The sequence below is a fragment of the Amycolatopsis sp. NPDC052450 genome (genome assembly GCF_044547565.1).
In the GTDB taxonomy this organism is placed as follows: Bacteria; Actinomycetota; Actinomycetes; order Mycobacteriales; family Pseudonocardiaceae; genus Amycolatopsis.
The window spans coordinates 67,446-125,116 of record NZ_JBIUAQ010000004.1; the positions used below are offsets into that span (position 1 = coordinate 67,446).

At 68.5% G+C, this 57,671-nt stretch carries 50 protein-coding genes (2 of these 50 cut by a window edge); 25 read left to right on the forward strand and 25 right to left on the reverse strand.

The genetic code is table 11. From position 1 onward, the window contains the following. On the reverse strand, nt 1–985 hold the 5' portion of the coding sequence (locus ACIHAO_RS09375) for a serine hydrolase domain-containing protein (RefSeq protein ID WP_396556167.1). Its footprint begins 125 nt before the window's first position; 985 of the gene's 1,110 nt are visible here — the first part of the coding sequence; it begins with the start codon at nt 983–985; the stop codon falls past the left edge of the window. Nucleotides 986–1,193: 208 nt separating this feature from the next. Here ACIHAO_RS09375 and ACIHAO_RS09380 point away from each other — a divergent pair, with 208 nt between their 5' ends. Further along, on the forward strand, nt 1,194–2,594 hold the full coding sequence (locus tag ACIHAO_RS09380) for an MFS transporter (RefSeq protein WP_396556169.1): 1,401 nt from the start codon (nt 1,194–1,196) through the stop codon (nt 2,592–2,594). Nucleotides 2,595–2,684: 90 nt separating this feature from the next. On the opposite strand, the gene ACIHAO_RS09385 is transcribed toward ACIHAO_RS09380, so the two are convergent. Further along, on the reverse strand, nt 2,685–6,977 hold the full coding sequence (locus tag ACIHAO_RS09385; protein ID WP_396556171.1) for a GH92 family glycosyl hydrolase: 4,293 nt from the start codon (nt 6,975–6,977) through the stop codon (nt 2,685–2,687). A gap of 200 nt (nt 6,978–7,177) precedes the next feature. On the opposite strand from ACIHAO_RS09385, the gene ACIHAO_RS09390 reads away from it, so the two are divergent. Beyond that, on the forward strand, nt 7,178–8,821 hold the full coding sequence (locus ACIHAO_RS09390; RefSeq protein WP_396556173.1) for a tannase/feruloyl esterase family alpha/beta hydrolase: 1,644 nt from the start codon (nt 7,178–7,180) through the stop codon (nt 8,819–8,821). Nucleotides 8,822–8,954: 133 nt separating this feature from the next. Here ACIHAO_RS09390 and ACIHAO_RS09395 read toward each other — a convergent pair whose 3' ends face one another. The 4 genes from ACIHAO_RS09395 to ACIHAO_RS09410 form a co-directional block, all read right to left on the reverse strand. Beyond that, nucleotides 8,955–9,617 (reverse strand): ABC transporter ATP-binding protein, encoded by a 663-nt coding sequence (locus tag ACIHAO_RS09395; RefSeq protein ID WP_396556175.1) that lies wholly within the window; start codon nt 9,615–9,617, stop codon nt 8,955–8,957. Continuing rightward, nucleotides 9,617–10,309, reverse strand: coding sequence for an ABC transporter ATP-binding protein (locus ACIHAO_RS09400; protein WP_125787667.1), 693 nt, complete (start codon nt 10,307–10,309; stop codon nt 9,617–9,619). Before ACIHAO_RS09400 ends, ACIHAO_RS09395 begins: the two co-directional genes overlap by 1 nt. Next, nucleotides 10,302–12,878 carry an FtsX-like permease family protein gene (locus ACIHAO_RS09405; protein ID WP_396556177.1) on the reverse strand — a complete coding sequence of 859 codons (2,577 nt, stop codon included), beginning with the start codon at nt 12,876–12,878 and terminating at the stop codon, nt 10,302–10,304. The genes ACIHAO_RS09400 and ACIHAO_RS09405 overlap by 8 nt, the downstream gene beginning before the upstream one ends. Nucleotides 12,879–13,025: 147 nt before the next feature. Next, a complete protein-coding gene (locus ACIHAO_RS09410) occupies nt 13,026–16,214 on the reverse strand; it encodes a BTAD domain-containing putative transcriptional regulator (RefSeq protein ID WP_396556179.1) in 3,189 nt (1,062 codons plus the stop codon). Nucleotides 16,215–16,297: 83 nt separating this feature from the next. Here ACIHAO_RS09410 and ACIHAO_RS09415 point away from each other — a divergent pair, with 83 nt between their 5' ends. Together ACIHAO_RS09415 and ACIHAO_RS09420 are read left to right on the forward strand one after the other, a co-directional pair. Further along, on the forward strand, nt 16,298–17,173 hold the full coding sequence (locus ACIHAO_RS09415; RefSeq protein WP_396556181.1) for an NAD(P)-dependent oxidoreductase: 876 nt from the start codon (nt 16,298–16,300) through the stop codon (nt 17,171–17,173). A 9-nt stretch (nt 17,174–17,182) separates the two neighbouring features. After that, nucleotides 17,183–18,043 (forward strand): NAD(P)-dependent oxidoreductase, encoded by an 861-nt coding sequence (locus ACIHAO_RS09420; RefSeq protein WP_396556183.1) that lies wholly within the window; start codon nt 17,183–17,185, stop codon nt 18,041–18,043. Between the two features lie 93 nt (nt 18,044–18,136). Here the strand turns inward: ACIHAO_RS09420 and ACIHAO_RS09425 are convergent, their stop codons facing one another. Further along, nucleotides 18,137–19,018, reverse strand: coding sequence for a LysR family transcriptional regulator (locus ACIHAO_RS09425; RefSeq protein WP_396556185.1), 882 nt, complete (start codon nt 19,016–19,018; stop codon nt 18,137–18,139). 79 nt (nt 19,019–19,097) lie between these two features. On the opposite strand from ACIHAO_RS09425, the gene ACIHAO_RS09430 reads away from it, so the two are divergent. Then, nucleotides 19,098–20,000, forward strand: coding sequence for an EamA family transporter (locus tag ACIHAO_RS09430; RefSeq protein WP_396556187.1), 903 nt, complete (start codon nt 19,098–19,100; stop codon nt 19,998–20,000). Further along, entirely contained in the window at nt 19,997–20,617 is a 621-nt protein-coding gene (locus ACIHAO_RS09435; RefSeq protein ID WP_396556189.1) for an NAD(P)-dependent oxidoreductase, read from the forward strand. Before ACIHAO_RS09430 ends, ACIHAO_RS09435 begins: the two co-directional genes overlap by 4 nt. Here the strand turns inward: ACIHAO_RS09435 and ACIHAO_RS09440 are convergent. After that, a complete protein-coding gene (locus ACIHAO_RS09440) occupies nt 20,601–20,855 on the reverse strand; it encodes a hypothetical protein (protein WP_396556191.1) in 255 nt (84 codons plus the stop codon). The two genes, ACIHAO_RS09435 and ACIHAO_RS09440, sit on opposite strands and share 17 nt — an antisense overlap. Before the next feature lie 61 nt (nt 20,856–20,916). Between ACIHAO_RS09440 and ACIHAO_RS09445 the strand changes: the two genes are divergently transcribed. Together ACIHAO_RS09445 and rraA are read left to right on the forward strand one after the other, a co-directional pair. Beyond that, complete coding sequence (locus ACIHAO_RS09445; protein WP_396556193.1) at nt 20,917–21,516, forward strand: TetR/AcrR family transcriptional regulator; 600 nt, start codon at nt 20,917–20,919, stop codon at nt 21,514–21,516. A gap of 13 nt (nt 21,517–21,529) precedes the next feature. Continuing rightward, the gene (gene rraA / locus ACIHAO_RS09450) at nt 21,530–22,015 is read left to right on the forward strand and encodes a ribonuclease E activity regulator RraA (protein WP_396556195.1); all 486 of its coding nucleotides are present in this window, start codon (nt 21,530–21,532) and stop codon (nt 22,013–22,015) included. A gap of 6 nt (nt 22,016–22,021) precedes the next feature. Here rraA and ACIHAO_RS09455 read toward each other — a convergent pair whose 3' ends face one another. Then, the gene (locus ACIHAO_RS09455) at nt 22,022–22,915 is read right to left on the reverse strand and encodes an NADP-dependent oxidoreductase (protein WP_396556197.1); all 894 of its coding nucleotides are present in this window, start codon (nt 22,913–22,915) and stop codon (nt 22,022–22,024) included. Between the two features lie 70 nt (nt 22,916–22,985). Between ACIHAO_RS09455 and ACIHAO_RS09460 the strand changes: the two genes are divergently transcribed. Beyond that, nucleotides 22,986–23,567: a TetR/AcrR family transcriptional regulator gene (locus ACIHAO_RS09460; RefSeq protein WP_396556199.1), complete on the forward strand. Its 582-nt coding sequence runs from the start codon at nt 22,986–22,988 to the stop codon at nt 23,565–23,567. Here ACIHAO_RS09460 and ACIHAO_RS09465 read toward each other — a convergent pair. From ACIHAO_RS09465 to ACIHAO_RS09480, 4 genes are read right to left on the reverse strand one after another with little or no spacing between them, the layout of a single operon-like run. Further along, entirely contained in the window at nt 23,551–24,012 is a 462-nt protein-coding gene (locus ACIHAO_RS09465; protein ID WP_396556201.1) for a hypothetical protein, read from the reverse strand. The two genes, ACIHAO_RS09460 and ACIHAO_RS09465, sit on opposite strands and share 17 nt — an antisense overlap. Before the next feature lie 43 nt (nt 24,013–24,055). Further along, nucleotides 24,056–24,667 carry a class I SAM-dependent methyltransferase gene (locus ACIHAO_RS09470; protein WP_396556203.1) on the reverse strand — a complete coding sequence of 204 codons (612 nt, stop codon included), beginning with the start codon at nt 24,665–24,667 and terminating at the stop codon, nt 24,056–24,058. 11 nt (nt 24,668–24,678) lie between these two features. Beyond that, a complete protein-coding gene (locus ACIHAO_RS09475; RefSeq protein WP_396556205.1) occupies nt 24,679–25,320 on the reverse strand; it encodes a cation transporter in 642 nt (213 codons plus the stop codon). Further along, complete coding sequence (locus ACIHAO_RS09480) at nt 25,317–25,655, reverse strand: ArsR/SmtB family transcription factor (RefSeq protein WP_396556207.1); 339 nt, start codon at nt 25,653–25,655, stop codon at nt 25,317–25,319. Before ACIHAO_RS09480 ends, ACIHAO_RS09475 begins: the two co-directional genes overlap by 4 nt. A 457-nt stretch (nt 25,656–26,112) precedes the next feature. On the opposite strand from ACIHAO_RS09480, the gene ACIHAO_RS09485 reads away from it, so the two are divergent. From ACIHAO_RS09485 to ACIHAO_RS09500, 4 genes are read left to right on the forward strand one after another with little or no spacing between them, the layout of a single operon-like run. Further along, on the forward strand, nt 26,113–27,534 hold the full coding sequence (locus ACIHAO_RS09485) for a family 2B encapsulin nanocompartment shell protein (RefSeq protein WP_396556209.1): 1,422 nt from the start codon (nt 26,113–26,115) through the stop codon (nt 27,532–27,534). After that, entirely contained in the window at nt 27,531–28,919 is a 1,389-nt protein-coding gene (locus ACIHAO_RS09490) for a family 2B encapsulin nanocompartment shell protein (RefSeq protein WP_396556211.1), read from the forward strand. Before ACIHAO_RS09485 ends, ACIHAO_RS09490 begins: the two co-directional genes overlap by 4 nt. Nucleotides 28,920–28,972: 53 nt before the next feature. Beyond that, nucleotides 28,973–29,836, forward strand: coding sequence for a geranyl diphosphate 2-C-methyltransferase (locus ACIHAO_RS09495; protein WP_125787649.1), 864 nt, complete (start codon nt 28,973–28,975; stop codon nt 29,834–29,836). 25 nt (nt 29,837–29,861) lie between these two features. Beyond that, nucleotides 29,862–31,007: a family 2 encapsulin nanocompartment cargo protein terpene cyclase gene (locus tag ACIHAO_RS09500; RefSeq protein ID WP_396556213.1), complete on the forward strand. Its 1,146-nt coding sequence runs from the start codon at nt 29,862–29,864 to the stop codon at nt 31,005–31,007. A 407-nt stretch (nt 31,008–31,414) separates the two neighbouring features. Here ACIHAO_RS09500 and ligA read toward each other — a convergent pair whose 3' ends face one another. The 3 genes from ligA to ACIHAO_RS09515 form a co-directional block, all read right to left on the reverse strand. Continuing rightward, nucleotides 31,415–33,406, reverse strand: a complete 1,992-nt coding sequence (ligA, locus tag ACIHAO_RS09505) for an NAD-dependent DNA ligase LigA (protein WP_396556215.1) — start codon at nt 33,404–33,406, stop codon at nt 31,415–31,417. A gap of 54 nt (nt 33,407–33,460) precedes the next feature. Further along, a complete protein-coding gene (locus ACIHAO_RS09510; protein ID WP_396556217.1) occupies nt 33,461–34,558 on the reverse strand; it encodes a calcium:proton antiporter in 1,098 nt (365 codons plus the stop codon). A gap of 424 nt (nt 34,559–34,982) precedes the next feature. Then, on the reverse strand, nt 34,983–35,219 hold the full coding sequence (locus ACIHAO_RS09515; RefSeq protein ID WP_396556219.1) for a hypothetical protein: 237 nt from the start codon (nt 35,217–35,219) through the stop codon (nt 34,983–34,985). A gap of 282 nt (nt 35,220–35,501) precedes the next feature. Between ACIHAO_RS09515 and ACIHAO_RS09520 the strand changes: the two genes are divergently transcribed. Further along, nucleotides 35,502–35,996 (forward strand): hypothetical protein, encoded by a 495-nt coding sequence (locus ACIHAO_RS09520; RefSeq protein WP_396556221.1) that lies wholly within the window; start codon nt 35,502–35,504, stop codon nt 35,994–35,996. 54 nt (nt 35,997–36,050) lie between these two features. On the opposite strand, the gene ACIHAO_RS09525 is transcribed toward ACIHAO_RS09520, so the two are convergent. From ACIHAO_RS09525 to ACIHAO_RS09540, 4 genes are all read right to left on the reverse strand, one after another. After that, nucleotides 36,051–37,514, reverse strand: a complete 1,464-nt coding sequence (locus ACIHAO_RS09525; protein WP_396556223.1) for a trypsin-like serine protease — start codon at nt 37,512–37,514, stop codon at nt 36,051–36,053. Nucleotides 37,515–37,637: 123 nt separating this feature from the next. Then, nucleotides 37,638–38,039, reverse strand: coding sequence for a hypothetical protein (locus ACIHAO_RS09530; protein WP_396556225.1), 402 nt, complete (start codon nt 38,037–38,039; stop codon nt 37,638–37,640). Nucleotides 38,040–38,569: 530 nt separating this feature from the next. Then, a complete protein-coding gene (locus tag ACIHAO_RS09535) occupies nt 38,570–39,061 on the reverse strand; it encodes a DinB family protein (protein WP_396556227.1) in 492 nt (163 codons plus the stop codon). Nucleotides 39,062–39,068: 7 nt separating this feature from the next. Then, entirely contained in the window at nt 39,069–40,109 is a 1,041-nt protein-coding gene (locus tag ACIHAO_RS09540; RefSeq protein ID WP_396556229.1) for a DUF2891 domain-containing protein, read from the reverse strand. Between the two features lie 149 nt (nt 40,110–40,258). On the opposite strand from ACIHAO_RS09540, the gene ACIHAO_RS09545 reads away from it, so the two are divergent. Both ACIHAO_RS09545 and ACIHAO_RS09550 read left to right on the forward strand, forming a co-directional pair. Continuing rightward, on the forward strand, nt 40,259–41,887 hold the full coding sequence (locus tag ACIHAO_RS09545; RefSeq protein WP_396556231.1) for a Na+/H+ antiporter: 1,629 nt from the start codon (nt 40,259–40,261) through the stop codon (nt 41,885–41,887). A 21-nt stretch (nt 41,888–41,908) separates the two neighbouring features. After that, a complete protein-coding gene (locus ACIHAO_RS09550) occupies nt 41,909–42,592 on the forward strand; it encodes a class I SAM-dependent methyltransferase (RefSeq protein ID WP_396556233.1) in 684 nt (227 codons plus the stop codon). A 13-nt stretch (nt 42,593–42,605) separates the two neighbouring features. Here ACIHAO_RS09550 and ACIHAO_RS09555 read toward each other — a convergent pair whose 3' ends face one another. Next, nucleotides 42,606–43,067, reverse strand: a complete 462-nt coding sequence (locus ACIHAO_RS09555; RefSeq protein WP_396556235.1) for a nuclear transport factor 2 family protein — start codon at nt 43,065–43,067, stop codon at nt 42,606–42,608. Nucleotides 43,068–43,155: 88 nt separating this feature from the next. Here ACIHAO_RS09555 and ACIHAO_RS09560 point away from each other — a divergent pair, with 88 nt between their 5' ends. Further along, entirely contained in the window at nt 43,156–43,722 is a 567-nt protein-coding gene (locus ACIHAO_RS09560; protein ID WP_396556237.1) for a TetR/AcrR family transcriptional regulator, read from the forward strand. 7 nt (nt 43,723–43,729) lie between these two features. On the opposite strand, the gene ACIHAO_RS09565 is transcribed toward ACIHAO_RS09560, so the two are convergent. Together ACIHAO_RS09565 and aztA are read right to left on the reverse strand one after the other, a co-directional pair. Beyond that, a complete protein-coding gene (locus ACIHAO_RS09565; protein ID WP_396556239.1) occupies nt 43,730–44,299 on the reverse strand; it encodes an SMI1/KNR4 family protein in 570 nt (189 codons plus the stop codon). A gap of 52 nt (nt 44,300–44,351) precedes the next feature. Beyond that, the gene (aztA, locus tag ACIHAO_RS09570) at nt 44,352–45,101 is read right to left on the reverse strand and encodes a zinc ABC transporter ATP-binding protein AztA (RefSeq protein ID WP_396556241.1); all 750 of its coding nucleotides are present in this window, start codon (nt 45,099–45,101) and stop codon (nt 44,352–44,354) included. 48 nt (nt 45,102–45,149) lie between these two features. On the opposite strand from aztA, the gene aztB reads away from it, so the two are divergent. The 4 genes from aztB to aztD are packed head-to-tail and all read left to right on the forward strand — an operon-like array spanning nt 45,150 to nt 49,289. Then, nucleotides 45,150–46,001, forward strand: coding sequence for a zinc ABC transporter permease AztB (aztB, locus tag ACIHAO_RS09575; protein WP_396556243.1), 852 nt, complete (start codon nt 45,150–45,152; stop codon nt 45,999–46,001). Beyond that, complete coding sequence (locus ACIHAO_RS09580) at nt 45,998–47,194, forward strand: hypothetical protein (protein WP_396556245.1); 1,197 nt, start codon at nt 45,998–46,000, stop codon at nt 47,192–47,194. The genes aztB and ACIHAO_RS09580 overlap by 4 nt, the downstream gene beginning before the upstream one ends. After that, a complete protein-coding gene (aztC, locus tag ACIHAO_RS09585; RefSeq protein WP_396556247.1) occupies nt 47,191–48,090 on the forward strand; it encodes a zinc ABC transporter substrate-binding protein AztC in 900 nt (299 codons plus the stop codon). Before ACIHAO_RS09580 ends, aztC begins: the two co-directional genes overlap by 4 nt. 26 nt (nt 48,091–48,116) lie before the next feature. After that, entirely contained in the window at nt 48,117–49,289 is a 1,173-nt protein-coding gene (aztD, locus tag ACIHAO_RS09590; protein ID WP_396556249.1) for a zinc metallochaperone AztD, read from the forward strand. 297 nt (nt 49,290–49,586) lie between these two features. Here the strand turns inward: aztD and ACIHAO_RS09595 are convergent, their stop codons facing one another. Beyond that, nucleotides 49,587–50,222, reverse strand: coding sequence for a response regulator (locus ACIHAO_RS09595; RefSeq protein ID WP_396556251.1), 636 nt, complete (start codon nt 50,220–50,222; stop codon nt 49,587–49,589). Then, nucleotides 50,219–51,394, reverse strand: coding sequence for a sensor histidine kinase (locus ACIHAO_RS09600; RefSeq protein ID WP_396556253.1), 1,176 nt, complete (start codon nt 51,392–51,394; stop codon nt 50,219–50,221). The genes ACIHAO_RS09595 and ACIHAO_RS09600 overlap by 4 nt, the downstream gene beginning before the upstream one ends. Before the next feature lie 171 nt (nt 51,395–51,565). Between ACIHAO_RS09600 and ACIHAO_RS09605 the strand changes: the two genes are divergently transcribed. The 4 genes from ACIHAO_RS09605 to ACIHAO_RS09620 form a co-directional block, all read left to right on the forward strand. Then, nucleotides 51,566–52,648, forward strand: a complete 1,083-nt coding sequence (locus tag ACIHAO_RS09605) for an ABC transporter permease (RefSeq protein WP_396556255.1) — start codon at nt 51,566–51,568, stop codon at nt 52,646–52,648. Then, nucleotides 52,645–53,334: an ABC transporter ATP-binding protein gene (locus ACIHAO_RS09610; protein ID WP_396556257.1), complete on the forward strand. Its 690-nt coding sequence runs from the start codon at nt 52,645–52,647 to the stop codon at nt 53,332–53,334. The genes ACIHAO_RS09605 and ACIHAO_RS09610 overlap by 4 nt, the downstream gene beginning before the upstream one ends. Nucleotides 53,335–53,793: 459 nt before the next feature. Beyond that, nucleotides 53,794–54,990: an aspartate kinase gene (locus tag ACIHAO_RS09615; protein ID WP_396556259.1), complete on the forward strand. Its 1,197-nt coding sequence runs from the start codon at nt 53,794–53,796 to the stop codon at nt 54,988–54,990. Then, nucleotides 54,987–57,671: the 5' portion of a Pls/PosA family non-ribosomal peptide synthetase gene (locus tag ACIHAO_RS09620; protein ID WP_396556261.1), read on the forward strand. 1,344 nt of this gene lie beyond the right edge of the window; the window shows 2,685 of its 4,029 coding nt (coding positions 1–2,685); its start codon is at nt 54,987–54,989; its stop codon lies off the right edge, out of view. The genes ACIHAO_RS09615 and ACIHAO_RS09620 overlap by 4 nt, the downstream gene beginning before the upstream one ends.

Here is a 57,671-nt window from a genome sequence, read left to right on the forward strand (position 1 = left end):
AGCCGGGGATGCCGCCGCCGTGGCCCCACACCTTGCTGCCGCACGGCAGGGTTTGCACCTCAAGGCCCAGGCCGTAGCCGGGGCTGACCGCGGTGGTCTTGCCGATCTCCCGCTGTTGCGCGGGCTTGAGCAGCTTGCCGCTCGCGAGCGCCACGACGAACGTGTCCAGATCACGGGTGGTGGAGATGATCTCGCCGGCGGCCCACGCGACCGACGGGTTGATGCGGGTGACGTCGTTCGGCTTGCCCGCCACGGTCGCGTAACCGTGGGCGTGCGGGCCCCTGATCTCGACGTTGTCGCCGGGGACCTCGGTGCCGTCGAGGCGCAACGGCTTCAGGATCCGCTGCTCGACCGCCTTCCCGTACGGCTTGCCGGTCAGCTTCTCCACCAGCAGACCCGCGACCACGTAGTTGGTGTTGGAGTAGCTCCACCGGGTGCCGGGGTCGAAGTCGAGTGGCTTGTCGGTGGCGATCTTGAGCAGCTGCTCGGGCGCCCAATGTTTGTAGCGGATCTGCTCGAATTCGTCCGGGTCGAGCGGCAACGCGCTGGTGTAGTTGTAGAGGCCGCTCGTGTGCTGCAGGACCTGGCGGACCGTGATGCGGCCGTCGATCCGGCCGGGCAGATACCGGATGACCGGCGCGTCCAGGTCGAGCTTGCCTTCGCCCGCGATCTGCAACAGCACTGTCGACACGAACGTCTTGGTGATGCTGCCGACACGGAACCGGCCGTTCTCCGGCACCGGGCGATTCGAACCCAGCTCCGCCTTACCCGAGCGAGCGGTGAACCGCTGCGAGCCGTCGGTCACCCTGGCCTGCACGCCGAGCGCGCCGTTCAAGGTGATCTGGTCCAGTGCCTCCTGCACGACCTTGCGGTCGGCGCTGGTGTCGGCGAGCGCGGTACCCGTGGTGGCGATCAACCCGGCGACGGTGAGCGCGGCCACGAGCCGGGCTCTCAGCAAAGGCCGCGACGATTTTCTTTGCACCATAAGAAAAATCTCCCCTGTAAGCGCGAATGCTCTCCCCAGCCGACGCTAGCGTCCGGCGCTCCTTACCCGCAGTAGCGGAAAACACATCCACTCGAACAGAGCAGCGAGGGTATGATCGCGGTATCGGGGTAGAAACGTGCTGTCCGATCGGCACGCGCACACGCGGTATCGAATGAACCGTCACTCCTTCCTAGTGAAGGAGTTTTCTTTGCGTACCCACGTTCAAAGCCGGTCCTTGGTCGAAGCGTGGCCGGCGCTGGCCGGGCTCTCGGCCGTGTTCCTGTTCGAGATGCTCGACAATTCGATCCTCAACGTCGCGTTGCCGACCATCGGCCGCGAACTCTCCGCCTCGGCGACCACCCTGCAATGGGTGACCGGCGTGTATTCCGTCGTGTTCGGCGGGCTGATGCTGGCCTTCGGTGCGCTGGCCGACCGGATCGGACGGCGCAAGGTCATGCTCACCGGGCTCGTGCTGCTCGGCGCGGCGAGCCTGGCCACGATGTTCGTCACCGTCGCGTGGCAGCTCATCGCCGTCCGCGCCCTCATGGGCATCGCGGCCGCGATGACGACCCCCGGGTCGCTCGCCCTCGCGTTCCGCCTGTTCGACGACGACGTGCTGCGCGTACACGCGACCACCCTGATCTCGACCGTGGGCCTGGTCGGCCTCGCCATCGGCCCCACCGCCGGTGGGCTCGCCCTCGCCGTCGCACCGTGGCAGGCACTGCTGCTGGTGAACGTGCCGGTCGCGACGCTCGCGTTCCTCGGCATCCGGGCGGGTATCCCGGCCGACGACCCCGCCGGCCTGCACCGCGATCCGATCGACGTCGCCGGTGCCGCGCTGGGGACCGCGACGATCGTCCTCACGCTTCTCGCTCCCACGTTCTTCGTCGAAGCCGGCACCGCCTCCGCTCTGCCCTGGGTCGTCGCCGCGGCCGCGCTCATCGCCGGAATCTGCTTCATCCGCCGGGAGAAGACCGCCCGCCATCCACTGCTGGACCTGACACTCATCGCCCGGCCGCTCGTGTCCGGCGGTCTGGCCCTCAAAGGCGCTGCCACGCTGGCCACCGCCGGACTCGGCTACCTGGTGACACTGCACCTCCAGTTCGGCTTGGGCTGGACTCCCGCTCAAGCCGCCCTCGGGATGCTTCCCCAGGTCGTCGTCCTGATCGGCGGCGGTGCGCTCGTCACGCCCCTGATCACCCGTGCCGGGCTCACCAAGGCCGCCTGGCTCGGCGCCTGCGCGGTCGTGTGCGGGCTCGCCGTCTACACCGCGTTCGGCGGGCTCGGCTATGTCTGGATCGCCGTCGCTCTCGCCCTCGTCGCGGTGGGTATGCGCGTGGTCGGTGTCGTGGCGGGCACCAACGTGATGCGTGGCCTGCCCTCGAACCGGACCACCATCGGAGCCGCACTCGTCGACACCGCCGGCGAGGTCACCACCGGGATCGGCATCGCGCTCAGCGGCACCATCCTGGCGCTGGTCTTCCCCGGCGCGCTGACGGCGGCTCAGCAATCGGCCGGCTTCCAGCACGCGATCACCTACGCCGGTCTCGCGCTCACCCTGCTGTCCGCGGCTCTCGTCGGCTTCGGCATCCTCCGAGGCCGCAAGTAGATGACGAATTGCGACACGTTCTGAGTACGTGAAGGCCCCCTTCACAGCGCTAGGCGCAAGGAAGGGGGCCTTCACGTACTTACCGGAGGACTACAGCTTCGCGCACTGCCCGGCGGCCGGGCCGCGGACGGTGTTCTGCAGGTCATAGTCCGTCGGAACGGGGGAGTTAGCCGCGCACGCCAGAGGTCCGCCGATCGTGCTCGCGGTCAGCACCGGCCCCTTGTTGCCCGTCAACACCACTGGTCCGCCGATCTCGGTCAGTTCGATCGAGACCGGCCCGGTCGTCCCGGTGATCGCCACCGGACCGTTCACCTTCGCCCGGTTCAGCACGATCCGCGCCGCGCCGTTCGCCGTCAGCGGTCCGGAGACCGTCCCGCCGCGGACGATCAGGCTCGCGCCCGCCGCCACCGACACCGGACCGGACACCGTCGCACCGTCCACACAGGTCACGCCGTCCCGCACGGTCAGCGGGCCCTTGCGCTCGCCCGTGATCGTCTGCGTGCACGCCGCGTCGGGTTTGCCCAGCACCTCGAACTCCGACAGCGACGCCTCTCCGCCCGTGGTCGCGGTGACCTCGAGCCGGTAGTGGGCGTAGTGCGCCGGGTTCGCGATCTTGAACGCCCGGGTCTGCTGACGCCACGAGAACTTCTGATCGGTCCGCTGATCCGCGACCGCCCACGTCTTCCCGTCGTAGGAGCCCTTCAGCACCCAGCTCTTCGCGTCACCCGCGCCCTTGCCCGAAGTCAGCGTGTAGAACGAACCCGCCTCATTCGTCGAGGGCACCTGATACTGGACCGGTGCCTTGACCTTCGCCTCGGTCCGCGACGTGTTGTCGAAGAACGCGGCGTCCCCACCGGAGACCGGCTTGGTCAGATCGTGCACCGGCGTCGGCACCGCGTCGCCCTTGGTGATCGACTTCGGCGCGTCGTCCGGGCCGGTACCCCACGACGACGGGTTCGGGCCCATGTCGAAGTCGAGCGTCCCGCCGTTGGCGATCGCCGCATGCGCCAGTGACGTCGAGGTCTGCGCCTTGCCGTTCACCTTCAGACCCTGCACGTAGACGTTCTTCGCGCTGTTCTTCGGCGCGTTGACCACGATCTTCTTGCCACCCGGCAGGTTCACGGTCGCCTTGGTGAACAGCGGCGAGCCGATCGCGTAGTCCGAGCTGCCGACCTGCAGCGGATAGAAGCCCAGCATGCCGAACAGCCACCACGCCGACTGCTCACCGTTGTCCTCGTCACCGCCGTAGCCCTGGCCGAGCTCACTGCCGACATACAGCCGGGACAGCGCTTCGCGGACCTTCGCCTGCGTCTTCGACGGCTGACCCGCGTAGTCGTACATGTAGAGCGTGTGGTGCGCGGCCTGGTTGGAATGCGCGTACATGCCCATCCGCACGTCCCGTGCCTCGGTCATCTCGTGGATGACCCCCGGGTAGGTGCCGAACTTGAGCCCCTGCTCGGGTTTGGCGAAGAATTCGTCCAATTTGGACGCGAGCCCCGCCTTGCCGCCGTAGAGGTTCGCCAAGCCCTGCCCGTCCTGCGGAACCGAGAACCGCATGCCGTACGCATTGGTCTCGGTGTAGTCGATACCCCAGACCTCCGGGTCGAACTCCGCCTTGCTCCGGGTGAACTTGCCCGCCGCGTCACGGCCCTGGAAGAAGCCGACACTCGGGTCGAACACGTTCACGTACTGCGTGGCCCGCTCGGTGAAGTACCCGTGGTTGTCCAGGTACTCCTGCTTGCGCGGGTCGTTCGCCGGAGCCTCGTCGTAGAGCTTCTTCGACATGTTCGCGATCGCGTTGTCGTTGACGTAGCCCTCGATCGCCCACGAGAACCCGTGGTCCGCGGTGTTCGGCGCGTACCCGAGGAACGTGCCCTCGTCGATGCCCTTGCGGCCGACCGCGCCGTTCGGCGGGGTCACCGTGGCGTTCTTGATCGCCGAGTCGTAGGCCGACTGGACGTCGAATCCCTTGACTCCCTTGAGATAGGCGTCCGCGAAGGCGGCGTCCGAACTCGTCCCGGTCATCAGATCCGCGTAACCGGGGGAGGACCAGCGCGAGATCCAGCCGCCGTCGCGGTACTGCTGCACGAAACCGTCCACCAGCTTGCCGGTGGTCTCTGGGCTGAGCAGCGAGTACGCCGACCACACCGTGCGATAGGTGTCCCAGAACCCGTTGTTGACGAAGAACTCGCCGTCGACCAGTTTCGCCCCGGTCTGTGTCGGAGTGTCCTGGCCGGTCTTCGGCGATACCGGGCTCGCGTACTTCTTCACCGGCTTCTCGACCGTGCCGACGTTCTCGAAGCCCGAGTTCGGGTACAGGAACAGGCGGTACAGGTTGGAGTACAGCGTGATCAGCTGATCCTTCGACGCGCCCTCGACCTCGACGACCTTGAGCTTCTCGTCCCACGCCTTCTGCGCGGTGTCGGCGACCGACTCGAGCGTCGCGTTCGGGGCGAGCTCCTGCTCCATGTTCTTCTTCGCCTGATCGACGCTGATCAGCGAGGTCGCGATCCGCATGTTCACCGTCTTGTCGGCACCCGCGTCGAACTTCAGGTAGCCGAGGACGTTGTCCCGCTTCTGGTCGCCCGAACCGGTCGACAGCTTCGAACCGGCGGTCACCGGCTTGTCGAAGGTGGCGTAGACGAACATCCGGGTCGCACCGGCGGACAACCCGCTCTTCACGTCGCTGTACCCGGTGATCGCCCGGCCAGCCGGGTCGAGGGTGAGCCCGCCGTTGTTGTTGACGTTGTCGAAGATCAGGTTCGAGTCCGCACCGGGGAACTCGAAGCGGTACAGCGCCGCGTGATCGGTCGGCGCGACCTCGGCCTTGATCCCGTTCTCGAAGTCGACGCCGTAGTAGTGCGCCCGCGCGGTCTCGTTCGAGTGCTTGAACGGCAGCTTCCGCGCCTCACGGTCGGGATTCGGCACCCCGGACGCGGTCGAGGGCAGGAACTGGAAGGTCTGCCGGTCCGCCATCCACGGACTCGGCGCGTGGCTCGCGGAGAACGCCTGCAGCGCCGGGAGGTTATGCTCGTTGTTGCGCGAGTGGTAGGAGTACATCCAGCTCAACGTGCCCGCGTCGGTCGTCGGGATCCAGAAGTTGAACCCGTGCGGCACCGCGGTCGCGGGCATGTTGTTGCCCCGCGAGAACGACCCGTTCGACAGCGAGCCGCGCGTGGTCAGCACGTTGTCGGACGGGCGAAGGCTCGCCGGCGGCGTCGGCGTCGCCGAGACCTTGATGTCGTCCAGCCAGCCCTGCAGCGAACCCGGCCCGTCGGCGTTGTCGTAGCCGACCAGGATCCGGTCGATCGTCTTGCCCTTCGCGACCACGCCGATCTGCGAGCGCACCAGGTTCCACTGGTTGGTGTAGAGCACCTTGCTCGCGCCCTGGCCCTGCGGCGAGAGCCCGAACCCGTACTGGTCGACCGCGCCGAGCTGGCTCAGGTACGTGCCGTCGGTGAACGCCAGGTCCACCGCGACGTTCGTGCTCGGGTACTTGAGGTCGCCGCGGATGAACTCCGGCTGCACCTTGTACGACAGCTCCGAGGTCGCCGCCACCGGGATGTCGACGTCGAAGATCTTGTTGTACGACCAGCCGTGCCCCTGCGCCTTGTGGCTGCCGGAGTAACGGAACGCCCGCAGGCCGGTGAAGCCCACCCGGTTCTTGCTGGTGTAGCCGCTGCCCGGGCCGCTGTCGGCGAAGCTGCGCATGTTCGGCAGCGCCGGCGGGGCCGGGTCCTCGTTGGCCAGCAGCAGCTCCGAAAGCTGCATGATCGGGCCGCCGTTGTTCTTGGTGACGTCGAGCCGGAAGTACTTGTACGCGGCGCTCGCGGCCGCGAGGCGGTACTCCTTCGTCTGGAACGGCTCGCTGAACTTCTGCCCGGTCTGCTTGTCCAGCTCCGTCCAAGTCTGGCCGTCGGCGGATCCCTGCAGTGTCCAGTCCTGCGGGTTGCGGTTGTCGAAGTCGTTCGCCGAGGACAGCGCGTACCGCGTGATCGACGTCGGCTCGGACAGCGTGACCCGCGCCCAGCCGGTCGGCGTCCAGGCCAGCCACTTGGTGTCGGTCGAGCCGTCGACGAGGTTCGAAGCCCCCTCGTTGGGGGTGTTCTCGCTGTTGGCGGAGACCTCGGTGACCTTGCCGCGGATGTCACCGGGGATGGTGGTGGCGTTCGCACCGTCGACACCGAAGGCCTTCGGCTTGCCCGACGGGTCGATGTCGACGGTGTCGCTCCACGTCGGCTCCGGTTCACCCGGCTCGAACGAGGAATAGAAGTCCGGTGGGGCCTCTTCGGCCGCGGAGGTGGCGGGGAGGGCTACCAGCCCGGACGCCACGACCGTGGCACTCAGAAGGCTGCAGACCCAAGGTCTGACGCTTCGGGGCATCGTTGCACCAATGCTTTCTCGCAGGGGGACCGGTGACGCCAAGAGAGAAAAACTCGCTTGTGACATCGATGTCAAGACACCCGGACAAACCTGGCCCGAAGTGGACAACCCGGATGCCCCCAAACCTGGTGGACAACGGACGGGAGCGGGGCCAGGGTGAATGAGCCAACTGAAGCCGATCCGGAAACTGGGGTGGGGAAATGCGGCGGTTGTCCATGCTCGGCGTGGCAGCGCTCATCACGGCAGGCTCGATACTCACGGCTCCGGCGGCCACCGCCGGCGAAACGACCTTCCGCCCGGTGCGCACCTGCGCCGATCTCGTGCGGACCTACGACCTTCCCGGCGCGGTCACCCACGTCAAGACCGCGACCGTGGTGCCGGCGACGGCGACCGAACCGGAGAACTGCGACGTCCGCGGCCACGTCGAACCGGCGGTGCAGTTCCAGCTACGGCTGCCGACCAAAACCTACGCGGGCCGGTACCTGCAGTTCGGCTGTGGCGGGTTCTGCGGCGTGGTCAACACGCCGCCGTTCGCCGACTGCGGCCTCCCGCACGGCGGCGACGTCGCGGTCGCGGCCACCGACGACGGTCACGTCGGCAAGACCCCTTTGGTGGTCGAGGACGGCAAGTGGGCCGAGAACGACCAGGCCGCGCGTGACGACTTCGCGTTCCGTGCGCCGCACGTGGTCTCGAAGGCGTCCAAGCGGCTGATCGCGGCGTTCTACGGCGCTCCGCCGAAGAAGTCCTACTTCAGCGGCTGCTCCGACGGCGGCCGCGAGGCGCTCCTGCTGGCCCAGCGCTACCCGCACGACTTCGACGGCATCGTCGCCGGCGCGCCCGCCGGATACTGGGGCCCGCTGCTCGGCGTCTACCAGACCTGGCTCGCGAAAGTGAACACCGGCGCCGACGGCAAGCCGATCCTGACCGCCGGCAAACTCCCGGCCCTGCACGCCGCCGCACTGTCCACATGCGACAAGTCCGACGGTCTCGGCGACGGCGCCATCGACGATCCGCGCACCTGCCGCTTCGACCCGGCCACCATCGCCTGCCCGCCGGGCACCGACAACGCCGGCTGCCTCACCGCGGCACAGGTCCAGGCCACCAAGAAGATCTACGCGCCGCCGACCGACGAACGCGGCCGCAAACTGTACCCGGGCGGCCAGACCGTCGGCTCCGAGCTCTCCTGGTACGGCTGGATCATCCCGTCACCGGAAACCGGCGGCGTCCCCTTCGCGCAGGCGCTCGCCGACAACTACCTGAAGTACATGGCCTACCCGATCGGGACACCGCATTCGTCGGTCGAGAAGTTCGCCTTCACCGCACGCGAATTCGACCGGCTGACCCCGGAAGGCATCCGCTCCAACGCGATGTCGACGGACCTGCGCGAATTCCGCCGTGCGGGCGGGAAACTCGTGATCTGGCACGGCTGGGCCGACCAGGCGATCCCCGCCGCGGGCAGCATCGACTACTACCAGCGGCTCACCCGCGCCAACGGCGGCCCCGCCGCGACGCAGAGCTGGGCGCGGCTGTTCATGGTGCCCGGCCTGTACCACTGCGCGACCGGCGACAAGCTGACCGAGTACGACCCGCTGAAGGAACTGGTCTCCTGGGTCGAACGTGGCACCGCGCCGGACCGGACCACCGCCACCGGCCGCGACGCCGACGGCAAGGTCTTCCGCACCCGGCCGGTGTTCCCGTATCCGCTGCAGGCCAAGTACGACGGCACCGGAAGCGTCGACGACGCCGCGAACTTCGTGCCGGTCCCGCCGTCGCGGCCTTCGCAGGACGTCGTGAACTGGGCCGGAAACGACCTGTATGGGAAGGCGGGCCCTGTCGCTCCCTAGGGGCCTTCACACGCGCCCCTGCCAGGAAACGCTCACCGGTGCGTGTTCCGTGAAGGCCTCCTTGAGGGACTCTGGGTCCCTCAAGGAGGCCTTCACGGAACGACCACCTGGCAGGACACCGCCCAGTGACCGGTCAGGAAAGAACGCCGTCCAGCAGGCGGACCCGCCGGTCCGCGATCCGGTGCACGTCGTCGTCGTGCGTCGCCACGATGACCGCGGCGCCCTCCTCGGCGCACCGCCGCAACAGCCGAAGCACGCGTGGCGTGCTCCCGGCGTCCAGATGCGCTGTGGGTTCGTCGGTGAGCAGGACCCGCGGCCGCCCGCTGACCGCCCTGGCGAGCGCGACCCGCTGCTGCTGCCCGAACGAGACCTCGAGCGGGTAGCGGTCGCCGAGTTCACCGATCCCGAGTTCCTCCAGCAGCCCCGAAACCCGCGCGTGGATGTCCTTCGCGCTGGGTTTGGGGACGTCGGAGCGGAGCCGCAAGGGCAGCGCCACGTTCTCCGCGATCGTCAGTTCGTTCGCGAGGCCGAGTGCCTGCGGCAGGACGGCGCACGTATGCCACGGCGGCGCGCCCGCTATCGGGATGCCGTCCAGCAGGACACTGCCGGAATCGGGCGAGTCGAAGCCGCACAGCAGCGCCAGCAGCGCGCTCTTGCCGGAACCGGACCGGCCGGAGACGGTGACCAGCTCGCCCGCGGCCACGCTCAGTTCGAGCCCCCGCAGGACTTCGACGTCGCCGCTGGGATGGGGGAACCGGCGGCGTAACCCGACGGCCTCGAGGGCGGGTTCCGCCATCACGGCACGACCTCCCGTTCTTCGACTTTTTCCAGTCTGCCCTTGTGCATCCGGGCGACCCGGCTGCCGAGTTCGATGAGCCGGTCGTCGTGTGAGGCGACGATGACGGCGAAATCCTGGCCCGCCAGGTACTTCAGGGTGTCGAGCACCCGGTCGGCGGACCCTTCGTCCAATTGGGACGTCGGCTCGTCGGCGAGGACGACGGTGGAGCGGCGAGCCAGGGTGCAGCCGAACGCGAGCCGCTGCTGCTGCCCGCCCGACAGTGCCGAGATCCGCCAGCTGCCGGTCCCGCCGAGACCCAGCTGATCGAGGATGTCGTCGGGCAGGCATTCGGTCCCCGCCGATTCCGCCGCCGCGCGGAGGTTGTCGGCGACGCTCAGGTACGCGAGCAGGTTGTCGGTCGGGTTCTGGAACACCAGGCCGAGGTGGTTCCGCCGCAGCGCTCGCCGGTCGCGATGCCGAAGCTTGCCGGTTTCGGTGCCCTGGAAGGAGATCGTGCCCCGCACGGGCTGCTCGAACAGGCCGAGCGTCCGCAGCAGGGTGGACTTGCCGGAGCCGGACGGCCCCGCCAGCACGGTGATCCCGCGCGCGGGGATGTCGATGGTGACGTCGTCGACGCCGGTGACGGTACCCGCCGGGGTCTGGTAGTCGACGCCGATCCCGCGCAGCCGGAAGATGGGTTTCTCAGGCACGGATCAACTCCGCGGTCCGGGCGGTGCGCACCGAGCGCATCGCGATCCAGCCCGCCAGCGCCACGACGAGCACACCGACGGCGAGAACGGTCAAAGCGAGCGGGGTCGGGTCCGGCAGCGCCGACTGGGGCGGGAGGAAGGTCGCCGGATCGAAGCGCGGCACCGAAAGCCCCGCGACCGAGACACCGCAGACGACGCCGATGACCACGGCGAGCCCGCTGAGCGCGCCCAGTTCCATCAGATGACTCGCCAGCAGGGCACGCGGCCGCATCCCCATCCGCAGCACCAGCGCCCCGGCCAGCGCGTTCTGGCGCCGGCGGACTTCGACCGCGACCAGCAGCGACAGCACCGCCACCACCCCGAGCACGGCACCGAGGAGGGCCATGAACGAGAACGTCCAGGACACGACGTAGAACGGGAGCGCGTCGAGTGCGGACTCACGGGTGACGCGGTTGACCGCCGTCGCCACCCCGACGGAGCTCAGCGCCTCGGTCACCTGGGTCATCGACGAGCTGGACAGCACGCTCCATTTGGGCACGCCGCGCAGCTGCGCGGCGCCGAGCGAATCCCGGGAGATCACGTACCCGGCCTTGGTGCCGATGATCGGGAACATCGGCAGTTCGCCGATCGCCCTGGCGTTCCCGAGGCCGGCGGGCAGCGCGGTCTTCTGGGCCGCGTTGTTCCCGATCCTGATCGCCGGGACACCGGCGCCGGCGCTGGACAGGCCGCTCAGCAACCGGTCGACCTCGGCGCCGTCGAGCGGGCCGAGCGTGGCGGCGCGCCGGAACGTCCGCGGGTCCACGACCAGCACGACATTGCCGGTGCCGGTCAGCTCGCCGACGATCGTGGTGGTGTCGCCGACCGAGGCGGGCAGCCGGACCTGTCCGGTACCGACGACGCTTTCGGTGTCGACCCTCGTCTCTGCCCCGACGAAAATGGCCGACTTCGTCTGCAGCGCCTCCTCCTGGCCGCGGGCGATGCCGATCCCGGTCGCCAGTGTCCCGATGGCCAGCGTGCCGATCACGAGCACACCGGTGACCGGCGCGCGGGCGCTGGCGAGCCGCCGGATGGCCAGTTGCAGCGCCGGCCGGGACCACAGCCGCGCGCGATGCGACGCGTGCAAGGCGAGCCAGGCCAGCCGTGCGGCGATGAGCCCGACGGTGAGCACGACGAACACCGGGTACGTGAGCGCCAGCGGGTCGACCTGGGGGAGCGGGTTGCCGATCCGGGACCCCTTGCTGTAGTCGACCAGCCGGTTCCAGCCGAGCAGGGCGACCCCGGCGGTGAGCAGCTCCCACGGGAAGAACGCCAGGATCTTCACCCGCCGACGGCCTCCCGAGCGGACGCGGCCGAGTTCGAACTCCCGGTGAGTGCGGACCGCGATCACCCCGGCGAGCAGCGCGAGCGAGACGAGCAGGATCGCGGCCGCGACGAGCGACCCCCACACCATCGCCCCGTCGTCCAGTTCACCTGGTGGTCCGTACACCCCGAGCAACAGCCGTGCGAGGACGCCGCCCGCCGCTCCACCGGCGACGATGGGGAGCCCGAGTTCGGCGACCGCGAGCAGGCCCAGCGCGCCCGGGCCACTGCCCCGGGCGGACAGCAACCTCAGCTGCGGGTGCCGCCGCTGGTACCACTGCAACGCGACGGTGCCGATCCCCGCGCAGCCGACCAGGATGCTGATGGCCGCGAGCGGCAGGATCGAGATCAGGACATTCGATTCGGCCTGGTTGCTGATCTCCACCGAACGCTCGAACGGCAGCGAGCCGACGATCGCGTCACCGAGACCTCGGGCACCCAGATCCGCCTTGACCGCGGCGATGAGGGCCTTCGAACGTTCCTGCAGGTCTTCGGCCTCGCTCACGGTCTTGGGAGGAGCCTCGTAGAACGACAGGTGCAGCGTCTTGATCACCGGGATGCCCAGCGCCCGGACCGTGTCGTCGAAGGTCTTCCCGTCGGTGGCGAACATGACCGAGTCGAGCGGGTCGTTGGCGAGCCTGCTGACGACGGCGTTCCGCTGCTGCGAGCACCACCAGCGCGGCGCCGGGTCGGCAAGGTCGCGGTACAACCCGGTCACCGGGGGCAACGGGGTGCCGCGGACGCTCGGCGTGGTCCCGGTTTTGATCCCTTCGGCGCCGGCCACGACGGTGCCGAGCCAGAAACCGGCGCTCGCCGACCCGTCCGTCAGGTCGAGATGGCCGGGAAGAGCCTGATCCCGGTGGGCGAGCACGACCTTGTAGTTCGGGTCGCCGTTGAACTCGGTGCCGGTGAGGTACGGCGTGTACCGGGAGGTGACCGGCGCGGCGAAACCGTGCGCAGGGGCGTTGCGGCGGACCGAGTCGACGACCTGCGGAGCGACCGAGGCGGGGACGTTGTCCTTGCTGAAGACGGGGCCGTAGTAGTCCGGGCACGCGATGCCGGACTGGTACGTCACCGCGGCACCGCCCGCGGCCGAGGCCTGCAGGATGGCGGCGGTGCCGAGGAAACAGGCCAAGAGGGCGGTCACCGCGGCGATGATCAAAGTCAGGGGACTGGTCAGTGCCGCCCTCGGAGCCGCTCGCCACGGCATTGTCACCCTGGGCCCGCCGGGAGCCCCCCACCTCACCCGCATGGATACGCACGCTACCGGTCGGGGCGCTTGGGCGACAGAAAGAAATCACCGTTTGTTGCCGATGTGAAGAAAGGCCTGGTCCATTGTGGTGATACGGGTGCGCGCCTACTGACTGTCGGTCACCAACTGATCGATCGGTGTCCTCTCGCCCGCCGCGTGCTCCGCCGAAAACGCGGTTTCTCCGAGCGCCGCCATCACGACACCGGTGATCCTGTCGACGTCGCCGCGTTCCCCCTTCGCCAGGGGAGCGCCCACCGATCGCCGCGAAGCCGCCGCAGCACCCAGCAGCCGCGCGGCCGCGCGATACGAGCCGGCTGCCGCTTCCGCCCCGGCCAGACCTTCCAGACCGAGGGCGATCGCGCGGGGATCCTCGCTGTGCCGGGCGATCGCGAGGCCGTCCAGCTGGAGCCGCTTCGCCTTCGCCGCGTCTCCGCGTTGCTCGGCGATGAACCCGAGCTCGGCGAGGATGAGCGTGCTGCCCGCTTCGGACTCCACGCGGCGATGCCAGTCCAGTATGGACAGCAGCCGCTGTTCGGCCTCCTCGAACAGCCCCTGACGTCGCTCGCCGAGCGCGAGCCCTGTCTCGGCGTAGACCTCGCCGGGTTTGAAACTGTGTTCGACGGCCAACGTCCTGGCCCGCTCGTGAAATTCCTTCGCCCCCTCGAAGTCGCCCGTGAGCATTGCCGTGCGGCCCAGCCAGGACAGTTTGTAGGCGACCTCCGGCCACAGCTCCAGTTCCTCCGCGCGGCGAAGGCTTTCCCGATGGACACGGGCGGCGTGGTCGTAATCCCCGGCTATCGACGCCAGCACGCCGACGACGAACGACGCTTGAAGCCAGCCCCAGCGTTCGCCGAGCCCGTCGAAGATCCCGGCGCTCTGAGCGGCGATCCGGCCGGCCCCGGTGAGGTCCCCACCGGCGATCAGATGGGTCGCCCGGTCGCTCAGCGCGGCCGCGGCGCTCCAGTCTTCACCGATGTCGCGGGCGGTTTCCAGCGCGCCGAGGGTGAGTTTCTCCGCCCGGCACAGGTCGCCGATCGTGGACCACGCGTAGCCGAGGAACCACAGCGTCCGCGCCCGTGCGACGGGATCGGCGATACCCCACACGGCGTCCTCCGCCGCACCCTCGGTGCAGGTGCCGTCGAGGACGGCGATGCCGGTGCTCCAGCCGAGAGCCTGCGCGTACTCGTCGCCGGTGTCGATCTCCGTGTCGAGTACCAGGTTCAGCGAGCGACGGGCCTCGCTGAGCCGTCCGCGGAGGAACCAGAACCAGGTCGTCGCGTTCACCAGCCGCAACGCGAGTCGGTGTTCTCCCAGCCTCAGCAGCGTTTCCAGCGCGCGCCGGGTGTTGGCGCCCTCGGCGTCCAGCCTGTCGAGCCAGCGCCGCTGCTCCTTCCCGCGCAGCCCCGGGTCGCCGCGTTCGGCCAGTTCGACGTGGAAACGGGCGTGCCGCAAGGACAGTTCGCCGAGTTCGCCTGCCTGTTCGACGTGTTCCAAGGCGTACGCCGAAACGGACTCCAGCAGCCGGAACCGCGGTTCGCCGGATCTGCCCGGCCTGCTGACCACGAGCGACCTGTCGACGAGCCGGGACACCAGGTCCATGACGTCGGCGGCGGCGATCCCGCCGCCGGCGCACACCGACTCGGCCGCGTCGAGCCCGCAGCCTTCGGCATGGACGGCGAGCCTGCGCAGGACGATCTGCTCGGGCTCGGAGAGCAGGCTCCAGCTCCAGTCGATCATCGCGCGGAGCGTCTGCTGGCGGCGCGGCCCGCCCCGCCTGCCCGAGGACAGCAGGCCGAACCGGTCGTCGAGGCGGGCGAGGAGTTCGTGCACGCCGAGCGTCCGGACCCGGGTGGCGGCGAGTTCGAGCGCCAGCGGGATGCCGTCGAGCGTGCGGCAGATGCGGGTGACGACGGCCGCGTTCCCGGCGTCCAGCGCGAACCCCGGAGCGGCCGCCGCGGCACGGGCGGTGAACAGCCGGACCGCGCTCGATTCCCGCACGGCGGCGAAATCAGCGTGCTCCGGCAGTTCGAGCGGCGGCACCGCCCAGACGTTCTCACCGGGCAGCCCGAGCGGTTCCTGGCTGGTGGCGAGCACACGCAGCCGCGGCGCCGCCGCGAGCAGCCGTTCCACCAGCGCCGCGACCGGTTCGACGACCTGTTCGCAGTTGTCCAGGACGAGCAGGATCTCCTTGTCCCGCAAGGCATCGGCCAGCGACTGCGTGACCGACTTCGCCGACGTGGCCTCCTCGCGGAGGTCCAGCACGGCCGCCAGGACGACGGCGACGAGGTCCTCGGGCGGGCACGTCGGGCACTCGACGGTGTCCAAGCCCGCGAGCTCGACGAGCCAGGTGCCGTCGGCCATCGCGTGCTTCGAGGCGGCCTCGATGGCGAGCCTGGTCTTGCCAACGCCACCAGGGCCGGTGAGAGTGACCAGCCGCGCGTCGGTGACGAGCGCGCCGACCTCCTTGACCGCCGTGGTGCGGCCGATCAGTTCGGTGAGTGATTCCGGCAGGTTCCCGCGCACCGGCTCGGCGGCGCGGACGGGTTCGAGATCCGGACTGCGGGTGAGGATCGCCTGGTGCAGGGCCGCGAGGTCCGGCCCCGGTTCGAGACCGGACTCGTCACGCAGACGAGCCCGGAGCTCGGCGTAGGCCTCCAGCGCTTCGCTGTGCCGCCCGGCGGCGTACAAGGCGCGCATCAGCAGGCCGCGGAGCCGCTCGCGCAACGGCTGCCGCGACACCAGCGCCGCCAGTTCCCCGGTGAGGAGGCCGTGTTCGCCGAGCGCGAGCCGGGCTTCGGCTCTGTCCTCTTCGGCGAGCAGCCTTTCCTCCTCCAGCCGCTGTGCCGCGGCCACGGCGAAGAGTTCGTCCTCGAATCCGGCGTACGCGGGACCTCGCCACAAGGCCAGCGCGTCCGCCAGCAGCGCGGCCCGCGCGCGCGGATCGACGGTGTCACGGGCGCGGGCGGTGAGCGCGCGGAACCGGTGGACGTCCAGGTCACCGGCCTTGACGGCGAGAACGTACCCGGCCGGTTGGTGCGTCACGATCTCCCTGGCGCCCGGCTCGGCCCGATCCAGCGTCCGGCGCAGCTGGGAGACCTTGGTCTGCAGGGTGTTGCCCGGATTGCCCGGCGGATGCTCGCCCCACAGATCGTCCGTCAACGACGGCACCGACGCCGCCCTGCCCTCCCGGCTCAGCAGCGCGGCGAGCAGGAGGCGGACCTTGGCCTCGGGCACGACGACGGGCTCGCCCGCGGTCGTCCACGCGGCGAGCGGTCCCAGCACTCCGAAACGCACGAAACCGACGTTAGCGCGGACCACTGACAAGACCGTGCGTGGACCCGCAGCGATCCGTGCGCGGGCGGCGGCACGGTGGTCCCATGAGCGAACACGGCAAGACCCCGGTGACGGTACTGGGGCTGGGCGCTATGGGAACCGCGCTCGTAGAGGCACTACTGGCCGCGGGACATCCGGTCACCGCGTGGAACCGGACCGCGAGCCGCGCCGAGGCGGTGGCGGCGAAGGGAGCTTCGGTCGCTTCGACCATCTCGGAGGCTCTCGCGGCGAACGACATCGTGATCGCCTGCCTGCTCGACTACGACTCGGTGCACGAGGTCCTCGACCCGGTCGCCGCCGAGCTCGCGGGACGGCAGCTGATCAACCTGACCAACGGCACCCCCGGCCAGGCACGCGAAATGGCCGCCTGGGCCGAAGACCTGGGCGCGGCGTACCTGGACGGCGGGATCATGGCGGTCCCGCCGATGATCGGCTCACCCGAGGCGTTCATCTTCTACAGCGGCTCGGGCACCGTCTTCGGCCGGGCCCGCACCGCACTCGACACCTTCGGCGGCGTCAACTACCTCGGCGCCGACCCCGGGCTGGCGCCGCTGTACGACATCGCGCTGCTCAGCGGGATGTACGGGAACTTCATCGGCGTCATCCAGGCCTTCACCCTCATCGGCTCCACCGGAGCCAAAGCAAGGGAGTTCGCTCCGCTGCTTCGCGGCTGGATGGACGCGATGAGCGGCTTCCTGGAGCGCACGGCCGAGCAGATCGACGACGGCGACTACGTGACCGGCGTCGTGTCGAACCTCGCGATGCAGGCCGCGGCCTTCCCGAACCTGGCGAAGGCCGCGGAGGAACAAGGCGTCAGCGCCGAGTTGCTCGCGCCGCTCCAGCCGCTGATGGACAAACGAGTCGCCGACGGACACGGCGCCGAAGACCTGATCGGCGTCATCGAACTCCTCAAGAAGTAAGGAAACACAATGATCACACTGATCGGGCTCGGCCCGATGGGACAGGCCATGGTCCGGGTACTCCTGGAGAACGGCCACGGAGTGACCGTCTGGAACCGCACCGCCGCCCGCGCGGACGGCGTGGTGGCGGCCGGTGCCGTTCGCGCCGAGACGCCGGCGGACGCGGTGGCGGCGTCGGAGCTGGTGCTGCTGAGCCTCACCGACTACGCGGCGATGTACGACATTCTCGGCAAGGCCGAGGATGCCTTGGCGGGCAAGGTGATCGTCAACCTCAGCTCGGACACCCCGGAGAAGACCCGCGAAGCCGCCGACTGGGTCAAGGCCCGCGGCGGGCAGTTCATCGCGGGTGGCGTCATGGTGCCGGCCCCGCTGGTGGGCAAAGAGGAGGCGTACGTCTTCTACAGCGGCCCCACCGACGTGTTCGAGAAGTACCGGGACATCCTGGCGCTGATCGGGCGGCCGGACTTCCTCGGCGAAGACGTCCGGCTGGCACAGCTGTTCTACCAGGCGCAGCTCGACATCTTCCTCAACGCGCTTTCGGCGTTCCTGCACGCGACCGCGCTCGTCCGCTCGGCCGGAGTGCCGAGCGCGAAGTTCGTGCCGTACGCCAAGGAGAACTACGCGATGATGGGCTTCTACCTGGAAGCCGCCGCGGAGCAGGTCGAGAAGGGCGAGCACCCCGGCGACGAGGCCAACGTGACGATGATGGGCGCGTCCGCCGACCACATCGTGCAGGCGAGCCGGGACGCCGGGATCGACGTCGTCCTGCCGGAGGCGATCAAGTCGCACTACGACCGGGCGATCGCCGCGGGACACGGGCGCAGCTCGTGGACCAGCCTTTACGAGATCATCAAGGAAGGGCGCGAGTAGTCGCCTGACTCACGGCGCGCATTGCCGGTCCGTGATGCCGCCCGCGTTCCGTGAAGGCCTCCTTGAGGGACCCAGAGTCCCTCAAGGAGGCCTTCACGGAACGTCCCCAACGACACCCAGTACGTCCAGGAACGCTTTCGCGGCCGGAGTGACCGTGGAGCGGTTCCAGACGAGGTGCTCGATCCGCGCGGGCGCGTCCCGCACCGGCACGGTGACGACGTCGGTCAGGGCAGGCACGTACTTCGACGGCAGCAGCGCCACACCCAGTCCCTGATGGATGAGCCGCGCCATGAAATCGGCGGCCGTCACCTCGAAGGCCACCTCCCGCGTGATCCCTGCCGCGGCGAAGGCCTGATCCGTCTGGGCCCGTCCCGCCGACCCGGTGGGGAAATCGACGAAGACCTCGGTCGAAAGCCGCTGCAAGTCCACTTCGGACTCGACGGCGAGAGGATGCCCCGGCGCCACCACGGCGATGAGATCGTCGCGGCCCAGTTCGCGGGTGGCCACACCCTGAGGCCGGTCGGACACCGGGAGGCCGAGGAACGCGACCTCGATCGCCCCGTCCTTGATCTGCTCCACCAGCTTTTCGCTCGCCCCGACCCGCAGCCCGATCCGGACGTGGGGATACCGGCCGCGGAAGGTGTGCAGCGCTGCCGGGACGTCAACCGCCGCGACGGTCGGGATGACGCCGACGGTGAGCCGTCCGCGGATCTCGCCGACGGCCGCGGCGACCTCCGAACCGGCCCGTTCGGCGGCCTCGAGACATTGCCGGGCAGCGGGCAGGAACGCTTCGCCCGCGGCGGTCAGCCGCACTCGGCGGCTCGTGCGCTCGAACAGCCGCGCGCCGAGTTCACGCTCCAGCCGCGCGATCTGGTGACTCAGCGCCGACTGCACGACCAGACAGCGTTCCGCGGCGCGCGTGAAGCTGTTCGTCTCCGCCACCGCCAGGACGTACCGCATCTGCTGAAGCTCCATGGATCCATCTTGAATCACGATGGATCAAGTGACAAACATGTGTTGGACTCATTGATCGTCGGAGCCCAAGCTGAAAAGCGTGAAAACGCTGACGACCACACCCCTCGCCGCCGGTCTCGCCGGTACCGCGCTGACCGCCTTCGCTCCCATGGTCTGGGGAACGACCTACGTGGTCACCACCGAACTCCTCCCGCCAGGGCATCCGCTGTTCGCCGGACTCATGCGCGCCCTGCCCGCCGGACTGATCGCGCTCGCCATCACCCGCACCCTCCCGCGCGGAACGTGGTGGCTGAAGGCAGCGGCGCTCGGCGTCCTCAATATCGGGCTGTTCTTCCCCTTGCTGTTCGTCGCCGCCGAACGGCTGCCCGGCGGGGTCGCCGCCACCCTCGGCGCCGCCCAGCCGCTACTCGTCGCGATCCTCGCCGTGGCGGTGCTGCGGCAGAGCCCGTCCGCGTGGCGATTCGCCTGGGGGATCGTCGGAATCGTCGGTGTCGGCCTGGTCGTGATCGGCCCCGCGGCGGGCTTCGACCTCGTCGGGGTCCTCGCCGGACTCGGCGGCGCCGGCACCATGGCGCTCGGTGTCACCCTCACCAAACGATGGGGACGCCCGGCCGACGTCGGGCCGACCGCGTTCGCCTCGTGGCAGCTCACCGCGGGCGGGTTGTTCCTGCTGCCGGTGACCTTCCTGTTCGAAGGCGCACCGCCCGCCATCGACCTGGACGCGGCTCTCGGTTACCTCTGGCTCGGCCTGATCGGCGGCCTGCTCGCCTACGTCCTGTGGTTCCGCGGCATCACGTCCCTGCCGGTCACCTCGGTCGCGGTCCTCGGCCTGCTTTCGCCGATGGTCGCCGCGGTGCTCGGCGCCGTGCTGCTCGGACAGTCGCTCGGCCCGGTCCAGCTCGCCGGTTTCGCCCTCGCCCTCGCCTCGATCGTGGCCGGCCAGATCACCCCGAAGACCAAGACGGAAGGCATCGTCCGATGAAGATCGCCGTTGTCGGAGCGTCGGGAATGGCAGGCTCCCGGATCGTCGCCGAGGCCGTTTCGCGCGGGCACCACGTCACTGCCGTCTTTCGCCGCACCGCACCGGAATCCCCGCATCCGGACGTCGACGTCGTCCGCGGTGACGTCACCGACGTCCGTCACATGAGCGCGGTTTTCGAGGGAGTGGACGCCGTCGTGGGCGCGACGAGACCCGCGCCCGGCGCCGAAGACACGGTCGCCGCCACGATCACTGCTCTGCTCGACGCCGCGGCGGGCACGCGTGTCCTGGTCGTCGGCGGCGCCGGGCCGTTGCGGTCGCCGTCCGGTGGGCTCGTGATCGACGACCCGGCGTTCGTGCCGCCGGCGTGGCGGACCATCGCCTCGGCCAGCCTGAGCCAGCTCCAGGCATGCGAGGCCCACGCGGGCGACTGGGTCTACCTCAGTCCGCCCGCGATGCTGGAGCCCGGTATCCGGACCGGGGCCTATCGGCGGGGCACGAAGACCATCGTCACCGCGGAGGACGGTTCGTCCGGGATCTCGGCGGAGGACCTCGCCGTCGCCGTCGTGGACGAACTCGAGAATCCTGGCCAGGACCGGCATTTCACCGTCGGCTACTGAAGTTGCATCGCCACTTCAGCTCGGGCGGGTCTCCGGGTGATGGCGTCTCCGGACTCCGTTCGGCCTCGATCTGGATCTCGATGTTGGTCTTGTGCGAGATCGGGTCCCAGATCTCCTCGATCGGGGCCAACAGCGACTGGCTGACGCCCGCCCGGCGAGCGCGCGCCGCGTACCAAGCGAATCCGGCCAGGAAGAGGGGAAGGCTGAGAAACGCGGCCACGGGTGCCAGGAACTCCATGCACCGGACGATACAGTAACGTCGTGTATCCAGAAACGTTCTGTTACTGAATTGGCGGGCGATGACCAGGCTGACACGGGCCGAACAGCAGCGGCGCACCCACGAACACCTGCTGGAGGCCGGTCGGCAGGTCTTCTTGCGGCGCGGTTTCCTGGCGGCGACGGTCGAGGAGATCGCGGACGACGCCGGGTACACCCGCGGCGCCGTCTACAAGCACTTCGGCGGCAAGGAAGGGCTGTGGCTGGCGATCATCGAAGCCGGCGCGGAAGGTCACCTCGCGGAGCTGCGGAAAACCCTCGCCCTCGCCACCACCCGGGACGACGTGATCGCGGCATTGGCTCCTGCCGACGTGGTGGACAAGGATGCCGCCAGATGGAGCGCGGCGGCCGCGGAAGTGCTCGCCGCGACGGCACAGCAGCCCGAAACCGCCGCCCTTGTCGCCGCCATCCAACAGCGCCACGACGACGAGGTCGTCGCTCTCCTCGTCGAACACGCGAAGCGGCTCCACCTCGAACCCGCCCTGCCGCTCCATGAGGCCGTCGTGATGCTGGGCGCCCTGGGCATCGGGCTCGCCCTGCGTCAGGCGGTCGCGCCCGCCGCCGACCCCGCCGCCATCCTCACCCATGTGCTGGACTCGGTGTTCCCGCCCGAGGCGACGTGAGAAACTCCAGTGCGTGATCGATTCCTTCACCACCGCCGACCTCGTCGACGAACACGGCGACCGGCTGCGCGTCTGCGACACCCAGTTCCGCCAGTTCGGCGGGCACCGGAAGTTCTCGGGCCCCATCCGGACGGTCTCCTGCCACGAGGACAACGGCCTGGTCAAGAAACTGCTGACCACCCCCGGTGACGGCGGCGTCCTGGTGGTCGACGGCGGCGGCTCCCTGCACAGCGCGCTGACCGGCGACATGATCGCGAAGTCCGCCGTGGACAACGGCTGGGCGGGCGTGGTCGTCAACGGCGCGGTCCGCGACAGCGCCGAACTCGCCGGGCTCCCGCTCGGAGTGAAGGCGCTCGGCACCAACCCGCGCAAGAGTTCCAAGGCGGGCGTCGGCGCTGTCGACGTCCCTGTCGGTTTCGGGGGAGTGACCTTCGCTCCCGGCGACACCCTCTACGCCGATGACGACGGCGTCGTGGTCCTTCCCGCGACCACGGCCTGATCCGGCTCAGACGACGATGACCCGGCGGCCGCGGGTGTGCCCGGCGTGGCTGTCGACGTGGGCCGCCGCGGCATCGGCCAGTGAGTAGGACTTCTCGACCGGGATGTGCAGCTTGCCCCGCGAAATGAGGTCGACTGCTTCGGCCAGCGCGTCCGGCACGCTTCCGGCCACCCCGGAGAACCGGACGCCGAGCTGGGGTGCACTGAGATCGGCGATGGTGAGCACCTTGTCCGGTGCCCCGGTCAGCTCGACCAGTTCGGCGATCACGCCCGACCCCGCCAGGTCGAGAGCCGCGTCGATCCGGCCGAGCCGCCGCACCCGCTCCACCCAGCCCTCCCCGTAGGTCGTGGCGACCGCGCCCAGGCCGCGCAGATAGTCCTGGTTCGCGGCGCCCGCCGTGCCGATCACCGCTATGCCACGCTCGCGGGCGATCTGCAGCACCGCTGAACCGACCCCGCCGGACGCGCCACTGACCAGCAGCGTCTCGCCGGGTCGCACGCCGACTTCGCGGATGAGACGCAACGCGGTCTCGACCACGGAGGGGTATCCGGCGGCCTCTTCGAAGGTGAGTCCCTCGGGCATCACGGCCCATGCCGTCAGCACGGCGAACTCGGCATAGGTGTTCGAACCCTCGCCGAATACCGAGTCGCCGATCTCGACGCCGGCCACGCCATCGCCGACCTCGTCCACCACGCCGGCGGCGTCCAATCCCACGCCGGACGGCAGCACGGTCGGATGGGCACCGAGGACCTGCCCTTCACGCACCCGCCAGTCGACAGGGTTCACTCCCGCCGCCCGCACGGCGATGCGCACCTGACCGGGGCCGGCGTGCGGATCCTCGGCGTCGACGAGCTGCAGGACTTCCGGACCGCCGAACTCGGTAAAGATCACTTTCTTCATGCGACCGACCGTAGCACTAACGGTTAGCGTTTTGAAACCGTTGTTGTTTTGGATCTGCTAGCGTCGCCGCATGACCGTGCCGACCGGACGTCGTGAGCGCAAGAAGGCCGCGACCCGTCAGAAGATCGCCGACACCGCTCTCCGGCTCTTCCTGGAACGCGGATACGACGCGGTGGGCATTCGCGAGGTGGCCGCGGAGGCCGACGTCGCCGTCACCACGCTCTTCTCCCACTTCGCCTCGAAAGAGGCCCTGGTGTTCGAACAGGACGCCGACTTCGAGCAAGGTCTCACGCGCGCGGTCACCGAACGGGCCCCGCACGAGCCGCTCATCCCCGCGTTGCGCCGCGAGATCCACGCGATGGTGCGGCATTGCACGGCGGACGGCGCCGCGCCGATCTGGCGCATGATCGACGGATCGCCGGCGCTGCGGGAGTACGAAGACTCGATGAGGCTGCGCCACGCCGAAGCCCTGGCGGCCGCCATCGCGGCCGATCCCGGCCTGTCCCGGTCGACGACGGCCTGCCGCACGATCGCGCGGTTCGTGATCGACGCCTATTCGATCGGCAGGGAGGCGGCCGATCCCGAGGCCGCGGTGGACGAGATCTTCCGGATGATCGAAGCGGCCTGGGAGACCGTCAGCCCTTCGGCATGAGGCAAAGTTCCCTGGACTGTCCCGACTCGAAGTCGTAGACGACGGGGTTGCCGTACTCGTAACCCGGCACGGACGCACAGTCCGAACCGGACCCGGACGAAAGCTGTGCCATCACCGAGTAGTTGGCCGTGCTGTCCGAACAGTGGACCCGGACGGCGCTGGCGCTGAACTTGCCGTTGCTCCCGGCGTCCTCGTCAGCCGAGATGCAGTCTCCGGCCTGCGCGGAGAACGGGTCGGGATCGACCTCGGGCGCACTACCACCCGGGGCATTGTCAGCGGTGGCGCTGCCACTGGTGGTGATCGCCACGGTCACCGCGATCGCCCCGCCGGTGACGACGAGCGCCGCGGCCGCGATCCCGGCGATCAGCGCGGTGTTCGGGGCCTTCTTCGGCGGCGCGACGGGGTACTGCTGCCAGATGGGTGGCTGTTGCTGAGGGTAGGTCACCTCATCATGATCGGCCGCGCCGATGAAATTCCGATGACACGGCTCATTTGCGGGCGACGAGCCGTTCCACCAGCCCGAGTTTGAACCGCTCCCGGTGCTCCACGGCAAGGCCGAGGCCGCCGATCTTGTCGAGCGGACGCCGGAGGAAGTGTTCGCCCGCCATCGGCACGGTGACCTTTTCGGCGAGCCACTGCAGACCGCGCACGGCACGCGACGAACTCGCGATGTGGTCGAGCAGGATGAGCCTGCCGCCCGGCCGGAGGATCCTGGCCATTTCCCGCAACGCCTTGCCGTCGTCCGGGATGGCGCACAGTCCGAGCGTGCAGACCACGGTGTCGAACGAATCGGCGTCGAAGGGCAGGTCGTGCGCGTCCGCCCGCCGCAGCGTCACCGGATGACCGAGGCGTTCGGCGCGGCCGCGGGCGACGGCGAGCATGCCGTCACTGAGGTCGATGCCGGTGAGCGTGACGCCTTCGGGATAGAGCGGCAGGTTCAGGCCGGTCCCGACGGCGACTTCGAGGACGTCGCCGGTGGCCTGGCCGCAGGCCCACGCGCGGGAATCGCCGAAGAGCTTGCGGTCCAGGAACTGCATCTCCCGGTCGTAGTTCCGGGATTTTCCGTCCCAGTAACGGTTCCATCGTGCGAGCCGGGTCATGACGCTCCCTTTCAACAGCAGTGTTCGCCGCGCCAGGCCTCGCGGCCTTCCTTGATCGCGACCGCGGCGATGACGAGCGCGACCAGCGGATCGGCCCAGTACCAGCCGAAGAGGCTGTTGAGCAGCAACCCGACGAGAAGCACACCGGAAAGATAGGTGCAGAGCAAGGTCTGCTTTGAATCGGCGACGGCGCTCGCGGAGCCGAGTTCGCGCCCGGCGCGACGCTGGGCGTAGGACAGGAAAGGCATCACGAGCAGCGAGATCGCCGCCAGCACGATGCCGACGGGGGAGTGCTCGGCGTGGTCGGCGCCGAACAGGGTGCGTACCGATTCGACGGCGACGTACGCGGCCAGCGCGAAGAAGGAGACCGCGATGACCTTGAGCGCGGTGCGTTCGCGGGCTTCGGGGTCCTTGCCGGAGAACTGCCAGGCGACGGCCGTGGCGGACGCGACTTCGATGATCGAGTCCAGGCCGAAGCCGATCAGGGCGGTCGAGGAGGCGACCGTGCCCGCGGAGATGGCGACGACCGCCTCGACGACGTTGTAGGTGATCGTCGCGGCGACCAGGAGCCGGACCCGGCGCGACAGCGCGAGACGACGATCCGGGTCCACGGTGGACTTCGTGGCGCAGCAGCCGTCCGCGCAGGAACTCATCGGAGCACCTGAAGGGCGTCGTCGTCCACACAGGGCTCGGCGGTGTCGACGGCGAGTACGACCTGGACCAGTTCCCGCAGCGCGCGGGCCAGATGCGCGTCCGCCAGCGAGTAGCGGACCTGCCTGCCCTCGTAGGTGGCCACGACCAGTCCGCAGCCCCGCAGGCAGGCAAGGTGGTTCGACACGTTCGAGCGGCTCAAGCCGAGTTCGTCGGCAAGCCTGCCGGGATAGCTCACTCCGTCGAGCAGGGCGACCAGGATCCGGCAGCGGTTCGGGTCGGCCAGAGCGCGGCCGAGCCGGGCGAGGGCGGCGCCCTGAGTCTCACATGTCAGCACGGATACGACAGTACAGCCACCGCTGACATGTAGGCAACGGGGCTGAAACCGTGACACGACGGAGTGTCCGGCCGCGACCCTCTGTTTCGTCGCTTTCCGTCAAGCCGTCGCCGAACACGGGTGCGGAGGCGACCCGAAAGTGTCCGACGCGTCCACTCCAACGGCCGCATCGCGGGTACACCCGGGAGTTCCGGCACGGCTTCGCATAACACCTCAGAACAATCGCTGGACCGATTGCGTGGCGGCTTTAAAGCGTCGAGTAACGTCGACAAAAGCGTTCCTGTGCAATGGGAAAATCGGCATTCGGGTGGCCTTGACGCATTACCTGAAAGTGCGCTTGTGCGGGAAAAACACCTTGCTATGTTGATCCTGCGGGGCCGCACTTCGGGGTACGACCGGCACGCCGCGACTTGTGGTTCTTGTTTGTCAGCACGACTATCGAAGGGTGGACCTTGCTGTGACCGTGACCGAATCGGGCACTTCCGCCGAAGGTGTCCAAGGGCCGGAAAATCCGCAGCTGAGTTTGGGCCGGGCCGCCGCGCGCAACCTCGCGACCACGACCAAGACCGTTCCGCAGATGCAGGGAATTTCCTCCCGCTGGCTGCTGAAGATGCTCGAATGGGTTCAGGTGAACGGCGGCGCCTACCGGGTCAACCGGCGGCTCAATTACGCGGTCGGCGACGGGCGGGTGACCTTCTCGAAGGCCGGCAACCAGGTGAGCGTGATCCCGGCGGAATTGGGAGAATTGAAGCCGCTCAAGGGATACGACGACGAAGAGGTACTCGTCGAACTCGCCGGCCGCTTCGAACAGCAGGAGGTGGCGGCAGGGGACGTACTCGTCGAATTCGGCCACCGGGCGGATCGCGTCTACCTCATCGCGCACGGCAAGATCACCAAGACCGGCCCCGGCCCGTATGGTGACGAGACCGCGCTGGGCGTGGTCAAGGACGGCGACTATTTCGGCGCGCAGGCCCTCGTCGCCGACGACGGCATCTGGGAGTTCACCGCCAAGGCGGCCACCGCCTGCACGGTGCTCACCTTGGACCGCCGGGACTTCGAGCGCGTACTGGAACAGTCCGAATCGCTGCAGGCCCAGATCGAGCGGGCGACGCAGGACTCCGGACGTGCCAACGACTTCGGCGAGGCCGAGATCGACATCTCGTCCGGACACGACGGCGAGCCGCTGCTGCCTGGCACCTTCGTCGACTACGAGACCTCGCCACGCGAATACGAACTGAGCGTCGCCCAGACGGTGCTCCGGGTCCACAGTCGCGTTTCCGACCTCTACAACCAGCCGATGGACCAGACCGAGCAGCAGTTGCGCCTGACCATCGAGGCGCTGCGCGAGCGCCAAGAGTACGAAATGATCAACAACACGGACTTCGGGCTGCTCCACAACGCCGACTTCACCCAGCGCATCGCGACACGCACCGGTCCGCCCACTCCGGACGACTTCGACGACCTGCTCGCCCTGGTGTGGAAGGAACCCGGCTTCTTCCTCGCGCATCCGCGCACGATCGCCGCGTTCAGCCGCGAGTGCAGCAAGCGCGGCATCTACCCGACCGGGGTCGACCTCGGCGGGCACAAGGTGCCGTCGTGGCGCGGTGTCCCGATCCTGCCGTGCAACAAGATCCCGGTGAGCCAGACCAGCACCAGTTCCGTGCTGTTGATGCGCACCGGCGAGAAGAGCCAGGGCGTGGTCGGCCTGCGTCAGATCGGCCTGCCGGACGAATACGAGCCCGGGCTGAACGTCCGGTTCATGGGCATCTCGGAGCAGGCGATCATCTCCTACCTGGTCAGCACCTACTACTCCGCCGCAGTGCTCGTACCGGACGCGCTCGCCGTCCTCGAAGCCGCCGAACTCGGCCGCGAAGGATGACCGCCGCGACGCCGGAGGCCGACCGGCGGCTCAGTCTCGGCCCAGCCGCCGCGCGGAACCTGGCGACGACCACCAAGACGCGGCCGCAGATGCAGAGCATCACGCCGCGGTGGCTGCTGAAGATGCTGCCCTGGGTCGAGGCGAACGGCGGCACGTACCGGGTCAACCGGCGGCTGACCTACGCCGTCGGTGACGGGCGGGTGACCTTCACCAACGTCGGCACCGAGGTGCGGGTCGTCCCGCAGGAACTCGCGGAATTGGCGTTGCTGCGCGGTTTCGACGACGAGGACACCCTCACCGCGCTCGCCGACCGGTTCGTGCAGCACGAGTACCGGCCCGGCGAGACCATCGTCAGCCACGGTTCGCCGCTCGACGAGGTCGTGCTGGTCGCGCACGGCAAGGTCGCCAAGGTGGCGCCCGGTGAGTACGGCACCGAAGCCGCCATCGGGAGCATGGCCGATGGCGACCACTTCGGTGACGAAATGCTCGCCGGCATCGACCGGAACTGGCCGTTCACCGTCAAGGCCGTCACCCCGGTCATCGTGCTGACCCTGCGCGCCGACGACTTCGCCGACCTCAACGGCCGATCCGAGGCGATGCGCCGCCACGTGCAGGACATGCTGGCACACAAGGGAAAGCCGCAGAACGCCAAGGGCGAGGCCGAGATCGGGATGTCGTCCGGGCACGACGGCGAGCCGATACTGCCGGGCACGTTCGTCGACTACGAGACCTCGCCACGCGAATACGACCTGGCCGTCGCGCAGACGGCGCTGCGGGTGCACACGCGGGTGACCGATCTCTACAACGGGCCGATGGACCAGTTCGACGAGCAGCTCCGGCTGACCGTGTCGGCGTTGCGGGAGCGGCAGGAACACGACCTGATCAACAACCGCGAGTTCGGGCTGCTGCACAACGCCGATCTCAAATCACGGTTCCAGACCCGGTCGGGCCCGCCGACGCCGGACGACATGGACGAACTCGTCAGCCGTCGCCGCAAGACGAAGTTCTTCCTCGCCCATCCGCGCACGATCGCCGCGTTCGGCAGGGAATGCACGCGCCGCAGCCTGTATCCGGAAGGCACCACGGTCGACGGCAAGGTGGTCAACGCGTGGCGCGGGGTGCCGATCCTGCCCTGCGACAAGATCCCGATCACCGACAGCGGCACTTCCTCGATCCTCGCCATGCGGACCGGCGTGGAGGACAACGGTGTGATCGGGCTGCACCAGACCGGTCTTCCCGACGAGTACGAGCCGGGCCTGAACGTGCGCTTCGAGGGCATCAACGAACAGGCCGTCGCCAACTACCTGGTCAGCACCTACTACTCCGCCGCCGTGCTCGTTCCCGACGCGCTCGGCGTCCTGGAAAACGTCGAGGTCGCACGTTGACACCCCGGCCGGCCACGACAACGAACAACAAAGCTTCAGAAAGGACCACACACGTGACCATCGCCCGTACCCCCGCTCCCGCGAAGGTGCTGCGCACCGAGTACCAGAAGTCGGTGGCGTCGTACTGGAACAAGGAGAAGGACCCGGTCAACCTGCGTCTTGGCGATGTGGACGGGCTCTATCACCACCACTACGGGATCGGCGAGGTCGACTGGTCGGTGCTGGAAGGCCCCGAGAACACCCGTGACGAGCGGATCATCGCCGAAATGCACCGGCTGGAGACCGCGCAGGCGGACGTCCTGCTCGACCACCTCGGCGACGTCAAACCGGACGACCGGCTCCTCGACGCCGGGTGCGGACGCGGCGGGTCCAGCATCATGGCCAACGCACGGTTCGGCTGCCACGTCGACGGGATCTCGATCTCGGAGAAGCAGGTCGAGTTCGCCAATCACCAGGCGGACATCAGGGGTGTCGCCGACCGGGTGCGCTACCACTTCCGGAACATGCTCGACACCGGCTTCGAAACCGGTTCGCGCAAGGCGATCTGGAACAACGAAAGCACCATGTACGTGGACCTCCACGAGCTCTTCGCCGAGCACGCGCGACAGCTGGAGTTCGGCGGGCGCTACGTCACCATCACCGGCTGCTACAACGACGTGACCGGTGGCCGGTCCAAGGCCGTCGCGCAGATCGACCAGCACTACACCTGCAACATCCATCCGCGCAGCCAGTACTTCAAGGCCATGACGGCCAACGACCTGGTGCCGATCTCGGTGGTGGACCTGACGCCGGACACGATCCCGTACTGGGAACTGCGGGCGAAGTCTTCGGTCGCGACCGGGATCGAGGGCCCGTTCCTGGACGCCTATCGCGAAGGCAGTTTCCACTACCTGCTGATCGCCGCGGACCGCGTCTGATCCCGCGAGACCATCGGAGTAAGCGATGACCGAACAGGGTGCGCTCGCCACACTACTGGCCGGTCCGAGCGGACTGGGCACGTCAGCCGCTCGGCTGGCGGCCCGGCTGGCCGCTGTTCCCCCGGTGTCGGTGGAGGAAACTCCGCCGCCACCGGAGGAACCCGCTCTCGACCCGTCGTACGCGTATCGGCCGTGGGGCGACGGGTCCGCGCCGCCGTTGTACTGCCCCGTCACCGAACGCATCAACGATCCGCTCGCCGAGGAGGTCGACAGACGGCTGGTCCTGTGGGCGGGGGAGTGCGGGTTCGGCGAGGAGGAATGCGAGCAGATCGGGAAAGCGGGTTTCGGCAGGCTCGTCATGCTCGCCCACCCGGACTGCGAGGATCCCGACAAACTGCTGATCTCCGCGCGGCTCAACGCCGCCTGGTGGGCGGCCGACGACCTCTACGCCGACGACACCTCGCTCGGGGCCGTGCCGGCCGAGCTGCCACCGAAGCTGGCGCTCGCGATGGCCGCCATGGACCCGGTGCCGTCACTGGGCGATTTCAGCCGCGACCTCGACGAAACGCTGCGAAACGACCGGGTCCTGGTGGCCCTCAACTCGGGGACGGACTTCCTGCGGCAAGCCGGGACCGCCGCACAGGTGCAACGGGTCTGCTATTCGACCTTCGCGATGTTCGTGAGCTGGAGCGCCTACGCGGCATGGCGCCACAGCGGGAAATACCCGCCCGCCTGGGAGTACCTCGCGGCCCGGCAGCACGACAGCTTCTACACGTCGATGACACTGATCGACGTCCTCGGCGGCTACGAACTGACGTCGAACCTCTACTACGACCCGCGGGTCCGTGAGGCGGCGATCCAGGCGGGCACGGCTGCCGTGCTGGTCAACGACGTGCACTCGGTCGCCAAGGACCTGGAGGACGAGTCGCCACCCTGCAACGCGGTCCTGCTGATCGCCGACGACCGGAAATGCTCGATCGAAGAGGCCACGGCGATCACCGTCGAACTGCACAACGACGTCGTCCGGGACTTCCAAGCGGCGCACGAGAAGCTGAGCGCCGTGCCTTCCCTTGAACTGCAACGGTTTCTGCGCGGGTTGCGGGGATGGATGGGCGGCGGTTTCGAATGGCACTCGACGAGCCCGCGGTACCGGACGAAGCCCGCGGGGTGACGACCTCGTGAGTGGCAGGGACGGTTATTGAGGGGTAAGGCAAAGGTGGCAGGTTGCGAAAGCCACTTTGGCAACCTTGAAGGTTGCGAAAGTGGCTTTCGCAACGTCGGGAGCAGGGTGCGGTAGCGAAGAGGGGGCCTTCATTACCGCCGCTGGAACCCATGGCCGAGATGCGTCGCGAAAGCCACTTTCGCGACGCCTGAGGTCCCGAAAGTGGCTTTCGCGACAGGGTCGCCCGACGGCCGCGAGCGAATCCCGCGTCCCTGCACCTTTGCCTTATCCCTCAATAACCCTCTTTTCCACTAACGAGGCTTGGCCGGTTCGGCACCAGTGATCTCGTCCGCCCGAGGTACATGAAGGAGCCCTTCACGGACTGCGATCCCGGTACTAACCTACGAGACCCATCGTCAGACGACACCCGCCTCGATCAACTGCTGCCAGATCACGCCCTGGTCCACGACCTCGACTTCGAGCTTTTCGGCCTTCGTCAGCTTGCTCGCCCCGACGTCGGCGCCGGTGATGAGCAGGTCCGTGTTCGCCGAGACCGACGACGCGATGGTCGCGCCCGCCTTTTCGCACAACCGCTGGAAGGTGGGACGCGGCACCTTCTCGCCGGAACGGGGGTCGCTGATCGATCCGGTGACCACGACCGTCTTGCCTGCCAGCGGCGCGCCGGCCGCGACGACCGGCGGAAGGTCCTCTTCGCGCACGTCCAGGGAGACGCCGGCCTCCCGCAGCCGCTCGAGTTCGGGGCGCAGCCGGGTGAGGTGCTCGATCAGGGACGCGGCGACCTTCGGGCCGATGTCCTCCACGGCGACGAGGCCCTCTTCGCCCGCGTCGGCGACGTCTTCCAGCGAACCGAATCCCGCCCGGCACAGCCGCGCGGCGGTGCCCTCGGAGGCCATCGGGATCGCCAGCCCGATCAGCGCCCGGCGCAGACCGACGGCGCGGCTCTTGTCGATGGACTCGATCATGCGGGTCGCGGAGATCTCGCCGATGCGGTCGAACTCCAGCAGCGTTTCCTTGGTGAGCCGGTAGAAGTCCGACGGGTGTTCGAGAATCCCGGCCTCGGCGAGCCGCTCGATCCAGACCCCGCCGATCGCGTCGATGTCCGCGGCGGCGCGCGACGCCCAGTGGATCAGCCGCCGGACGGTCTGTGCGGGGCAGGCGACGTTGGTACAGAACAGCTCGCGGCTGTTGCCCTGTTCGGTCAGCGGTTCTTCGCACGACGGGCACACCGACGGCGGCACGATCTCCCGCTCCTCGCCCGTGCGCTTGGTGGCGTCGAGGACGCCCGCCACGAACGGGATCACGTCACCGGCGCGGCGCACCAGCACGGTGTCGCCGATCTTGATGCCGCGGGCGCGGATGACCTCCTGGTTGGCCAGCGTCGCCCGGGTGACGGTGGTCCCGCCGACGAACACCGGCTCCAGCCACGCGACGGGAGCGATCTTGCCGGTCTTGCCGACATCCCAGACCACGTCGGCGAGCACCGTGGTCTTCTCCTCGGCGGCGAATTTGAACGCCAGCGCACCGCGCGGTGAGCTGGACCGGGTTCCGGCGGCCGCGTAGGCGTCGCGATCGGCCAGGCGCAGCACGGCACCGTCGAGGTCGTAGTCGAGGTCGTTGCGCTGCTGCTCGATGGTCGTGATGACGGCCTGTGCCGCTTCGGCGTCTTCGCAGTGCCGCATGTCGGCGGCGGCGAACCCGAGCGTCCTCAGCGCGCCGTCGAGATCGGTTTCCGCGCTCTCGGGTTCGGTGGAGAGGTCGAAGGCGAAGAACTGGAGACGCCGCTCGGCGACGGTGGCCGGGTCCTTGGCACGCAGCGTTCCGGCGGCGGCGTTCCGCGGGTTGATCAGCGGTTTGTCCGGGTGGACCTTGTTGTAGGCGGCGAAGGTGGAGCGCAGCATGACGGCCTCGCCGCGGACCTCGACCCGGCCCGGCGCGTCGACCTTGTCCGGGACGCCGTCGGTCAGCGCCCGCACCAGCATGGTCACGTCGTCACCCGTGGTCCCGTCGCCGCGGGTGACGGCCCTGGCGAGCCGCCCGTTCTCGTACACCAGGGCCAGCGACAGGCCGTCGAGTTTGGGCATGACGACCACCGGCTGCCCAGGGAAGCGGGTGAAGAACGCCGCGACCTGCTCGGGTTTGGTCGCCTTCTCCAGCGACAACATCGGGCGCGAGTGCCGGATGGGTGCGTGCAGGATGGCGGGCGCGCCGACCTGGTCGAGCGGGTTCGGATCCGGGGCCAGCTCGGGGTTGGCCTCGATGAGGCCGCGCAATTCGTCTTCGATCGCGTCGTAGTCGGCGTCGGCCACCTTCGGCGAGCCCCGGTAGTAGGCGTCGCGAAGGACGACGATCTGATCGGCGAGTTCTTGGATGCGGTCCCGAGCGTTCACCGGGCAGAGATTACCCGCGACCACCGACAGAACACCGTCCGAAGAGGACTCGTGTCACGGATTGATGGCGAGGACCAGGAACGAGGCCAGCAGGACCAGGTGCACCCCGCCCTGCAGCCGGGTCGCGCGGCCGGGGACGACGGTGAGCACGCTGACCGCGATCGTCAGCGCCAGCAGCACGATGTGCGTGGCGCCGAGGCCCAGCATCAGCGGCCCGTCCAGCCAGATCGACGCCAGCGCGATGGTCGGGATGGTGAGCCCGATGCTCGCGATCGCCGAACCGTAGGCGAGGTTGAGGCTGGTCTGCATCCGGTCGCGCCGGGCGGCCCGGCTCGCGGCCAGGGTCTCCGGCAGCAGGACCAGCATGGCGATCACGACGCCGACGAACGACTGCGGGAAGCCCGCCGCCCTGACCCCCGCTTCGATCGCCGGTGATTCGACCTTCGCCAGTCCGACGACGGCGACCAGCGCCACCAGCAGCAACCCGAGGCTGGTCAGCGCCGCCTTGGAGGTCGGCGGTTCGGCGTGTTCCTCTTCCTTGACAGAACCCTCGCTGTCGACCGGCAGAAAGAAGTCACGGTGACGCACGGTCTGGGTGAGCACGAAAAGGCCGTAGAGCAGCAGTGAGGCGACAGCGGCGAAGGTCAGCTGCGTGCCGTTGAAGGCCGGGCCGGGAGTGCTGGTGGTGAACGTCGGCAGCACGAGGCTGACGGTGGCGAGCGTCGCCACGGTCGCGAGCGCACCGCCGCTGCCTTCCGGGTTGAAATGCGTCTCGCCGGTGCGGCGAGCGCCGACCATGAGTGAAATGCCGGCGATGCCGTTCATCGTGATCATGACCGCGGCGAACACGGTGTCACGGGCCAGCGTGCCTGCCTCGGGGCCGCCGGAGGACATCATCGTCACGATCAGCGCGACTTCGATGACCGTGACCGCGATCGCCAGCACCAGCGAGCCGAAGGGTTCGCCGACGCGATGCGCGACCACTTCGGCGTGGTGGACCGCGGCCAGCACGGTCCCGCCGAGCGCCAGCGCGACGACGACAACCGGCACCGGGCCCAGTTCGCGGCCCCAGCTCAGCGCCAGGACGACTATGGCGAGGACCGGCATGACGGTGGTCCAGGACACGGGGAATCGTCTGCGCGAAGCGGCCATGTCGTCACCATCGCACACTCAGCGTGACATCGCCGTTCCATGGGGGGCAGGGTGATGAAGTTCTTAGTGGGTGGTGTCGTCTGTGAAAAGCCTGTTCAGCGGACCGCACGCCGCATTCACGCCTCATTTATGCCTTATTCACGCTCTGGTCCGGCACGACGCTGCCCGGGATCGTTGATCGGGTGAACCGCCACCGATCCACTTCTCGGGCGCCGGAGGTCCCCGCGCCGATCGAAGGCGTCAAGAAGCAGGATGTGGTCGCGCCATCGTCGCGAAGCGAGCACTTGACGCGACGGAATCCCCATGGACGGGGCGGGCGCTAGCTCGCACCGACTCCACCCAGGAGCTGGATCAGCAGACGGTGGGTCCAGCCGTCCGGCGGGCCTCGCTCAGTACGTCGAGCTCAAGACAGTCACCGTGAACGTCAGGGGACCCTGACGGTGATCCGCTGGTCGCCGGCCACGATCCGCTGGAGCCGGAATCGGCAGAGGGTGTAGAACATCTCGCCCAGTTCCTCGGGGTCGATCCGTCCTTCGAGGTCGCGCTTGCTCGCGTTGAGCACCCGGCTGATCATGGTCGAGGGCACTCGGCCGCCGAATTCGCCCGTCAGCCAGACACCGATTTCGCCGATCTCGTCCATGATCGTGCGCTGCGCGGTCATCAGCCGTACCCCTCTGCGTCGGAGTGTCGCCGGGATTGCCCCGGCGACACTCCGACGTGCGACCAAAACCCCCATGACGGGAAAACCGCGAGATTGCTCTGCTCGGCCTAACGCCTGTCCGTTGCACGGAACCGTGCAGCGACCCCGGGTGATCTCCGGGGAAACCCCGATGTGATCGGCATCCGGGTGTGTCAGCCTCGATGATGACCATTGTGGACAGTCAGAAAGGAGAGTTCACGCGTAGTGGCCCCAGCAAGGGATGAAGAAGTCGAGCAGTGGATAGTGGAGTTGACGGCCCTCAGTGAGCTGTATCGGTCAGCGGAGACCGCGGGCTCGACGGAGGCGGTGTCACACGCCGGATGGCACACCGGCGCGCGGCTCTGGGCGGGTAGCGCGAACGGGCGGCTGCTGGCCTACAACGATTCGGGCGCCGAGGCGGAGTGCGTCTTCCGGGAGGGAGAGAGCACGCTGTTCAACATCATGAGCAGAGGGTACGGAAGTGACACCGCCGAGCGCGGATTCGCGGTGTGGAGCACCAGACCGGGTGTGCTCGGAGCGATCGACGCCGGAGTGAGCCGCCTGGAAGTCACCGACGCGGACGGCGCCGTCGTCGGAGCCGACATCGTGGCTCGTACCTTCGCCGTGGACGTCGACCTGGGGCCGGCGCCCCAGACGGTCGACGAAGTGTTCGCGCCATGGGACCCGCCGGAGTTGACGGTCCGGGTGTACGGCGAGGGTGACTCGTTGCGGTACGAAGGTCCGTTGCTGACGTCCTGAGAAGTTGCGTGAAGGCCCCCTTCATCGCGAAGGGGGCCTTCACGTACTCGGAGATCAGCCGTTCGGAGTGGTGATCACCGCGAACTTCGATCCCTGACTCGCGATCCGCTCGCTGAGATCGGTGGTGATCGTCTCGATCGGCGCGTAGTTGTTCAGCTCACCGGCCTGGCAAGGGCCCGAGCGGGACTGCTGGTTGCCGATCAGGATGCCCAGCGCCGCGTGATCGGCCTGGCTGAACAGCGGTCCGCCACTGTCGCCGGGACGGGCGCACAGGTCGGTGTTGATGCCGACGTCCGTGGACAGGACGCGCCCGCAGCGGGTCCCGACCAGGTAACCGGCGCCCGCGCCGCTGTCGACGGAATCGGGGTAGTTCACCGCGCTCGACGCGGTCCCCGAGGCGCAGACGACCCAGCCCGCCTTGATGTCGGCGAGCTTGTGCGCGCCGGTGATGTACTCGTCGACCGAGGTGGCCTGCGCGCCGCACGGGGTGTCACCGTTGCTGTCCATGCCGCCGTTGCGGCAGTACTTCAGCACCCGGTTACGGCCGGTCTGGCCTTCGAGCCAGTTCGTCGCCGCCGCGTCGTTGACGTACGGCAGCGCCGCGTAGTCGTACGGGTACGAGCTCTTCTCGATGCCGTGCTGCTGCAGCACGTCGTTGCCGTTGTGCTGAGTCGGCGTGTTGTTGGTCTTCGTCCGCATGCAGTGTCCCGCGGTCAGCACCCAGCCCTTGCCGGGGAAACCGCCGCCGGTGGACCGCAGGTTGAAGCCGCTGGTGCAGCCGCCCCAGGTGCCGTTGTCCCGCTTCATGTCCAGCCGGATGCCGCCGCGCATCGGGCCGTAACCGGTGCAGTAGAGCGGATGACAGAAACCCAAGTCCACGTTCGGCGTGGAGAGTGCGTTGGGGTTCGCCAGCACGCGCGAGACGACCATGCCGGATTCCGCCACCGCGGCCGCGGTGGCGGTGTTCACTTCGGCGGTCACGGCGCGCATGGCCGCCTTCTCCTGCGCCACCCAGCCGCGTTCCCACAGCACGACCCGGTTTTCGGATTCGCTCACTGCCGGAAGGTAGACGGCTTCCGGCCCTGCGCCGACCTTCGCGGCGACGCGTTCCTTCGCCGCCGTGAGCTGCTGTAACGAGTGCTGGACCCGTTGTGTGCGAACGTCGGAACGGGCGGGCATCGCCCGTAGATACGGTTCGGCGGCCGTGGGCTCGGTCATCGCCACGACCAGCTGCCCCTTGTCCTGGTCGAGCCACATGCCGCCGTACTCGGCGCCGCGATCACGGCGCAGCAGCTCGTCCAGCTTGACGCCGTCGGTCTGCAATTCCAGACGGCGTATCGCCTCCTGCTCGTCGACCTGGTAGTTCTCCACCAGGTATCGCACCGACTCCCGCACCGAAGCGGGGTCGAGTGTGGTGTGGAACGACTGCACGGTGCCTGCCGACGCCGGGCTGCTCAGTGCCGTGGCCGCTGCCAGCACCGAAACGGCCAGGGCCCCCAGTCTTCTAGCTGTCCGCACGAGATCTCCTCACATGTCGGGACTTCGCGATCATTCAACCGGAGGTCGCCGGACGGATGTGGAGAATTTCCGACTATGCCGAAGCCCCGTGCCGGCGATGCCGGCACGGGGCGTGGGATTCGGCTACAGACTCGGCTCCCGTCGGTGTTTCCCTTGGCGGGCTTTGACAATCCAGGCGCCGAAGAGGGTCAGGAGACCGACGAAGGTCCCTGCCGACGCGCCGATCTCCGGCGTGCTGATCTTGATGACGCCGACGACGATCCCGCCGCCGATCGCCAGCAGGAGACACATCCGCAGCGTCGGCGCCCAGCCGGCGAGAACCGTCATCGCCAGGCAGAGCCAGCTGTCCCGGGTCTGCTCCTTGCGGTGACGCCCAGGAGTCCTCAGGAGAGGCCGTGCCGCGCGGAGCATTTCCGCGGAGGTGGCGACCCGCCGGGCCGGCTTTTCGACGTGCTCGATGACGACTTTGACCCGTCGGGGTGGACCGTTGTCTGGTGTCTTCGCGTTATCAGGCTGTATGGTCACGGCTGTCCTGTCCTTGTTCTAGCGAGCGGGCGAATGGACATCCGCGTGGCCTCCTGTTACAGCAGGGGGCCACGCGTGCGTTACCGGTTCTTTACCGGTGCGGCTGAGAACATCTTGGCGAAAGCGGACTGTGACCGTTCAGTCGTACAGCGTGTGTCGCGCTGAACGGTATGCACGCGTCGCTCAACGGTCTGGGTGACCCCGAAAACTACTAAAAGTAGCGGGTGACGCCGAATGGCCCAGCTTCGTCGAGAGGCCTCGGCGGCCCGGCGACTTGCGTTCCCGGTGTCGAACCAGGTCACGGCCCGATCGGCCGCCGAGCTGATCTTCGCAGGTGGAGTACCGAATATTCGTCGTTGTGCGCGACGACTTCGCACTATGCAGAATGCTGAGCGCAAGAGCGCCTTACGGTCAATTTCAGCCAAACCCAAGCATCCATGCTCACGGTGGGTTCACCCGATCGGTCCGCCCGCCACCCGTTGTGACCTCACTCGGCTCACCAACAGCGAGTGACTGGTCTGACCGGGTGGTCACCCTGCGGACAGGATCTGTTCCCGGAGGATGTCGCCGTGCCCGGCGTGCCGCGCGAAATCCTCGATCAAGAGCAAATGGACGAAGCGCAGGCTCACGTCGCCGACGCGGGGATGCGTCTTGATCTCGTCGAGGTCGAAGTCCGCCGCGATCACGCGAGAGCGCGCACTGGCGCGCTCGAACTCGGCGATCACCTCGGCCAGCGTCTCGTGATCCCCGACGACGAAACTGGCGTCGCCCGGCGTCGTACCACCGTCACATTCGTTCTCGGGCACGCCACCCAGGACGTGGTGGAACCAGATCCGTTCGGCGACCGCGGCATGTTTGAGCAGGCCGATCGGCGTGGTCATGGACGTGACGAGCCGCCGGCGGGAGTCGGATTCGGACAAGCCGCGCACCGACCTGACCAGTTCGGCCCGGTTGCGGTCCAGCATGGCTTCGAGCAGCCGGCGTTCGGCGCCGATGGTGATTCGCGGGAACGACCAGGTCATCGCCGGCTCAACCGAGCAGCAGGAGCGCGTAGTAGGCCAGGAAGTGTTCGACCATGTAGGCACCGCCGGTGGTCTGGGAAAGTGAGGCATGGGTGTGCGCGTGCGTGGTCCCGAGTATGGCGGGGATCCGGCTGTCACCCTCGGGGAGGGCGCGCGCCAGCCGGTGCCAGCACCAGGCGCGATGCAGATTGAGTCCGTGCAGGTGAGCGATCTGACCGTCGGAAGGATCGGTCACGGTCGCCGGGGTGAAAAGCGGCGAGGGTTTTCGCTCCGCGATGCCGGGCAGGAACCTGTCCAGCCACCCGGCGAATTCGGTCGCGGGCAGCAGGCGGGACATGAGTTCGGCTTCGGCGAGGGCGGGGGACAGGAAATCGGCGCCGGACGGTTCCCAGTCACCCGGGTACTCCTGGTCGGATCCGAACCAGCGCCAGGCCGTCTCGACGATGACGTCACGCAGTCGCGAGTCGCCCTGCTCAGCGAGGTGACAAGCGTAGGGCAGGGCGCGAGACAACCCGAACGCGCCGTTGTCGTGCACCCCGTACCGGATCGGGTACGTGGTGCGCGGCAGCCAGTCGAGGTAGCGGATCACGAAGACCTCGCTCAACTCTCGCAGCGCGGCTGACCAGCGTGCGGCATCCGGGTCGTCCCAGGTGGCGATCTCGAAAGCGAGTTCCAGCAGTGCGGACCAGCCGTATGGACGTTGGGTGGTGCGGTGCTCCTCAGGGGCGAAGAACGCGACCTCACCCGCGAGCGCGTCGATGGTCAGGTGTTCGTTGAGGCACTCGCGGATCTCCTCGGCCGGTACCAGTTCGGCGTGGTGGCGCAGCAGGCGCACGAGCACCCAGAACATCTCCACACAGGAATGCCAGTCGAAACTGCCGTAGAAGCACGGGTGTGACAGGCGCGGGGAGAGGATGGGCACGCCCTCGAGGTGCCAGTGGCTCTCGTGGTGCGGGTACTCGCGCACGACGTTCGCCAGGGCCGTCCCGGCGAATGCACCGGCATTCGCGTTCAGCAGCCGGTCTCGCTCGACGTCCCATTCGGTCATGGGCCTGCTCCTGGGTCTCGTGAGTGGTAAGTGGCGTTCTAACGACACTTACCACTCACGACCACCAAGACCCGAGATCTCGGACAGTCCACAGTGGATCGGCGACACCGGCCACGGTGACCGGTTTTCCGTCAGGTAGAACAAGGGGCATGCTGGGTGCAATCGGGTTCGTGCTGGTCATGCTGGGCGTCATCGTCGTGGTGAGCGCGATCAGCCATCGGATCGGCTTGCCGGATCCGGTGCTGCTGACGGTCGTCGGGCTCGTCTATGCCCTGCTCCCAGGGCCGAATCTGCATTTGGAACCCGAGTTCGTTCTCGACGTCATCCTTCCGCCGTTGCTGTACAACGCCGCGCTCGGTTCGAGTCTGCTGGCGATCCGCAGCAGGTTGCGCTCGGTCGTCAGTCTCTCGGTCCTGCTGGTGCTGGCGACGGCGTTCGCGGTCGGCGGGTTGCTGACCTGGCTCGTCCCGGTGATCCCGCTCGCGGCCGCGATCGCGCTCGGTGCGGCGGTGGCGCCGCCGGATCCGGTGGCGGCGCTGGCCGTCGGCCGCCGGGTCGGGCTGCCCGCGAAGCTGTCGACCCTGATCGAAGGCGAGGGGCTGCTCAACGACGCGACGGCGCTGACGGTCTACAAGATGGCGCTCGCCGTCGCGGTCGGCGGCAGTTTCTCGTTCGGGCTCGCGACCGGTGAGTTCGCCTTGGCCACGATCGGTGGCCTGCTGGTCGGTGTGGTCGTGGCGTTCCTGGTGCGGTTGTCCCGCCGTGTCCTGGCGGATCCCCTGTCGGCGAACGCGGTCTCGCTGGCGACGCCGTTCACCGCCTACGTGCTCGGCGAGACCATCCACGGTTCGGGTGTCCTGGCCGTCGTGGTGGCCGGGTTGATCGTCGGACATCAGACGCCCCGTCTCCAGACGGGAGCGAGCAGGTTGCAGACGGGCGCGGTGTGGAGCCTCGTCAACTACCTGCTCGAAGGATTCGTCTTCCTGCTCATCGGCCAGCAGTTGCCCGCCGTCATCGCCGGGCTCGGTGGCTACCCGGTCGGCTCGGTGGTCTTGACCGCGGTGGTCACCGTGGGCGCGGTTCTGCTGGTCCGGCCGCTGTGGCTGGTGCTGACCCAGCTCTTCCCGCGGCGGCTGCACGCCCGGCTCGGCAGCGCGGACGAAACGGGGGAGGCGGCGGAGCGGGCGCTGACGGGCAAGGAGATCGCGGGCCTGAGCTGGGCGGGCACCCGAGGGGTGATCACGCTCGCGGCCGCGTTCGCGATCCCCGTCGTGACCGCGGACGGCAGTCCGTTCCCCGCGCGCGATCTCCTGCTGTTCTCGGCGTTCCTGGTGGTCTTGGTGACGCTCGTGGGCCAGGGGGTGACTTTCGGGCCGCTCCTGAAACGGCTCGGCCTGCGCGCCGACGTCCAGGATCAGGCCCGGCTGCGTAACCAGGCACGCAGCGCCGCCGTGGACGCGGCGCTCGCTCGTCTGGACCAGGTCGTCGAAGAGGACGACGTGCCGGACGAGGCGGTGGCGGCGCTGCGCAAGAACCTCCAGAGCCGTCAGCGGCGCTACCGGGCGCGGCTGGCCTACCTCGAGGACAACCCGCTCACGCCCAGGGCTCCGGGATACGAGGCGGCCGTCCGCGCCAGGCACAGCATCATCGAGGCCCAGCGGGAAGAACTCCTTCGCTGGCGTGACGCCGGCCGGTTGCCCGACGCCAGCCTGCGGATCCTGCAAACCGAACTCGACCACGAGGAGAACGCGCTGATGCCGTCTTCCGGCAAACCGTGAGAATCGATCTACCATGCAGGGGTGGACGAACGACCGATCACCACGGCGCAGCGCAACTTCCGGCGGGTCGCCGAAGAGCTCGAAAGCATGGGGACCCAGGATCGTTTCACCTACATCTTCCGCTCCCGGTTGTGGAGTTCCTCGTCGGTCTCCGGGCCCGGTTCCGAGTCGGTCCAGACGCGGGAACTGAGCGACCGGCTGCCCGGCCTCCTCGATCGTTTCGGGGTGCGCACCCTGCTCGATCTCCCGTGCGGGGACTACGGCTGGCTCAGTGAGGTGGACCTCGACCTCGACCGGTACATCGGCGCCGACATCGTCCCCGACCTGATCGAGATGAACGCCGCGCGGTTCCGTGACGATCCGGTCCACGAGTTCCGGGTGCTCGATCTGACCGGTGATCCACTGCCATCGGCCGACCTCGTCCTGTGCCGGGATTGCCTGGTGCACTTGAGTTTCGCCGACATCGAGCGGGCGCTGCGCAACCTCAGGCGAAGCGGCTCCGGGTACTTGCTGACCACGACCTTCACCGAACTGGGCACCAACACCGACATCGCGACCGGCGACTGGCGGCCGCTGAACCTGTGCCGGGAACCGTTCGGGTTCCCGGAGCCGCTGGCCGTGCTGGTCGAAGGGTGTACCGAGGAGGGCGGGTCCTACGCCGACAAGTCCTTGGGATTGTGGGAGATCGCCGCGATCGTGGACTGATCGGCGCGGTGCCTCACCGGAGCGGGAAGTCGGCTCCGTGTTCTTCCTCCGGGCGCGGGCCGCGGATGCGCCGCTCGCTCTCGGGGATGGCCACGTCGTTGATGCTCGCCTCACGACGGCTCATGAGCCCGTGCTCGTCGAACTCCCACAGTTCGTTGCCGTAGCTGCGCCAAAACTGACCGGCGTGGTCATGCCATTCGTACTGGAACCGGACGGCGATCCGGTCGTCGGTGAACGCCCAGAGATTCTTGCGCAGCGCGTAGTCCAGTTCCCGCTCCCACTTCGCGGTCAGGAACGTGACGATCTCCTCGCGGCCGCGGACGAACGTGTCCCGGTTCCGCCAGACGGAGTCCGGTGTGTAAGCCGACGCGACCCGGCGAGGATCGCGGGTGTTCCATCCGTCCTCGGCCGCTTGGACCTTCCGCAGTGCCGTCTCCCGCGTGAACGGCGGGCAGGGCGGGCGATCTTCCGGCATCTTCGGCCTCCTCTGGTTGAGAACGTGCGTTCTCCACGTCCGGCGCCTACGATAGGGAACGATCGTTCTCAACGTCAAGGGAGCCCCGATGCCGGCCGCCGTCACCGACGAGCAGAACCGCGTGGACCGCGAAGCCCTGCTCGACGCCGCCGAGAAACTCTTCTACGAGAACGGCATCCAGGCGGTCGGCATGGACCAGCTCCGCGCTGCGTCCGGTCTTTCGCTGAAGCGGATCTACCGGTTCTTCGAAGCCAAGGACGACCTCGTGGTGGCGATGCTCAAACGGCGTGATCAGCGGTGGCGCGGCAGCTTGGCCGCCCACGTGGAGCAGGTCCAGGATCCCCGCGAGCGGGTGCTGTCGATCTTCGACTGGCTGGCCTGCTGGTTCGCCGAACCCGGTTTCCGCGGTTGCGCCTGGATCAACGTCCACGGCGAGGTCGGTCCTGCCTCCGATGCCGTCCTCGCCGAGGTGCGAGCACACAAACAGGCGTTCCACGACCAGATCGAGACCTGGGTGCTGGCCGCGGGGTCGGCCATGGCCGAGCCGGTGTACCTGCTCGCCGAGGGGGCGATCGTGACGGCGGGCATCAGCGGTGACCCGGCTCCGGCCCGGCAGGCGCGTGAGGCCGTCGCGGCGTTGCTCGGGAGCCCCTGATCGCCGGTCAAGGCCAGCTGAGCTCGCCTTCGCTGATGACGGGATGCCGTTCGCGGTAGGGCAGTTCACGGTCGTGGACGTAGTTGTCGAGCCGCTCGGCGATCTCGTCGAGGATCTCGGTCACACTCGTCCAGTCGGACCAGTAGATCCCGTCGCTGGCGTACCACTCCATGACGCAACCGTGGTGCTCACCCTGCCGGAGGTCGACGCACAGCAGGCCTCCGTCGATGGCCCGGCCGATGGGGAGAATGGCTGTGCAGAACGGGAATCCATCCTGTCCTGCCTGCTTGTGGTGCGCTCCTTCGGCAGTGCAGCAGTCCGGGTCGGGGTACTGCGACTGCCTGGCGTACTCGCCTTCGGCCCGCGCCACCGAAAGAGGCAGGTAGCCCTTCGGGATCAGGTATCCCGCTCCGCGGACGCGCTGGTCGTCGACGCCGTCCATGAGGGCCCACCAGGCGAGCAGTTCGGGTGGGAGTTCGAGGCCGACGCGGTTACGCAGGCGTTCCACCTGAGCGGCCGGCGCCGGGGGCCGGATCTCCCGCGCGGTGACCGGTGCGTGTTCGGACAACAAGGCCATGATTCGCCGCCACGTTTCTTCCACCGGTGCCCCCTTCGCTCGGCGGACCACCCTAGCGAGAATCGGCGGCCTCCGGCGCGAAAGCGGGTGATTGGAAGCGGGCAGGCAGGCCCCACGCTTCCGCCACGCGCTCCGGGGTCAGCACCGAAGCCGGCGCGCCTTCGCCGACGAGGCGGCCGTCCTGCAGCAGCAGGCAGTGATCGGCCCGGCCCGCGACCTCGAGGTCGTGCGTGACACGCAGGATCGTCGTGCCCTCGGCGAGGGTGGCACGCAGGGCTTCTTCGATCAGGACGCGGGCGTGCAGATCGAGACCGGCCGACGGCTCGTCGAGCAGCAGCAGCCCGGCTTGCTGGGCCAGCCCCTGCGCCACCAGCGCCCGTTGACGCTGCCCGCCGGAGAGGGTGCCGATCAACCGGTCCGCGATCGACGTGATCTCCAGCCGCTCCAAGCATTCTCCGACGATCCGCCGGTCCACCTTGGACAGTCGCCGCCAGTGACCGCGGTGCGCCCAGCGTCCCATCGTCACGGTGGCGCGCACGGTGATCGGCAGTGACCGTGACACCTCGCTCTGCTGGGTCACGTAGGCGACGCGCCCCGGATCCCGCCGGATCACCGAACCGGTGGTCGGCGGCAGGACACCCGCGACGAGGTTGAGCAGCGAAGACTTGCCCGCGCCGTTCGCGCCGGCGATGGCGGTGAGCCGAGCCGACGGCACCTGGGCCGTGATCCCGCGCAGCACTTCGCGGGGCCCGTAATGCGCGTGCGCGCGGTCGATCGTGAGTGCCGTTGTGTCCGGGGTCATCCCACCCTCTTTCAGATAATGACAATCATTACCACTATAGTGTGACGCGTGGAGTGGTTGTTGATCCCCTTCGAGGTGTCGTTCGTGCAGCGTGCGCTGGTGGCGGGAGTGCTCGTTTCGGCGGTGTGCGCCGTCGTGGGCACCTGGGTGGTGTTGCGCGGCATGGCCTTCATCGGCGACGCGATGTCGCACGGCATGTTGCCCGGCGTGGCGATCGCCTCGCTGACCGGCGTGAACCTGCTGATCGGCGCAGCGGTCAGCGCCGGGGTGATGGCGCTCGGTGTCACGGCGCTCGGGCGTTCGCGGCGGCTGTCCGAAGACACCACCATCGGACTGCTCTTCGTCGGCATGCTCGCGAGCGGTGTGATCATCGTGTCGCACTCGCGGTCGTTCGCGGTGGATCTCACCGGATTCCTCTTCGGCGACGTGCTCGCCGTCGGATCCGGCGACCTGGTGGGCCTCGCGATCACCCTGCTCGTCGTGGGGGTGGTTGCACTGGCAGGACACCGCTCGTTCACGGCGCTCACCTTCGATGTCCGCAAAGCACACACGCTGGGGCTTCGGCCACGTCTGGCCAACGCGGTGCTGCTCGGGCTGGTCACGTTGACGATCGTCGCGTCCTTCCGCGTGGTGGGGACGCTGCTGGTGTTCGGCCTGCTCATCGCACCGGCCGCGGCGGCGCTCTTCTGGTCGCGGCGGATCACCACGATCATGCTCATCGCGGCGTTGCTCGGCGTTGCCGCCACCGTCGGCGGCCTGCTCGTTTCCTGGCATTGGGGCACCGCGGCGGGCGCGACCATCGCCGCCGGCGCGGTCCTCCTGTTCTTCCTTTCCGCGTTCCTGTCCTTCGTACGACAGCGATTCCGTTCCCTGACACCGGAGATCGAGTGCTCACGATGAAACTGAAAGCAGTGACGGCGGTCGTCGCGGCGCTGACCCTGGCGGCGTGCGGCGCGGAGCAGCCGAAGGAGGTGACCGCGGAAGTCCCGCACGGGTACGTCGAAGGTGCCGAAGAAGCGGCCGAGGCGCAGTCACGGCTGATCGTCGCGGACCCGGACACCGGAGCCGTCCGCGTCGTGGATCTCATCACCGAGGAAATCCACGAAGCCGGACGAGTCGACGGCGTGCGGGCCGTGACCAGTGATGGCCGCTTCGGCTACCTGACCGCTCGCGACGGCACGATCCGGGTGATCGACAGCGGTTCCTGGATGGTCGACCACGGTGACCACGTCCACTACTACCGGGCGAAGGTCCGGGACGTCGGTGTGGCACCGGGCAAAAAGCTTTTGGCGACGTACAGCGATCCCGCCGTCTCCGCCCTGTCCTATTCGGACGGTACGACGACGTTGCTCGACCGGGCCGCGCTCGACAAGGGGTCCGTGACGGAGCTGGGGAAGATCACGCGCGAACCGCACGCCGGGATCGCGATCCCTTATGGCGAGCACATCGTCGCCACGGTGGCCGACGCCGGCAAGCCGCTCGGTCGCGGAGTGCGCGTCCATGACCGTCAGGGCAAGGCCGTGGCGGAGATCGATCAGCCGTGCCCTGACCTGCAAGGACAGGCGGTGACCCGGCGCGGTGTCGTCTTCGGTTGTGCGGACGGCGCTTTGCTCGTGACCGAAAAGGACGGTGCGTTCGCCGGGGTGAAGATCCCGTACCCGCGCAGTGTCACGGCGCAGGAACGCGCCACCGCCTTCTTCCACCGGCCAGGTGGCTCCACGCTCGCGGCGAGGGCGGGGGAGTCCGCCGTGTGGTCACTGGACGTCGCCCGTCGCAGCTGGCAGTACGTCGAGACCGGACCGGTCGCCGCGGTGAACGCCGTCGGGGAGGGCGGCCCGCTGCTGGTGCTGTCCCGGGACGGAAAGCTGCGCTCCTTCGACGGCACCGGAAAGGAACAGGCGGCGATCCCGCTCCTGACCCCGGAAGCGACCGCCGCCGAAGCTCCCACGATCCAGGTCGATACGACGCGCGCCTATCTCAACAACCCGCTGACGGCCGAGGTGTACGAGATCGACTACAACGACAACCTCCGTCGCGCCAGGACCCTGAAGGTCGGCGGCAAGGCGGGGCACATCGTGGAGACCGGCCGATGAGGCGGCGGGCGCTCGCCCTGTTCGCGGTGGCACTGCTGGCGGCGGCCGGATGCTCCGGAGGCGGCGGAGGCGGCAAGTCGGTCGTCGTCACGACGAACATCCTCGGCGACATCACCCGCGCCATCGTCGGCGATCAGGCCGAAGTGACCGTGTTGATGAAGCCGAACGCCGATCCGCATTCCTTCGGCATCTCCGCCCAGCAGGCGGCCCAGGTCGAGCGTGCCGGCCTGATCGTCTACAACGGACTCGGACTCGAAGAGGGCATGCTCCGCACCGTCCGCACAGCAGAGGAAAACGGTGTGCCGTCGCTGCCCGCCGGGGAGCGGGCGAATCCGATCAGCTACGCCGACAACAAGCCGGACCCCCATTTCTGGACGGATCCGGCACGGGTACGCGACACGGTGAAGGCGATCGCCGACGAGGTCGTCGCCCATGTCGACGGCGTCGACGAAGCGGTCATCCGCGCCAACGCCGAACGCTATCGCGGCGAGATCGAGGCGCTCGACGCGATGATGGCCGGGAAGTTCGGCGGGATTCCGCGCGAACGCCGGAAGCTGGTCACGAATCATCACGTTTTCGGGTACCTGGCCCAGCGGTTCGGCTTCGACGTCGTCGGCGCGGTGATTCCCGGCGGGACCACACTCGCTTCCCCCAGTTCCTCGGATCTGAAAGCACTCGCCGACACCGTCCGCGCGGCGGGGGTCCCGGTGATCTTCGCCGATTCCTCGCAACCGGACCGGCTCGCTCGGGTGCTGGCCGAGCAAGCCGGGCTGCACGTCCGGGTGGCCCCGTTGTTCTCCGAATCGCTCAGTGAACCAGGCCAGGGCGCGGCCACCTATCTGGAAATGATGCGCGCCAACACCGAATCGATCACCACCGGTTTGACCCGTTCCTGATCGGAACAGACGAAAGGCACAGTGAAATGGCACGGAAAACCCGATATCTCGCGCTGATGGCGACGACGGCGAGCACCCTCGCGCTCGCCGCCTGCGCGACCGAACAGCCGGCGGCGGAGGCCGGAAAGGCCGCGGCTCCGGCACCGGTCGTCGCCGATCCCGTGGCTGTCACCTATGACGGCGGCATCGTCCTCCTCGACGGGAAGACCTTGAAGGAGGCCAAGAACCTTCCGCTGGAGGGCTTCCACCGGCTGAACCCCGCCGGGAACGACCGGCACCTGCTGGTCTCGACCTCCACCGGGTTCCGGGTCCTGGACGCCGTCGGTGCCGTGCTGACGGACAACGAGGTGAAGGCGGCCAAGCCAGGACACGTCGTCCGGCACGCGGGCAAGACGGTGCTGTTCGCCGACGGCACCGGCGAGGTGACAGTCTTCGACCCGAAGACGATCGGCACCGCGGCCTTGCCCGCGCCGAAGCACAAGACGCCGGAAGCGCACCACGGCGTGGCCGTCGAACTCGCGAACGGCGAACTGGTCACCACCGTCGGGAACAAGGACAAGCGGTCCGGAATCGTGGTGCTGGACAAGGACAAGAAGGAGATCGCGCGCAACGAGCAGTGCCCCGGCGTGCACGGTGAAGCCGCCGCGCGTGGCGAAGCCGTCGTGGTCGGATGCCAGACCGGTGTGCTGATCTACCGCAACGGTGTCATCACCAAGGTGACCAGCCCGGACCCCTACGGACGCATCGGGAACCAGGCGGGCTCGGACGTCTCCCCGATCACCTTGGGCGACTACAAGGTCGACGAAGCGGCCGAACTCGAACGCCCGACCCGGATTTCCCTGATCGACACCGAGAAGGCGACGCTCAAGCACGTCGACATCGGGACCAGCTACACGTTCCGGTCGCTGGCCCGCGGCCCGCAGGGCGAGGCGCTGGTGCTGGGCACCGACGGTCAGATCCACGTGATCGACCCGGTGAGCGGTGCCGTGACGCGGAAGATCGCCGTCATCGGAACCTGGCAGGAACCGATCGAGTGGCAGCAGCCGCGTCCGGCGATCTTCGTCCGGGGTGGAACCGCCTACGTCACCGATCCTGGCAAGAAGGAGATCCACTCGGTCGACCTCGCCTCGGGCACGAAGACCGCGACCGGCACGATTCCGGGAACGCCGAACGAGGTGAGCGGCGTCCTCGGGCACTGACCTCCTGGCACGCGAGTTACGTCCCCAAGCACGCGAGTCACGCCTTTGCCGAAGTACATGAAGGCCCCCTTCCTTGCGTCTACCGCAAGGAAGGGGGCCTTCATGTACTTCACGACCGGCCGCCGAGTCCGACAGTCACCAGGGATCACATCTGACGGTAGCGAAAGCCTCCTTCACTACCGTCAGAGTAGGCAAAGAGGCCCTCACTACCAGGAGAACGCGTACGCAGAAGCGACACCGGCCCCACGCCACGTTCGACCTTTCCCTCAATAACCCTCTTTGCCACTCACGAGACGTTCACCGGCGGATGAGGCCGAGATCGGTCGCGGTGGCGACGGCGGCGGTGCGCGAGTCCACGCCGAGTTTGGTGTAGCTGCGGGCCAGGTGGGATTTCACGGTGCCTTCGGTCAGATGGAGCCGTTCGGCGATGGCCCGGTTGGACAGACCGTCGGCGACCAGGACCAGTACTTCGATCTCGCGCAGCGTCAGCGCGGCCGAGGGCATTCGCATCCGGTTCATCAGCCGGTCGGCCACGGTCGGGGCGAGCGTGGTGCGTCCGGCGGCCGCGGTGCGCACGGCGGCCGCCAGGTTTTCGGGAGGGGCGTCCTTGAGGAGGTAGCCGGTGGCACCCGCTTCGATGGCGGGCAGCGTGTCGGCGTCGGTGTCGAAGGTGGTGACGATCAGGACGCGAGGTGCGTCCGGCCGCGCGGTGATCACCGCGGTGGCTTCGGCCCCGGTCATGCCGGGGCCGAAGCGGAGGTCCATCAGCACGACGTCGATGTCGCCTTCGGCGGCGCGGGCCACCGCTTCCTCCGCGGTCGCGGCTTCGGCCGTGACGACGAGACCGGGTTCGGTTTCCAGCAGGGCGCGCAGTCCCGCCCGGACGATGGGGTGGTCGTCGGCCAGGAGTAGCCGGATCGGGGGTGCGGTCACGGGCGTTCCTCGGAATCGACGGGCAGCCGCACGGACAAGGTCGTGCCGTGGCCGGGGGAGGACTCGACGGTGAGCGTTCCGTCCAGTGCTTCGGTTCGTGTGCGCATCGCGCCGAGTCCGAAGCCGCTGTGCTCCGGGTGGAAGCCGATGCCGTCGTCGACGACCTCGAGGGTGGCGTGTTCCCCGAGGTAGCTCAAGGTGACTTCGGCGGTGGACGCGTCGGCGTGCCGGACGGTGTTCGCGAGGGCCGCCTGGCCGATGCGCAGCAACGCGACCTCGTGCGCGGTCGGCAGCGGAACGGGCGCTCCGGCGAGGCGGAAGCGTGCGATGAGGCGGTGCCGGGCGCTCGTGGTGGCGCAGAGCCGTTCCAGCGCGTCGGCCAGTGTGGTGTCGTCGAGCGCGGGAGGGGACAGGGCGACGACGAAGCGGCGGGCTTCGGCGAGGTTGTCCGCGGCCGCTTGACGTGCCTGCTCGACATGGCGGGCGGCGTTCCCGGCGGTGTCGGGGAGCGTTCTTTCGGCGGCCCGCAACAGGAGTTGGATGCTCGACAATCCTTGGGCGAGGGTGTCGTGGATCTCGTGGGCCAGCCGCTCCCGCTCGGCGAGCACTCCCGCCGCGTGCTGTGCCTCGGCGAGGTCGGCGCGAGTGGCGGTGAGCTCCTCGATCAGGTCGCGGCGTCGTTCACTTTCGCGGTACAGCGCCTGGTATCCCCACACGACGGCGACCGCGACGGCGGCGCCGAGTGCCGGCCCGATCGCCGCGGCCGGGGCGAAGGAACCCTGGTGGGCGGCGAACGCGGCGATGGCGGCCACCGCGGTCGCGATCACCGCGAACAGACCTTGACGGCGCGGAAGCAGATGCAACTGCAGGAAGTACAGCGGGAAGGCGAGCCAGACACCGTCGGCGGTCAGCGCCAACAGGACCAGCCACACGACGCCCACCGCGATCAGCCACCACAGGGCAGCCTGCCGTGACGTCCTGACGCGGGGCAGGAGCGGCCCGGCCGCGTACACCACACCGCACACCAGCGCCGTCGCGACGATGGCCACCGCGTGGGCCGAGCCGCCGGTCACCGCCCGCGTGGCCGCCAGCGCGAGCAGCGCGACGAACAGCAGGTGCAGACACCAGGTCAGCACCCGGCTGGTCGGGGTCAAAGCAGGCGTGGTGATCACAATGCGTCCAGGTTACGGAGCAGGCTCGGCGAGCGCCTCTATCCAAAGGTAGAGGCGGCGTGCCGTCTTCCGACGGACGAAGTGCCATCTCCGGCCAGATGTCCTCGCCGGTTCCGGCGGCGATCGTGGAGAGGTACCCAGCCCACCCGCCGGAGAGGACAGACCGGAACCGTGTTCGTCGCCTGGAGAGACCTGAGATTCGCCAAGGGGCGGTTCGCCCTGATGGGCGCCGTCGTCGTGCTGATCACCCTGCTGGTCGGCCTGTTGTCCGGGCTCACCGCGGGATTGGGCGAGCAGAACATCTCCGCGATCACCGGCTTGCCCGCGGACAAGATCGTCTTCGCCGCTCCCGGTGACGGGCAGAGCCTTTCCTACGCCAACTCCGCCATCAGCGAAACTCAACAACGGCGGTGGGCCGAGACCCCGGGCGTCACCGGCGCCGAACCGCTGGGCATCGCCACCACCAAGGCCACCGCCGGGAACCGCAGCGCCGGGATCTCCGTGTTCGGCGTCCGGACCGGTTCGGCGCTCGCCCCGGACAGCGGGAGGATCACCGGCGATTCGGTGGTGCTGTCGACGTCCGCCGCCGAAGACCTGGGCGTCCGAAGCGGGGAGACCATCACCGTGGCCGGCCGTCCGCTGACGGTCGGCGCCGTGACCGGGGACGCCTGGTTCAGTCACACCCCGGTGGTGTGGGCGGCCCTCGATGTCTGGGCGAGGACCGCGCCGCCCTCGGGCGGCGAGCCGGCTGCGACCGTGCTCGCGCTGAACACCGCCACCGATGCCGATCTCGCGGCCACCGACCGCGCCGCCGGCACCCAGACGGTTTCGAAGAGCGACTCGTTGTCCGCGATCGGCTCCTACACCTCCGAGAACGGTTCGCTGCAACTGATGCGCGGCTTCCTGTTCGCCATCTCCGCCCTCGTGATCGGTGCCTTCTTCACCGTCTGGACCATCCAGCGCAGCGGCGACATCGCCGTTCTCAAGGCACTGGGGGCGAGTACGGCCTTCCTGTTGAAGGACGCGCTCGGACAGGCCGTCGTACTTCTCGTCGGCGGCACCGCCGTCGGAACCGGACTGGCCGTCGGCTTGGGGGCGGTCGTCGCCGGCTCCGCCGTGCCCTTCCTGCTGACACCCGCCACCGTGCTCGTACCGGCTGTCGTGATGATCCTGCTCGGCGCGCTGGGGGCCGCGCTTTCCGTCCGCCGCATCACCTCCGTCGACCCGCTGACCGCACTCGGGAGTGCCCGATGAGCTTGAACCTGACCGGCGTCACCCTCACCTATCCCGACGGCGACTCCCGCCTCACCGCCCTCGACGACGTCACGCTGGACGTCCCCTCCGGCGCGCTCACCGCTGTCGCCGGGCCCTCCGGTTCCGGCAAGTCCAGCCTGCTCGCCGTCGCCGCCACGCTCATCAGCCCGGACAGCGGGACCGTCACGATCGACGACACGGCGACCCCCGGCCTGTCCCGCGCCGAACTCACCGAACTCCGCCGCCGCAAGATCGGGATCGTCTTCCAGCAACCGAATCTGCTGCCCTCCCTCACCGCGGCCGAACAACTCCAGGTCATGGCCCGGATCGACGGCCGCTCCCCGGCGGCGGCACGGGGTGTGGCCATGGACCTGCTCGACGCCGTCGGGCTCGCCCCGCAGGCCGGACGGCGCCCGCATCAGCTATCCGGTGGGCAACGGCAGCGGGTGAACATCGCGCGTGCGCTGATGAACGAACCCACCGTGCTGCTGGTCGACGAACCGACGAGCGCCCTCGACCACGACCGTGGCGCCGCGGTCGTCGAGCTGATCACCCGCCTCACCCACCAGCGGGCCACCGCCACCGTCCTCGTCACCCACGACCGAGTCCATCTCGCCGCGGTGGACCGGATCGTCGAAGTCCACGATGGACGGTTGGGCATTCCCTCGACGGCCGTGAACACGTAAAAGGATCTCACGACTTCCGGAGAGCAGGAAAATTCGTTCCTTGCCACGGTCACTCTTTCGAATTTCGAAGGCGCTGGGAATACGTCATTCTTTCGGCCTGATTCCATCGAACTCGGCTGTTCGCAGCTATAACATTACGCGATGTCGTCAGGTTATGACCTGCGAGAAATGGGCGACCGGTTTTCGTACTTACGGAGGTACCCGTTCAAAGTTTCTCGCACTACTTTCCATTCCTGTCAGCCCGACCGCGCAGGACTGAGCCACGGAAGTCTTCTCTGACAGGAACTTCGACGCCGATGTCGAAGATCCCACCCTGAGTGAAGAATATTCGTTGCGGGCTGATTGTCCGAATTCGAACCCGGCAGCCGCGGCGATCCACTAAGGAAACTGGTGAATTCTTCTCCGGACCTCGAACTCAGCTTGGGCCTGCCTTTACGGAAGACGCGAAACGAAGGGCCGGTGATACGAAAATACGGTGGTTCCTCGCTGGCCACGCCGGTGATGGTGAGCGACGTGGCCGCTGAAGTGGCCGCGATCGCCGAAGCGGGAAACCGGGTGGTCCTGGTCGTATCGGCCATGGGCGACACCACCGACAGACTGATCGCCCTGGCCGGGGAGTTCGCCGAGCCGCCGCATCCTCGGGAACTCGACCAGTTGATGGCGACGGGCGAACAGGCCTCCGCGTCGGTGCTCGCCATGGCGCTGGCCGAGCGTGGGGTGCGGGCCGTGTCGTTGTCCGGTGACCAGGCGGGGATCGAGGTGACCGGCGAACCCGGGGCCGGGACCATCGTGCGGGTCGACCCCGGCAAGATCCTCACACGGCTGCGTGAATCGCAGGTCGTCGTGGTCGCCGGTTTCCAGGGACGGAACGCCGACGGCGAGCTGCTGACCCTGGGCAGGGGCGGTTCCGACACCACCGCCGTGGCGCTCGCGGCCGCGCTCGGCGGTGCCGAATGCGAGATCCGCACCGATGTCCACGGCGTTCGCACGGCCGACCCCAGGATCGTCCCGGACACACGTCCCGTCCGGACGATCTCGTACGACACCATGGCCGAGCTCGCCGGGCTCGGGGCCCGCGTGCTGCATCCCAGATCCGTCGAGCTCGCGCGCCGCCACGGGGTGGCGGTACGGGTGACGCACTCCTCGGATCCCGGCCCTTCCACCGTCGTCACGGCGGAGGACGCGCCACTGGAAGGCACTCCCCGGGTCATCGGCATCGCGCACGAGCGCGATGTGCGGCTGGTCAGGGTCGAGGTTTCCGCCGACGGCCCGGATCAGTACGCCCGCGTGCTCATGATGCTCGCGAGGTGCGGGGTGAGGCCGGACAACCTGAGCTGGCCCGATCCCGGCGAACTCCGGTTCACCGTGCGGGGTTCGGAGCCGCCCTGCCTGCCGATCGCCGAACTCGCGATGGAGCTGGACGCCCGCTCCTCCGTTTTCGACGAGCTCGGCTCGGTCTCCGTGGTCGGCACCGCGCTGCTCGACCCGCCCGGGTTCCTGCCCGAGTTGCTGCGGGTCCTCGCCGACCACCGGGTCACGGTGCCGGCGTTGACGACGTCGCAGTCGCGGCTCACCGCCGTGATCCCCGCCGACGCCGTCGACACGACCGTCCGCGCCCTGCACGACTCGTTCGGTTTGGCGGAGGACAGGACATGAGCCCGTACGGACAGCCATCGGGTCTGTTCACCACCGATGGCCTTGTCCTGACCTGCGACGGCCACGAACAGCGGATTCGATGGCAGGCCGGCGATCGGCTCGAGCAGTTGTACGAGCGGCTTTGCGACCGGCTGCGCGCAGAGGGCTTCGAAGATCGCCTCGCGGTGGACGCCGGGGACACGAAGCTCACCTTCGCCGGACTCGACGAGCGGGCCAATCGTCTCGCCCGCCACCTGCGAGCGCGCGGAGTGCGGCCCGGCGATCGGATCGGACTGCTCTTCGACGAACCGGTTCATCCCTATGTCGCGATGCTGGCCGTGCTCAAGGTCAACGCGGCGTACGTGCCCTTGGACGCCGGTTTCCCGGACGACCGCTTGGCGTACATCGTCCGCGACGCCGGTGTCCGGCTGGTGGTGTCGGTCTCCGGTCTGCGTGACCGGTTCGATCCGGGCAGTGTGGAAATGGTCTGCCTCGACGAGGACGCGGATCGGATCGCAGCCCTTCCGGGTGAGCGGCTCAGTGCGGCCGAGAAGAGCGCTCCGGCGGACGAACTCTGTTACGTCGTCTACACGTCCGGTTCGACCGGGCGGCCGAAAGGCGTGACGATCGACCACGCCTCGATCTGCAACTTCGTCAGTGTCGCGGCCGACGTCTACGGCATCCGGGGCACCGACCGGATGTACCAGGGCATGACGATCGCGTTCGATTTCTCGGTCGAGGAGATCTGGGTGCCGTTGCTGTGCGGCGCGACGCTCGTGCCGAAACCCGGCGGCGCGGCGCTTGTCGGCCATGATCTTCTCGAATTCCTGCGGGAGAACCACATCACCGCGTTGGCCTGCGTACCGACCCTGCTGGCCAGCCTCGACGAGGATCTGCCGCGGCTTCGGTTCCTCCTGGTGTCCGGTGAAGCGTGCCCCGAAGACCTCGTACGCCGCTGGTACCGAGCGGGCAGGCGTTTCCTCAACGTCTACGGCCCGACAGAGGCCACGGTCACCGCGACATGGTCGGTGCTGCGACCCGACCGGCCGGTGACCATCGGGGTGCCGCTGCCCACGTATTCGGTCGTCATCCTCGATCCGGACGAGCCGACGGCACTGGCCGCGGGCGAACTGGGGGAGATCGGCATCGCCGGGATCGGCCTGGCCGGGGGATACCTGAACCGGCCCGACCTGACCGAGCGGGCGTTCATCCCGGACTTCCTCGGCATCGGGCACAACCCGTCCCGCCGCATCTACCGCACCGGAGACCTCGGCCGGATCACCCCGGACGGGGAGATCGAATACCACGGGCGTGCGGATACCCAGGTGAAGATCCGCGGCTACCGTGTCGAACTCACCGAGATCGAATCGGTCCTGCTCCAGATCCCCGGGATCGCGCAGGCGGTGGTCGAGACCCACCATCCGGACGCCGGCACGACCGAACTCGTCGCCTACTACAGCCTGCGACACGACAGCGCGGACATCGATCCCGGGGAGCTACGCCGTCGCCTGGCGGAACTGCTGCCGGGCTACATGGTGCCCGCGTATCTCGAACGACTCGGCCACATCCCGCTGACACCGGCGGGCAAGGCCGACCGCAAGAATCTCCCGGCACCCAGCAGCCCGCGAACAACCGCGAGCGACGTCGGCTACGTGGCACCGGCCACCGAGACCGAGCTCCACCTGGCGGAGGCATTGGGGCGGGTACTCGGGATCGAGCGGATCTCGGCGACGGGACATTTCTTCGACGACTACGGCGCCGACTCCCTGTCGCTGGCCAAGTTCTGCGCCCTGGTCCGGGAACGTGGCGACGTCGCGCCGTTGTCGGCGAAGGATGTGTATCTCAACCCCACTGTTCGCGGTCTCGCGGAGTCGGTTCCCACGTCGGCCCAGGTCACGGCCGTTCGTGCAGAGGAGCCGCGCCGGGCGTCCACGGCGTCGTATGTCCTCTGTGGAGTGTTCCAGCTCCTGGCCTTCCTCACCTACGCCGCCGGTTCCGGCTGGATGCTGGACACGGGATTCACCTGGCTCGCCGCCGCGACCGGACCGGTCGAAGGCTACGCGCGGGCCGTCGGGCTCGGGCTCGTCGTGTTCGTCGTCCTCTCCGTGGTGCCGATCCTGGCGAAGTGGGCGCTTGTCGGACGATGGCAACCGGGGGAGATCCCGCTGTGGAGTCCCGGCTATCTGCGCTTCTGGACGGTCAAGACACTGATCAGGTTCAGTCCGCTGATGCTGTTCACCGGCACGCCGCTGTACTCCTGGTATCTGCGGGCGCTCGGCGCGGGCATCGGCAAGGGCGCCGTGATCCTGTCCCGGAATCCGCCGGTCTGCACCGATCTGCTCAGCATCGGCGACGGGGCTGTCATCCGGAAGGACGCCTACTTCTCGTGCTACCGCGCCAGGGCGGGCAGGATCCAGACCGGCCGGGTCACCCTCGGGGACAACGCCTTCGTCGGTGAGATGACCGTGCTCGACATCGGGACGCAGCTGGGCGACAACGCACAATTGGGCCACTCGTCGTCCTTGAACGCCGGACAGTCCGTCCCCGGCGGCGAGAGCTGGCACGGGTCGCCCGCCCGTCTCTCGACCGTGGACTACCGGGCGTTGCCGACCGTCGCACGTGGCAGGCTCAGACCGTTCGTCTTCAGCGCGTCCAGCCTGCTGCTCCTGCTGGTGGTGACACTTCCCGTGACACTGGGCGGC

What these genes read in the sequence shown, in the direction of transcription:
- ACIHAO_RS09435 (WP_396556189.1), top strand. Translation starts at nt 19,997, where the DNA reads ATGAAGATCGCCGTTGTCGGAGCGTCGGGAATGGCAGGCTCCCGGATC.
- ACIHAO_RS09545 (WP_396556231.1), top strand. Translation starts at nt 40,259, where the DNA reads ATGCTGGGTGCAATCGGGTTCGTGCTGGTCATGCTGGGCGTCATCGTC.
- ACIHAO_RS09475 (WP_396556205.1), bottom strand. Translation starts at nt 25,320, where the DNA reads ATGAGTTCCTGCGCGGACGGCTGCTGCGCCACGAAGTCCACCGTGGAC.
- ACIHAO_RS09425 (WP_396556185.1), bottom strand. Translation starts at nt 19,018, where the DNA reads ATGGAGCTTCAGCAGATGCGGTACGTCCTGGCGGTGGCGGAGACGAAC.
- ACIHAO_RS09415 (WP_396556181.1), top strand. Translation starts at nt 16,298, where the DNA reads ATGAGCGAACACGGCAAGACCCCGGTGACGGTACTGGGGCTGGGCGCT.
- ACIHAO_RS09580 (WP_396556245.1), top strand. Translation starts at nt 45,998, where the DNA reads ATGAAACTGAAAGCAGTGACGGCGGTCGTCGCGGCGCTGACCCTGGCG.
- ACIHAO_RS09445 (WP_396556193.1), top strand. Translation starts at nt 20,917, where the DNA reads ATGACCAGGCTGACACGGGCCGAACAGCAGCGGCGCACCCACGAACAC.
- ACIHAO_RS09395 (WP_396556175.1), bottom strand. Translation starts at nt 9,617, where the DNA reads ATGGCGGAACCCGCCCTCGAGGCCGTCGGGTTACGCCGCCGGTTCCCC.
- ACIHAO_RS09420 (WP_396556183.1), top strand. Translation starts at nt 17,183, where the DNA reads ATGATCACACTGATCGGGCTCGGCCCGATGGGACAGGCCATGGTCCGG.
- ACIHAO_RS09540 (WP_396556229.1), bottom strand. Translation starts at nt 40,109, where the DNA reads ATGACCGAATGGGACGTCGAGCGAGACCGGCTGCTGAACGCGAATGCC.
- ACIHAO_RS09470 (WP_396556203.1), bottom strand. Translation starts at nt 24,667, where the DNA reads ATGACCCGGCTCGCACGATGGAACCGTTACTGGGACGGAAAATCCCGG.
- ACIHAO_RS09385 (WP_396556171.1), bottom strand. Translation starts at nt 6,977, where the DNA reads ATGCCCCGAAGCGTCAGACCTTGGGTCTGCAGCCTTCTGAGTGCCACG.
- ACIHAO_RS09390 (WP_396556173.1), top strand. Translation starts at nt 7,178, where the DNA reads ATGCGGCGGTTGTCCATGCTCGGCGTGGCAGCGCTCATCACGGCAGGC.
- ACIHAO_RS09500 (WP_396556213.1), top strand. Translation starts at nt 29,862, where the DNA reads ATGACCGAACAGGGTGCGCTCGCCACACTACTGGCCGGTCCGAGCGGA.
- ACIHAO_RS09490 (WP_396556211.1), top strand. Translation starts at nt 27,531, where the DNA reads ATGACCGCCGCGACGCCGGAGGCCGACCGGCGGCTCAGTCTCGGCCCA.
- aztC (WP_396556247.1), top strand. Translation starts at nt 47,191, where the DNA reads ATGAGGCGGCGGGCGCTCGCCCTGTTCGCGGTGGCACTGCTGGCGGCG.
- ACIHAO_RS09515 (WP_396556219.1), bottom strand. Translation starts at nt 35,219, where the DNA reads ATGACCGCGCAGCGCACGATCATGGACGAGATCGGCGAAATCGGTGTC.
- ACIHAO_RS09440 (WP_396556191.1), bottom strand. Translation starts at nt 20,855, where the DNA reads ATGGAGTTCCTGGCACCCGTGGCCGCGTTTCTCAGCCTTCCCCTCTTC.
- ACIHAO_RS09560 (WP_396556237.1), top strand. Translation starts at nt 43,156, where the DNA reads ATGCCGGCCGCCGTCACCGACGAGCAGAACCGCGTGGACCGCGAAGCC.
- ACIHAO_RS09555 (WP_396556235.1), bottom strand. Translation starts at nt 43,067, where the DNA reads ATGCCGGAAGATCGCCCGCCCTGCCCGCCGTTCACGCGGGAGACGGCA.
- aztA (WP_396556241.1), bottom strand. Translation starts at nt 45,101, where the DNA reads ATGACCCCGGACACAACGGCACTCACGATCGACCGCGCGCACGCGCAT.
- ACIHAO_RS09510 (WP_396556217.1), bottom strand. Translation starts at nt 34,558, where the DNA reads ATGGCCGCTTCGCGCAGACGATTCCCCGTGTCCTGGACCACCGTCATG.
- ACIHAO_RS09405 (WP_396556177.1), bottom strand. Translation starts at nt 12,878, where the DNA reads ATGCCGTGGCGAGCGGCTCCGAGGGCGGCACTGACCAGTCCCCTGACT.
- ACIHAO_RS09455 (WP_396556197.1), bottom strand. Translation starts at nt 22,915, where the DNA reads ATGAAGAAAGTGATCTTTACCGAGTTCGGCGGTCCGGAAGTCCTGCAG.
- ACIHAO_RS09610 (WP_396556257.1), top strand. Translation starts at nt 52,645, where the DNA reads ATGAGCTTGAACCTGACCGGCGTCACCCTCACCTATCCCGACGGCGAC.
- ACIHAO_RS09565 (WP_396556239.1), bottom strand. Translation starts at nt 44,299, where the DNA reads ATGGCCTTGTTGTCCGAACACGCACCGGTCACCGCGCGGGAGATCCGG.
- ACIHAO_RS09535 (WP_396556227.1), bottom strand. Translation starts at nt 39,061, where the DNA reads ATGACCTGGTCGTTCCCGCGAATCACCATCGGCGCCGAACGCCGGCTG.
- ACIHAO_RS09460 (WP_396556199.1), top strand. Translation starts at nt 22,986, where the DNA reads ATGACCGTGCCGACCGGACGTCGTGAGCGCAAGAAGGCCGCGACCCGT.
- aztD (WP_396556249.1), top strand. Translation starts at nt 48,117, where the DNA reads ATGGCACGGAAAACCCGATATCTCGCGCTGATGGCGACGACGGCGAGC.